The organism is Alkalinema sp. FACHB-956 (assembly GCF_014697025.1).
Classification (GTDB): domain Bacteria; phylum Cyanobacteriota; class Cyanobacteriia; order Leptolyngbyales; family Leptolyngbyaceae; genus Alkalinema.
On sequence record NZ_JACJRC010000005.1, the window covers coordinates 173,015 to 217,861 of the forward strand.

The 44,847-nt window shown below is 49.8% G+C and carries 35 protein-coding genes; 22 read left to right on the forward strand and 13 right to left on the reverse strand.

Annotated features, from left to right (window positions below; translation table 11 throughout):
• The first annotated feature begins 546 nt into the window (after nt 1-546).
• From H6G21_RS08825 to H6G21_RS08850, 6 genes are all read left to right on the forward strand, one after another.
• Nucleotides 547-2,280, forward strand: a complete 1,734-nt coding sequence (locus H6G21_RS08825) for an iron uptake porin (protein WP_242041725.1) — start codon at nt 547-549, stop codon at nt 2,278-2,280.
• A gap of 520 nt (nt 2,281-2,800) precedes the next feature.
• Nucleotides 2,801-3,133, forward strand: coding sequence for a hypothetical protein (locus H6G21_RS08830; RefSeq protein ID WP_190572800.1), 333 nt, complete (start codon nt 2,801-2,803; stop codon nt 3,131-3,133).
• Between the two features lie 194 nt (nt 3,134-3,327).
• Entirely contained in the window at nt 3,328-3,774 is a 447-nt protein-coding gene (locus tag H6G21_RS08835; RefSeq protein ID WP_190572803.1) for an Rrf2 family transcriptional regulator, read from the forward strand.
• Nucleotides 3,775-3,925: 151 nt separating this feature from the next.
• Nucleotides 3,926-4,879 carry a cysteine synthase A gene (cysK, locus tag H6G21_RS08840; protein WP_190572805.1) on the forward strand — a complete coding sequence of 318 codons (954 nt, stop codon included), beginning with the start codon at nt 3,926-3,928 and terminating at the stop codon, nt 4,877-4,879.
• 115 nt (nt 4,880-4,994) lie between these two features.
• The gene (locus H6G21_RS08845) at nt 4,995-5,699 is read left to right on the forward strand and encodes a J domain-containing protein (RefSeq protein ID WP_190572807.1); all 705 of its coding nucleotides are present in this window, start codon (nt 4,995-4,997) and stop codon (nt 5,697-5,699) included.
• 555 nt (nt 5,700-6,254) lie between these two features.
• The gene (locus H6G21_RS08850) at nt 6,255-6,518 is read left to right on the forward strand and encodes a hypothetical protein (protein ID WP_190572810.1); all 264 of its coding nucleotides are present in this window, start codon (nt 6,255-6,257) and stop codon (nt 6,516-6,518) included.
• 199 nt (nt 6,519-6,717) lie between these two features.
• Here H6G21_RS08850 and H6G21_RS08855 read toward each other — a convergent pair whose 3' ends face one another.
• The 6 genes from H6G21_RS08855 to H6G21_RS08880 form a co-directional block, all read right to left on the reverse strand.
• A complete protein-coding gene (locus tag H6G21_RS08855; RefSeq protein WP_190572886.1) occupies nt 6,718-7,845 on the reverse strand; it encodes a glycosyltransferase in 1,128 nt (375 codons plus the stop codon).
• Nucleotides 7,846-7,854: 9 nt separating this feature from the next.
• Nucleotides 7,855-8,166 carry a hypothetical protein gene (locus tag H6G21_RS08860; protein WP_190572812.1) on the reverse strand — a complete coding sequence of 104 codons (312 nt, stop codon included), beginning with the start codon at nt 8,164-8,166 and terminating at the stop codon, nt 7,855-7,857.
• 70 nt (nt 8,167-8,236) lie between these two features.
• Complete coding sequence (locus tag H6G21_RS08865) at nt 8,237-9,385, reverse strand: NAD-dependent epimerase/dehydratase family protein (protein ID WP_190572814.1); 1,149 nt, start codon at nt 9,383-9,385, stop codon at nt 8,237-8,239.
• A gap of 604 nt (nt 9,386-9,989) precedes the next feature.
• On the reverse strand, nt 9,990-11,774 hold the full coding sequence (locus H6G21_RS08870; protein WP_190572816.1) for a ribonuclease J: 1,785 nt from the start codon (nt 11,772-11,774) through the stop codon (nt 9,990-9,992).
• Between the two features lie 530 nt (nt 11,775-12,304).
• Nucleotides 12,305-13,189 (reverse strand): 4-hydroxy-tetrahydrodipicolinate synthase, encoded by an 885-nt coding sequence (dapA, locus tag H6G21_RS08875; RefSeq protein WP_190572818.1) that lies wholly within the window; start codon nt 13,187-13,189, stop codon nt 12,305-12,307.
• A gap of 214 nt (nt 13,190-13,403) precedes the next feature.
• Nucleotides 13,404-14,438 carry an aspartate-semialdehyde dehydrogenase gene (locus tag H6G21_RS08880; RefSeq protein ID WP_190572820.1) on the reverse strand — a complete coding sequence of 345 codons (1,035 nt, stop codon included), beginning with the start codon at nt 14,436-14,438 and terminating at the stop codon, nt 13,404-13,406.
• 690 nt (nt 14,439-15,128) lie between these two features.
• Between H6G21_RS08880 and tig the strand changes: the two genes are divergently transcribed.
• The 4 genes from tig (at nt 15,129) to H6G21_RS08900 (ending at nt 19,908) form a co-directional block, all read left to right on the forward strand.
• Nucleotides 15,129-16,529: a trigger factor gene (tig, locus tag H6G21_RS08885; RefSeq protein ID WP_190572822.1), complete on the forward strand. Its 1,401-nt coding sequence runs from the start codon at nt 15,129-15,131 to the stop codon at nt 16,527-16,529.
• Between the two features lie 201 nt (nt 16,530-16,730).
• The gene (gene clpP / locus H6G21_RS08890; protein WP_190572825.1) at nt 16,731-17,414 is read left to right on the forward strand and encodes an ATP-dependent Clp endopeptidase proteolytic subunit ClpP; all 684 of its coding nucleotides are present in this window, start codon (nt 16,731-16,733) and stop codon (nt 17,412-17,414) included.
• A 77-nt stretch (nt 17,415-17,491) separates the two neighbouring features.
• A complete protein-coding gene (clpX, locus tag H6G21_RS08895) occupies nt 17,492-18,838 on the forward strand; it encodes an ATP-dependent protease ATP-binding subunit ClpX (protein ID WP_190572827.1) in 1,347 nt (448 codons plus the stop codon).
• A gap of 176 nt (nt 18,839-19,014) precedes the next feature.
• Nucleotides 19,015-19,908 carry an alpha/beta hydrolase gene (locus H6G21_RS08900; protein ID WP_190572828.1) on the forward strand — a complete coding sequence of 298 codons (894 nt, stop codon included), beginning with the start codon at nt 19,015-19,017 and terminating at the stop codon, nt 19,906-19,908.
• A 59-nt stretch (nt 19,909-19,967) separates the two neighbouring features.
• Here the strand turns inward: H6G21_RS08900 and H6G21_RS08905 are convergent, their stop codons facing one another.
• Together H6G21_RS08905 and H6G21_RS08910 are read right to left on the reverse strand one after the other, a co-directional pair.
• Entirely contained in the window at nt 19,968-21,812 is a 1,845-nt protein-coding gene (locus H6G21_RS08905; RefSeq protein ID WP_190572829.1) for a M3 family metallopeptidase, read from the reverse strand.
• A 143-nt stretch (nt 21,813-21,955) separates the two neighbouring features.
• The gene (locus H6G21_RS08910) at nt 21,956-22,501 is read right to left on the reverse strand and encodes an NADPH-dependent FMN reductase (protein WP_190572830.1); all 546 of its coding nucleotides are present in this window, start codon (nt 22,499-22,501) and stop codon (nt 21,956-21,958) included.
• A 468-nt stretch (nt 22,502-22,969) separates the two neighbouring features.
• Between H6G21_RS08910 and H6G21_RS08915 the strand changes: the two genes are divergently transcribed.
• The 4 genes from H6G21_RS08915 (at nt 22,970) to H6G21_RS08930 (ending at nt 27,985) form a co-directional block, all read left to right on the forward strand.
• A complete protein-coding gene (locus tag H6G21_RS08915) occupies nt 22,970-23,851 on the forward strand; it encodes a HAMP domain-containing sensor histidine kinase (RefSeq protein WP_190572831.1) in 882 nt (293 codons plus the stop codon).
• A gap of 164 nt (nt 23,852-24,015) precedes the next feature.
• Entirely contained in the window at nt 24,016-25,200 is a 1,185-nt protein-coding gene (locus H6G21_RS08920; protein ID WP_190572832.1) for an NAD(P)H-quinone oxidoreductase subunit H, read from the forward strand.
• A 793-nt stretch (nt 25,201-25,993) separates the two neighbouring features.
• Nucleotides 25,994-26,212, forward strand: a complete 219-nt coding sequence (locus H6G21_RS08925; protein WP_190572833.1) for a hypothetical protein — start codon at nt 25,994-25,996, stop codon at nt 26,210-26,212.
• Between the two features lie 546 nt (nt 26,213-26,758).
• On the forward strand, nt 26,759-27,985 hold the full coding sequence (locus tag H6G21_RS08930) for a class I SAM-dependent methyltransferase (RefSeq protein ID WP_190572834.1): 1,227 nt from the start codon (nt 26,759-26,761) through the stop codon (nt 27,983-27,985).
• Nucleotides 27,986-28,450: 465 nt separating this feature from the next.
• Here the strand turns inward: H6G21_RS08930 and H6G21_RS08935 are convergent, their stop codons facing one another.
• Complete coding sequence (locus tag H6G21_RS08935; RefSeq protein ID WP_190572835.1) at nt 28,451-29,557, reverse strand: septal ring lytic transglycosylase RlpA family protein; 1,107 nt, start codon at nt 29,555-29,557, stop codon at nt 28,451-28,453.
• A 438-nt stretch (nt 29,558-29,995) separates the two neighbouring features.
• Here H6G21_RS08935 and purM point away from each other — a divergent pair, with 438 nt between their 5' ends.
• The 5 genes from purM to H6G21_RS08960 are packed head-to-tail and all read left to right on the forward strand — an operon-like array spanning nt 29,996 to nt 33,491.
• Nucleotides 29,996-31,024 carry a phosphoribosylformylglycinamidine cyclo-ligase gene (purM, locus tag H6G21_RS08940; RefSeq protein ID WP_190572836.1) on the forward strand — a complete coding sequence of 343 codons (1,029 nt, stop codon included), beginning with the start codon at nt 29,996-29,998 and terminating at the stop codon, nt 31,022-31,024.
• Between the two features lie 4 nt (nt 31,025-31,028).
• The gene (rsmA, locus tag H6G21_RS08945) at nt 31,029-31,922 is read left to right on the forward strand and encodes a 16S rRNA (adenine(1518)-N(6)/adenine(1519)-N(6))-dimethyltransferase RsmA (RefSeq protein WP_190572838.1); all 894 of its coding nucleotides are present in this window, start codon (nt 31,029-31,031) and stop codon (nt 31,920-31,922) included.
• The gene (gene ispE / locus H6G21_RS08950) at nt 31,919-32,869 is read left to right on the forward strand and encodes a 4-(cytidine 5'-diphospho)-2-C-methyl-D-erythritol kinase (protein WP_190572840.1); all 951 of its coding nucleotides are present in this window, start codon (nt 31,919-31,921) and stop codon (nt 32,867-32,869) included. The genes rsmA and ispE overlap by 4 nt, the downstream gene beginning before the upstream one ends.
• Nucleotides 32,870-32,905: 36 nt before the next feature.
• Nucleotides 32,906-33,238 carry a DUF3082 domain-containing protein gene (locus tag H6G21_RS08955; RefSeq protein WP_190572842.1) on the forward strand — a complete coding sequence of 111 codons (333 nt, stop codon included), beginning with the start codon at nt 32,906-32,908 and terminating at the stop codon, nt 33,236-33,238.
• Nucleotides 33,239-33,296: 58 nt separating this feature from the next.
• Nucleotides 33,297-33,491, forward strand: a complete 195-nt coding sequence (locus H6G21_RS08960; protein WP_190572844.1) for a hypothetical protein — start codon at nt 33,297-33,299, stop codon at nt 33,489-33,491.
• An 18-nt stretch (nt 33,492-33,509) separates the two neighbouring features.
• On the opposite strand, the gene H6G21_RS08965 is transcribed toward H6G21_RS08960, so the two are convergent.
• Nucleotides 33,510-34,100 (reverse strand): DUF4351 domain-containing protein, encoded by a 591-nt coding sequence (locus H6G21_RS08965; RefSeq protein ID WP_199307111.1) that lies wholly within the window; start codon nt 34,098-34,100, stop codon nt 33,510-33,512.
• A gap of 107 nt (nt 34,101-34,207) precedes the next feature.
• Nucleotides 34,208-34,774: a PadR family transcriptional regulator gene (locus H6G21_RS08970; RefSeq protein ID WP_190572846.1), complete on the reverse strand. Its 567-nt coding sequence runs from the start codon at nt 34,772-34,774 to the stop codon at nt 34,208-34,210.
• Nucleotides 34,775-35,143: 369 nt separating this feature from the next.
• Here H6G21_RS08970 and H6G21_RS08975 point away from each other — a divergent pair, with 369 nt between their 5' ends.
• The 3 genes from H6G21_RS08975 to H6G21_RS08985 all read left to right on the forward strand — a co-directional run bounded on the left by H6G21_RS08975 (nt 35,144) and on the right by H6G21_RS08985 (nt 40,595).
• Complete coding sequence (locus H6G21_RS08975) at nt 35,144-36,514, forward strand: efflux RND transporter periplasmic adaptor subunit (protein ID WP_242041727.1); 1,371 nt, start codon at nt 35,144-35,146, stop codon at nt 36,512-36,514.
• Between the two features lie 118 nt (nt 36,515-36,632).
• Nucleotides 36,633-39,995 (forward strand): efflux RND transporter permease subunit, encoded by a 3,363-nt coding sequence (locus tag H6G21_RS08980; protein ID WP_190572850.1) that lies wholly within the window; start codon nt 36,633-36,635, stop codon nt 39,993-39,995.
• Between the two features lie 171 nt (nt 39,996-40,166).
• On the forward strand, nt 40,167-40,595 hold the full coding sequence (locus H6G21_RS08985) for a hypothetical protein (RefSeq protein WP_190572852.1): 429 nt from the start codon (nt 40,167-40,169) through the stop codon (nt 40,593-40,595).
• Between the two features lie 126 nt (nt 40,596-40,721).
• Here H6G21_RS08985 and H6G21_RS26000 read toward each other — a convergent pair whose 3' ends face one another.
• Nucleotides 40,722-42,434 carry a calcium-binding protein gene (locus H6G21_RS26000; RefSeq protein WP_190572853.1) on the reverse strand — a complete coding sequence of 571 codons (1,713 nt, stop codon included), beginning with the start codon at nt 42,432-42,434 and terminating at the stop codon, nt 40,722-40,724.
• Between the two features lie 425 nt (nt 42,435-42,859).
• Nucleotides 42,860-43,873: an aminotransferase class IV gene (locus tag H6G21_RS08995; RefSeq protein ID WP_190572855.1), complete on the reverse strand. Its 1,014-nt coding sequence runs from the start codon at nt 43,871-43,873 to the stop codon at nt 42,860-42,862.
• Between the last annotated feature and the right edge of the window lie 974 nt (nt 43,874-44,847).

A 44,847-nucleotide genomic window follows, 5' to 3' on the forward strand; every position in this document is an offset into this window, starting at 1 on the left:
GTGCACTAGAGCATGCCTTAGAGAGGCCGTGTTGTTTCCTATCCTAGACGCAATTGTGAATTATTACAATCTGTTACACACAATTTAGATCAAAATACAGCCTCAGCCACTGCCCCATTAAGGAAATTTGCTCTCTCAAAGCACTCTGTCAGCAAACAATAACAGCACACAACAATTGAAAAACCAGTGTTGTTTTGCGGAGACTACGGGAGAAGTTCTATGAAGAAATTTGAAATTTTCTATGTGCATCCGTATTTTTTTGGGCACTCTGACCCTAGCGAATGTTCCAGATTGACACACACTTTGGAGCACGATCGGGAATTTGTGGGTTTGCAGATCTGAATGATTCCGCATTATCCCGACGCAAGAAGCCCGTTGAGCGACACGGAGTGGATCCTGAGTTTACTGAAATCACCGACATCATGACTGAAGATCCCGTTCTGAACATTAAGTTCTGAGCATTGCTGATCATGAAAGTCAGGAATGTATTGAAGTCGTGAATGTTAAGTACTGTGCTTTGAACTGAAGGCTGAGAGATCAAAAATCATGCAGACATCGAAACCATTGGCTCAAGTTGCTGCAATGATCCCCTGGATGGTGATGAGCGGATTGGGGGTCAGTGTTTCCGCAGTTGCGCAAACAACCCAGCCGGAATCTCAGACTGCTCACCCGATTACCCAAAATCCAGTCCCGACGGACTTCAGTTCAAACACCCATTCTATTTTTGAGCAGATTGAAGCCCTCGGAACAGAGACCGCTACCCCGATCGCGGGGATGGAGCAGGTGACTGCAACGGCCCAATTAACGGATGTCCAGCCCCAGGACTGGGCTTTTCAAGCGTTGCAATCGCTAGTGGAACGCTATGGATGTATTGCAGGCTATCCCGATCGCACCTTTCGAGGTAACCAAGCGCTAACACGCTACGAGTTTGCCGCTGGCTTGAATGCTTGCATGGATCGCGTGAGTGAATTGGTGAATGCTGCCACCGACTCCTTGGCACAAAAGGAAGATTTAGTAACCCTGCAAAAGCTACAGGAAACCTTTGCTGCGGAGTTAGCAACCCTGCGGGGGCGCGTTGATGGCTTAGAAAGCCGAACTGCCACCTTGGAGAAGCAGCAGTTTTCCACCACCACGAAATTGATGGGGATCACGATCGTGGGATTTCAGGGAACTAGCGAAAATACGGCGCGGCGCGGTGGACAAGCAACTCGAGACACCAGTACCAACGTCAATCTCATCAACTGGAACTATCTCATCCTCAACACTGCCTTTAGTCCCACCAGTGTCTTAACCACCAGTTTGCTCAACATTAATGGCAACGGGGGACCGAAGGGATCATTTGTCCGATCGATCAATGACGATCGGGTGGGGTATGACTTTTTTGATGTGCCTGGTTTGCAGCTTTTCGATCTGAATTACCGCTTCTTGGTGGGCAATAAATTGGCTGGCTTTGTGGGCACGGAAGGCATCTATACCTATGCAGCCTTCCGAGGCCCCAACCGAGTTGAAAGTGCTGCCACCGGGCCGATTTCCCTCTTTGCCCAGCGAAATCCCATCCTCAATCTGGGTTTAGGTCGCGGGGGGGCAGGGTTTGACTGGCAATTTGCTAAACGGGCCAGCTTGCAAGGGGTCTATCACACCAATATTCCGGGTGTGTTTCCCAGTGCATCCGGCCCCAAAGGTCACAACACCTTCGGATTTCAGTTGGCGCTCACCCCGATCGATCCCCTGGATATCAATATTTACTACGTCAATAACTATGCACCTGATGGCATTCCCCTCGGGTTTGTTGGGGATGATATTCTGACTGCGCCCAATCTCACCACAGGTAACTTTCCCCCCCTGTCCACCCATGCGATCGGCACTAGTGTGAACTGGCAAGTCTCGCCCAAACTGTCCGTCGGTGGCTGGTTTGGCTATACCAACTCCCATATTCCGGGGCAGTCCGGCAATGTGGAAACCACAAATTACATGGCGTATCTGAACTTCCCAGATTTGTTTGGCAAGGGCAATCTGGGGGGAATTTATGTCGGCCAACCCCCCAAAATTGTCAGCAGCAATTTACCGATCGGGAGCAATTATCCCGATTTCCTGACAACAGGTGCAGGACGGGCGGGCGGACAACCGGGAACCAGTACCCATGTGGAAGTGTTCTATCGCTGGCAGGTCAACGATCGCATCAGCATCACGCCAGGATTCTTTGTGGTTTTCCAACCGGGACATTCTCCAGATAGTGACCCGATCGCTGTTGGTGCCCTGCGCACAGCTTTTACTTGGTAGAAGTTTTACTTGGTAGAAGACGCCATCCCCAATCCCACGCTCCGTAGATTTGCTGCGTAAATTTACGGGAAGTTTGCCTCTGTTGAAGTGACTTCAACGATTCTCAAGTCACCTCAACGAATCCCGATAAATGGATGGATCATCTCAATCTAGCCTCCATCCAAGTGTTATCAAACCTACACTGGGGCACTTTCAGCAGAGACTGGGGTACTTGCGACTGCGGGTGGCACCCGATGACTGGATACCTTACAAAACTTCAAGACGCGACCCTGCCGGATTCCGTGAAAGTTCGCTTATGGGATCTTGAGCACACTGGCTAGACTTTCCATAGATTGGGTGTCGCAGGGCTCAATGGCCGCTAATACTTTCTACTGTAGCTATGAATTGAAAGCGTGACTTCACCCCAACGGGTTACCGGGTTACCTACAGCTTTTTGGACAGGCTTTCTATCCATTCATAAACGCGGTCATTTGCCAGCGATCGGTTGCTCTGAATATGCAAATTGGAAAGTTTCAACATCATGATGAAATTAATGCCTTGTGCCGTTGTGGCAGGTGTCGTGGGCTGTGTTGTGCTGGGGAGTGCACCTGCTAAGGCCGAGAATTTAATAACCGAGGAATTGCGATCGACTCCCTCTTCGCAGCTTGTAGCTGAGGAGTCTAATAATCCCCCCCAATCCGCCACAGAAAATCTGAACCGTCAAGAACAACTGCCTTCAGGTCGATCGGAGACGCAGGTGGAAGTCGCTCAAGCTGAGGCTGAGACTCCGGTCAATGCTCCCGCTGCAAAACCCGCTAGTGTGCGGATTCCGATGATGAGTCGGATTTTTCCTTGCCCGTCTATGATGCAGTAGTTATTGAATCTACCCCGTCAACTTGACTTCATCCTCTAGGACTTCAATTCGTCCTAGAGGATTTTTTATACGCCTAATGCTATCTAAAGGATGAGCGATCGGGGGTGCCTTGAAAACCTGCAAAACCCTAGCGGAAAACCGGGGTATACTAGAGTTAATCATTTTGTAGTTGCCGAACGGGCTTAGCTTCAACTGTGGAACTGTCCTGTAAAAGTGAGTATGCGCTCCTAGCCCTACTGGAACTTGCTATTCGCTACCAGAGTAGTGAGCCCCTGCAAATTCGCCAAATTTCAGCCCAGCAAAATATTCCCGATCGCTACCTAGAGCAATTACTAGCGACATTGCGCCGAGGTGGCATTGTGAAGTCTCAACGGGGCGCAAAGGGGGGCTATCTGTTAGCGCGGGAACCCTGGAAAATTTCCCTATTCGATGTGTTGAATTGTCTAGAAGGTGTGGAAGCTCGGGACGATGAGGGCGATCGGGAAGGTAACGCCAATAGGACACTAGAAAATAAGGTTGTGGATGAAATTTGGCAGGAAGCCTGCCAAGCGGCCCATGCCGTTCTCCAAAACTACACCCTCCAAGAACTCATCGATCGCCGGGACGCCTGCCGGCAGCTGGATTTGATGTACTACATCTAGCTAGTTCGATGCATCCTTGGTTAGTCAATTTTCGTCTTAGTCAAAATTTTGTCTCAGTCGATCTGCGGCTAATCAAGCTTCGAGTTGCGATCGGTCAAGGGATCGGTTAATCGGTATTACACCCGAGTCGAATATTTCAGCGAAAACCATTATGCACATTGCCCAAAATATTACCCAACTCATCGGTCGGACTCCCCTAGTGCGGCTCAATCGCATTCCCCAAGCGGAGGGCTGCGTTGCTGAAATCGTCGTTAAGTTAGAAAGTATGAATCCCTCGTCTTCCGTGAAGGATCGCATTGGGATCAGCATGATTGAAGCCGCAGAACGGGAGGGGCTAATTACACCAGGTAAAACGATACTGGTGGAACCCACGTCAGGTAATACGGGCATCGCCTTGGCCATGTCAGCCGCCGCCAAGGGCTACCGTTTGATTCTGACAATGCCAGAGACGATGAGTGCAGAAAGACGGGCCATGTTGCGGGCCTATGGAGCCGAGTTGGAGCTGACTCCCGGCATTGAAGGTATGGCAGGTTGTATTCAACGGGCCCAAAAAATTGTGGATACGACCCCCAATGCCTACATGCTGCAACAATTTCGCAACCCAGCGAATCCAGCCATCCATCGCCGCACGACCGCAGAAGAAATTTGGGCAGACACCGATGGGCAGGTGGATTTCCTGATTGCTGGGGTTGGGACAGGCGGCACCTTAACGGGCGTTGCAGAGGTGATTAAACAGCGAAATCCTAAGTTTCAGGCGATCGCGGTGGAACCCCTGAATAGTCCTGTGCTTTCTGGCGGTAAACCAGGGCCCCATAAGATTCAAGGGATTGGTGCGGGCTTTATTCCCCCCGTTTTGAACACTGCCTTAATTGATGAAGTGATTCAAGTGGCCGATGAAACCGCGATCGCGTTTAGCCGTCGTCTGGCCCGCGAGGAGGGTTTGCTTTCCGGTATTTCTACCGGAGCTGCCCTCAAAGCAGCCCTGGAAATTGGTCAACGCCCAGAAAATGCTGGCAAATTAATCGTGATGATTCAACCCAGTTTTGGAGAGCGCTATCTGAGTACGCCCCTCTTCCAAGACCCCGAATTTTTGCCTAATGGTTAACCCATTCCCGGCTAATCCTATTTCCGGCTAATCCCATCCCCATTTTATGATCCGGGTAGGGAGGAGAGAGGGATTGCAGGGCAGGAGCAGCAATCGTCCAGGGTAAAATGGGGTCATGGCGACCTCTTCTACCCATTACGACACGCTTGAATTGCCGCCGACGGCTACCCAAGACGAAATTAAGCAAGCTTATCGACGGCTTGCGAAAAAATTTCATCCCGATCGCAATTCCACTGCGGCTTGCCAGGAGACTTTTCAGCGACTGAGTGCAGCCTATGAGGTATTGGCCGATCCGCTTTCCCGTCGATCCTATGACCAGCAATTGCGCTATGTCCCAACGGTCGATTTTTCCGATCGGCAGACGCGATCGGCAGACGCTCAAGCATCCTATCGCCAACAACGCCAAGCTGAGAAAGATAGTGATGAGCAACTGCGGCAGTGGCTGAATCGAGTATATACTCCGGTGAATCGGCACCTGAACCACATCATCAAGCCCCTTCGGGGACAGATCAAGGAGCTTTCAGCAGATCCGTTCGATGATGAATTAATGGCAGCGTTTCAAGCCTATATCGAAACGAGTCGATCGACCTTAGATAAGTCCCAAACCGTCTTCAAATCCATCCCCAATCCGCCCATGACAGCGGGTGCTGCCGCCCATTTGTACTACTGCATGAACCAGTTGGGCGACGCCCTAGACGAATTGGAATACTTCAGCCACAACTATGACGAAACATACCTACATACCGGGTATGAAATGTTTCGAATTGCTGAGGGATTGCGTAAAGACGCGCAGGCCGCTGTCAGAAGCCTTCGACCATAATTGTCCATAACTTACATACCTGTGCATGAAGTCATTGCGCATGCATTAACTGTGCATGAATTATGCATGGGGCAGTGCAGCCATTGTTTGCTACAAGCAGAAATGGCTCTTCGAGATCTGGAAAACTCGATCGAAACATTGTGGATCTCAGTGTGGATTTCAGTGCGTCCTTGTCATCTGCCCTCCACCACCTTCAACTTCTGAGTTGGCGCTTACTCAGGGAGATTGAGGCACGATCGATCGACATGATGCAGCCAAATGCTGCACCAGAATTAAGCAGAGATACGCCGATATGTCATGGGAATCTGATGATCTTTACCAGAAAAACATCAAAAATCTGATAAAGTACCCGACTTTTTTCCAGGTTAATGCTAGGTTAAATATAGGTTAAGCAAATAAGAGTTCAATCCTTGCTGAAAGGGGAGACCACTTGATGGAGCAAAAACTGACGTCCTAAATGTTGATGAATGTTGATAAAACAATTCATCCCCTAGGAATAAGGTGAAGCAGACATAGTCAATGTCAATCACTCAATGAGAGAAGGCGGTTAAAAAGATGTCTGATAAGTTTGACTTTATTAATCCTCGTAGCCGGTACCGAGGCCAAGTCAAGCCGGAAAACCTTGTATTTAATGCAAATCTTCAAGAGTTTGCTCAACGAGTGATGACGATTTCAAATCTTGAAACCGGGGGCAAAATCTCTCCAGAGCAGTCCTACGAGCAAATCAAGCTTCTGTGGAAAGAATTAAAGCGCAGCAAAAAAGCCCTTGGCATTGGCAATAATTCTCCTTTCAACGGAGGATCTGCGGAGGCAAGTTAATGGATTCGGCCATTTCACTGGTTGTTGGACTCTTGAATAGATTCAGCCAACTAGATTTGTGAATCCAGAAGAGGCGCTCAAGTAGGCTGATTGTTCAGCGGTCTTGAGCGCCTCTTCCTTTGTCATGAGTGCGGTATTTACCAGTGTCGTGATTACGGTATCTATCAACACGGTATCTATCAACGTAGTTAAAACGTAGTTAAACCGCGATCGGAACTTTGCCAATCACCTGTTCGTAGTACCCCTGAAGTTGACGGGTAGCGGCAGACCAACTCCAGCGCTCTGCCTCAGTTCGAGCGTTCTGGCGTAGAAGATTACGCTCTTGGGGATTGGCGAATAACCGTTGAGTTGCTTTGATGGCCCCTGCTTCATCCTGGGGTTCAAAGAGAAAGCCGTTGACTCCGTCCGTCACGATATCAGGGATGCCACCGGAATTGGCGGCAATGACAGGACACCCTGCGGCCATTGCTTCTAGGAGTACCAGTCCTAAGGTTTCTGTACGGGAAGGGAAAATAAAGGCATCAGCAGACGCATAGGCAGAACCCAGTTCTTTCCCTTGTAGATAACCGACAAAATGGGTGCGGGTGCCTGCAAAGTGAGCTTCCAAATTTTTACGATTGGGGCCATCCCCCACAAGGGCTAACCGGGCGTTTGGAATAGCTTCTAGGACGGGTTTAATGCGATCTATTTCCTTCTCTGCTCCTAGGCGGCCCACGTAGAGTAACAGCGGATCCTCAGGATGGCCTTGGGAGAGATGGTGGCGCATCTGCTGACTCATCAAGCTGGGTTCGAAGGTTTCGGTATCCACTCCCCGCTGCCAGAGATCCACTCGCTCAATGCCGCGTTCGACTAATGCTTCTACCATAGCTGTGGAAGTACACAGATTCAGCCGCGCCTGATTATGGGTCAATTTCAGGAGTTCCCAGAGTACCGGTTCCAATAGCCCCAAGCCATAGTGCTCCAAATATTTCGGGAGATGGGTATGGTAGGACGCCATTAAAGGAACGTTATGGGCCTTGGCATAGAGCACGCCCCCCACGCCTAAAATTGCGGGATTAACCACATGGATGATGTCCGGCTGAAATTGTTTGAGCGCTTCTCCGATCGCCGGTCTGGGAAAAGCCATTTTCAATTCTGGATACCAAGGTAAGGGATAACCCGAGACACCATAAATCCGTGCCCCTTGATATTCCGTTAACCCACCATCTGGACAAAACACCATCACCTCATTGCCCAAACGTTGGAGATGCTCAACGGTATGCTTGAGGCGAGTCACAATACCGTCTACTTTGGGCAGAAAGGTTTCGGTAAATAGGGCAATTTTCATCATCACTGATCAAGGTTCAAAGGATTTGGAAGAATGGGGCAGTCCACAAAGGCCATGGATCCCGATCGTAACCATTGTCCAACCCAGCAAAACTCCCACCCCTTCAGCAAAGCAATTGATGCGATGGCGATCTTCAGCAGCCTTGGCAAGCAATACCTGCTGAACGGTAGGCTTACCATCCGCGATCGTGGAAAGGCGAGTGACTGCCCGATCTAATTCCTGCCAATCCAGCAATAGATTGTGGGCGCTATACCCGGTTAAACCCAATCCTGGGGCGATCGTGGTTGTGCAGATGAGAGCAATGCGTATGATAGGGTTCATCGGATTTGGGATAGCTACAACGACCGAAGGGTCATGCTCAATAGCTACCCCATCAATCCAGTGAACTCCGTTATTTCCACTTCACTTTGGGCAGAATTTCATTCATATCTACCCGATGCTTGTACTTCGTGGCAAAGTTCAGCAGGGAATCTAGGAGCGAATCCGAAAGATAGTGGGGCTGAAGGCCCAGATCGATCAACTTCGTATTCTTCGCGTTGAAGTAATGTTCTTCTTTCTCAACGCGAGGATTTTCCAAGTGATTAATTTCCACCTTCAAGCCCAGGGTTGCGCCAGCCTTTTGCACCATGGTCGCCAAATCACTGATGCTAAAGAGTTCGGTGAATTGGTTGAATACTCGGAATTCACCAGGTTCTGCTGGATTGTTGATGGCGATTTCCACACAGCGCACAGTGTCACGAATATCTAGGAATCCACGGGTTTGGCCGCCTTTTCCATAAACCGTGAGGGGGTGGTCAATGGCCGCTTGGATACAGAAGCGGTTGAGGGCAGTACCATAGATGCCGTCATAGTCCAAACGGTTGATCAACAACTCGTCCATGCCGGTTTCTTCCGTTAACACGCCATAGACGACGCCTTGGTTCAAGTCCGTGGCCCGGAGTCCCCATACACGGCAAGCAAAGTGAATGTTGTGGGAATCGTGAACTTTGCTGAGGTGGTAGAACGATCCGGGTTGCTTGGGATAGGGCAGGGTATCTTTGCGACCGTTGTGTTCGATCGTGATGTAGCCCTCTTCAATGTCGATGTTGGGAGTGCCATACTCACCCATGGTGCCTAACTTAACCAGGTGGCAATCGGGGAAGTGTTCTTTAATGGCGTAAAGAATATTCAGGTTGCCGATGACGTTGTTGCTTTGAGTCAATACGGCATGTTCCCGATCGATCATAGAGAAGGGAGCCGAACGTTGTTCACCAAAGTGGACAATAGCCTCTGGCTGAAAGTCAAGGAGGGATTTAATCAGAAAGTCGTAGTTGCAGATGTCACCAATGTACAAATCAATGGTTTTGCCAGTGATATCTTTCCAGCGTTGGATGCGTTGTTGAATCGGTGCGATCGGGGTGAGCGTATCAATTTGCAGTTCGTTATCCCAATGTCGTCGGATCAAGCTATCGAGGATTCCAACTTCATGACCTTGATTGGAGAGATACAGAGCGGTTGCCCATCCACAATAGCCGTCGCCACCAATAACTAAGACTTTCATCGCGTTTTGTCTTGCTTGCTGATACTTTTGCCAAATCTACCAGGTTTGGGGATCTTTAGCCATGGCAAATGAGGGGGAAAACTCAGGAAAAAAACGGATCTCAAAAAAGGGGTAAAGGTCAATTTAAGAGGGTTAAGAAACCCTCTAACCACGGTTTAAAAATTCCTCGTTTTAAGAGGTTTGAAGGATAGATTATCCAGCCTCATCGATCGAGAGTACGACCAGGAAAACGCGAACGGATAAACGCAGATACCAACACAGATACAGCTACCAAGACTTGTCTAACAAAGAACTTGTCTAACACAAGGTGGGGAACTCCGCCAAGCGCCGATTCACCAGCAGATTACTGTACATCGAATTCACTCGAAAATTCACTCACCAACGAGATTTTGGCACTGAGCCATCCCCTATCATTTTGCACATCACTGTTGCTTACAGAAAAGGGTGATGACAGAAAAGGCATTGAAGTCTAATCAAAAAATTAGATTCCAATGCCCTAAAACATAATCTTGGCTAATCCAAACCTCGCAAACTGGACTCAAGGCAGCCCAGTAATCGTGAACCTTTCACCCAGGTTAGCCTTGCATCGAGGTCAGCCTGTTCCCTAAGAAGCAACTTTGGCGGTGACCCGTTGGCGAGTCGCTCGAGTTTTGGTGGGAGCCCCGATCGGATCATCCTGGGGGGTATCGGGCGTTTGCATCAAGAAGACGAGCAACGGACTGCTTTGGACTTCACGACGTAGGGTTCGCTGGACTTCCCGTTCGACGTGGTATTGCAAGCCCACCCAGTCAATATCCAATTTGCCCCCGTCCTTAATGGGTCGAGCATACTCACTCCAGCGATCGCCCAGAACATGCTCGATGCTGTTTTGGATTTTAGCCTGTAAAATTTCGCGGCTTAAGGTGGTGACCACACCCCGTAGGTGGACTTCCGGCTTGGTCATCAGTTTGCCGTTCCAATTGACGGTAGCCGCCACGGTGACCACACCATCCCCTGCCAAGTGTTGCCGCTCCTTCAAAACTTTGTCATCGACAACACCCGATCGAGAGGTATCCATTAACTCAATCCCCGCTGGTACCCGATCGCCCTTACGAATGGCATCCTTGGTCAGTTCAACAGTATCACCGTTATCAATGATGACCATATTTTCCGCAGGTATCCCCATGGACTGTGCCGTTTGGGAGTGCTTGACCAACATCCGGTGCTCACCATGGACGGGTAGGAAAAAGCGGGGCTTGGTCAGGGCTAACATCAGTTTTTGGTCTTCTTGGCAGGCGTGGCCGGAAACGTGGATTCCCGCCTCTTTTCCGTAAACCACCTTGGCACCCTGCATCATCAGCTTGTCGATCGTATTGACCACGGCGATCGTGTTACCCGGAATCGGATTCGCTGAGAAAACAACGGTATCGCCTTGCCGCACTTTAATTTGGCGGTGTTCCTGATTGGCGATTCGGGTTAGGGCAGACATGGGTTCGCCCTGGGAGCCCGTGGTTAAAATCACCAGTTTGTTATCAGGCATTTTGGAGGCCATATTCAGCGGCACCAAGGTATCATCCTTGCACTTGATATACCCCAAGGTGCGGGCATGGGCAATCACGTTCAACATCGATCGCCCTAAGACTGCCACCGATCGGCCATACTTCTCCGCCAACTCCAAAATCATGTTGACGCGGTGAACGGAAGACGCAAAGGTCGTAATGATCAACCGTCCCTGGGCTTGCATGTAGACTTTTTCCAAGTTCGGGAATACCGCCCGTTCCGAAGGTGTAAACCCTGGGACTTCTGAGTTGGTTGAGTCGCTAATTAAGCAATGCACACCCTTTTCACCATACTCAGCCAACCGTTGCAGATCGAAGCATTCCCCATCCACAGGGGTGTGATCGAACTTGAAGTCACCCGTGTGAATCACCACCCCCACGGGCGTGTGCAGGGCGATGGAGAAACTATCCGCAATGGAATGGGTATTCCGAATGAATTCCACTAAGAAGTACGATCCAATTCGGATGAAATCCCGAGGACCCACAGGACGCAGTTCGGTGCGATCGGCTACGCCCGCTTCCTGTAACTTCCCTTCTAGCAGGGCGAGGGCGAGCCGAGGCCCGTACATGACAGGGATATTAATTTGTTTGAGGTGAAAGGGAATCCCCCCAATGTGGTCTTCGTGGCCGTGGGTAATAATCATTCCCTTGATCTTGTGCTGATTTTCCCGCAGATAAGTCATATCAGGCAGCACAATATTGACCCCGTGCATTCCATCGGTTGGGAAGGCCAACCCGGCATCTAGGAGTAAAATTTCATCTCCGTATTCAAAGACGCAGGTGTTTTTGCCAATTTCGTGCAAACCACCGAGGGGAATCACTTTGAGGACTTCTTCGTTCGTTTTAGACATGGATTTTGGGTTGTTCAGTACAGTAAAAAATTAGAAATATGAAACTTTAGAGTGAGCATCCACTGAGAACGAGCATTCACCATGGTGCTGGGAGAAGGCAGATCTGAGGCTGTTGGCTCAGAGATTGCGCCCACCGTTATCGAGGCTCATCGGCGCAGTCTCAAGCCGTCTGGCTCCCCATCCTGGCAAATGGTTGAACGAGGGAAGCCATCAGCCTGAATGCAGAGGAGGCTGAACCCAACGATCTAACCTGTCGGTCGCAAAGGAATCGCATGATAGGAATTCGGGGTGTTCAAGCAGTGATAGGACATAAGGACGATCGTGAAATTAGGCATAAGCAAGTGAGATTCGGTGACTGTTTTGCAGACATTGACTGTTTTGCAGACATTCATCGGCAAGTTATTCAATTGTCAAAACTTTTTCCACCAGAGCTTGAATGGGTTCAATGCGGGTTCGTTTCTCATCCGCCAGCATTGGTGGATTGATTATTCAAGGTTGAGAGGTCACCGTCATGGAGCGGTAGCCATCCCTTAGAGAAGATGCAGATCATGCAGCACTTGTTTTAACTCTGTAACGAGTGACTCAGGAGCTTCACCCAAGGGGAGACGACAGGATCCTACTTCCCAGCCCATTAATCGCATGGCAGCTTTCACAAGGATTGGATTCGTGGTTAGAAAGAGGGCTTTACATAGCGGTAAAAGCTGAATATGCAAGTCTCTTGCCACCGTAGTGTTGCCTCGCTCAAATGCTTGGATCATTTGTTGCAACTGATTACCCGCGACATGACTGGCCACACTAACTACTCCGCATCCCCCCACTGCCAAAATCGGCAACGTGAGCGAATCATCCCCGGAGTAAATCAAAAACTCTGGGGGAGTTAACCGCCGAACTTGACTAACTTGATCAAGATTCCCACTTGCCTCCTTTATAGCAACAATATTGGAAATTTCGGCTAGACGGGCCACAGTTTCCGGCAACAAATTTTGACTGGTACGTCCTGGAACGTTGTACAGCATGATGGGCAAGTCTGGAGCCGCCTCAGCGATCGCTCGAAAATGCTGATACAACCCATCCTGTGGGGGCTTGTTGTAGTAGGGAACCACTTGCAGCGATCCATCCAACCCCAAGGCTTGGGCTTTTTGGGTAGCCGCGATCGCCTCCTGCGTGGAGTTGGATCCCGTGCCTGCCATGACCTTAGCTTTACCGGCCACTGCAGATTGAATCACTCGAAATAGCTCGAACTCCTCATCCCAACTCAAGGTCGGGGATTCCCCCGTCGTTCCGCAGACAACTAGCGTGTCACTACCGTTGTCCGCTAGATGGATTGCGAGTTTCTCTGCGATCGCATAATCGACCCGCCCCTCTGTATCAAAGGGGGTAATCATTGCTGTCAAGATCCGTCCAAAATTCACCACACCCGAATTTCACTCCTTGTTATTTGCCGTGAGTTATTTGCCGTGAGTTATTTGCCGTGAGTTCCCTACAGTCATCCTAGGGGGATGCATCCATGGAGCCTTGGCCCCTTTCAAAAACAACCCGCAGTCTGACCTAATCCAGCCCTTAGGTCATTCATCAATGAGGTCTCTGCATTAATCCTGACAAAATTTGCCATTGAGTCCACTTGTCCCCTTAAGCAGCAACAGCCGGTTTCAACCAACTTTTCTCCACGAGCAACTCGGCAATTTGCACGGCATTGAGGGCGGCACCTTTGCGAATTTGATCCCCGCAGAGCCATACTTCTAAACCATTTGGATTGGAAATGTCCTGACGAATCCGGCCAACAAGGACATCATCTTTCCCACTAGCATCCATCGGCATCGGGAAATAATTCTTCTCCCAGTCTTCTACCAGTTCAACTCCGGGAGCCTGACGGACTAATTCGCGGGCTTTTTCCACATCGAAGGGGCGATCGAACTCCAGGTTCAGTGCCTCAGAGTGGGCACGGAGCACCGGAACTCGCACACAGGTCGCTGTAATCCGCAGGTCAGACGCACCAAAGATTTTGCGGGTCTCGTTGACCATTTTCATTTCTTCTTCGCAGTAGCCGTTGTCGCCCAACTTTGAGTTATGGGGGAACAAATTGAAGGCTAAGGGGTAAGGCAAAATTTCTGGGGTGGGAGTTTCTCCATTAAGGATAGCCTGGGATTGGACTCTAACCTCTTCCATGGCCCGCGCGCCCGCACCACTCGCGGACTGGTAGGTGGCTGCAACAATCCGCCGGATGGGCTGCACCTGATGGAGGGGGTAAATCGCCACGGACATGAGAATCGTGGTGCAGTTGGGGTTAGCAATCACGCCCCTGTGGTTCCTAGCCGCCTCAGGATTCACCTCCGGCACAACTAAAGGAATCTCGGGTACCATGCGAAAGGCACTGGAATTGTCGATCATGACTGCGCCTGCTTCGACAATGCGATCGACCCAAGCTTTGGAAATGGAAGCCCCGGCAGAGGCAAGAACAATGTCAACTCCCTTAAAGGAGTCCTCATTGACGGCTTCAACTAAAATATTTTGACCTTGAAAAGGTAAAGTCACTCCTGCAGAGCGGGGAGATGCCAGCAATTTTAATTCCGAGATGGGAAACTGCCGCTCCTCCAACAGGGCCAGAAGCTCTGTTCCCACTGCACCTGTCGCGCCTAGGATGGCGACGCGATACGACTGACTCAAACCGAACCTCCTACAATCGAACCGTTTCTAGGGAAAACTTTTAATCTCAAACCCTGACTATTAATCTCAAAAATAGTGAGGAATCTCAAAAATCCAGTGAGTCTAAAATCCAGTGAGCCTAGAATCAACTGATTACAATCTTGACCCAAGCCCTTCTTACCGAATATTACCAATCTAATTACTGACTCTAAAAAATAATTGAACAACTGACCTCAAGGGGAAATCTCTATACTCCTTAAGTTTTGCGATCGTCCTTAACATAAGCCTCCCGAGGAGAGTTTCACAGGACCGCATCGGATCATTATCAAGAATTGCACGACCAAAGGACTCCCTCACGAGATTCATTCTTGCCCCTTACTTGATACCTCTTTCAGGTGCAGCCAGTTCTTCTCCTCAGCTCTTTTCCAATGCTCAGGTATTGCTCTAATGCTTCAGAAACCCATAGCTTCAGGAACCCATAGGTTGAACTTCCAGCAATGTGAAGTTAAAAGCTCCTAGGCCAGTAATTATACTTACTATTCAATTGAGTTTTCTGAATTCTATCGAACTTTCCGGATCACCCAGCACAAATTTTGTGATCGATTTCGAATTAATTTGTCGCAAAAATCCACAGAGTAAGTGAACGATCGCGCACACCAATGAGTTAGTATAGCTTACTGCGAAGCAGTGAATCTAGAGTTTTTACACGCGATGAAAGTAACCCAGGAAAAGCTACCCGCCAGCCAAATTGGCTTGGAGATTGAGATCCCGGCGGAAATGACCAAGAAAGCCTACGAGGCGACCATTCAAAAGTTCATGCGCCAAGCCAATATCCCTGGGTTCCGCAAAGGCAAGGTTCCCCGGCAGGTGGTGCTTCAGCGGTTTGGGGCTATGGGAATTAAAGCCACGGCCTTAGAAGATTTGATTGATACTGCTTTGAAGGATGCCCTCAAGCAGGAAAAAATTGATTCGCTGGGGAATTTCCAACTCAAGTCTGACTTCACAGGGTTGGTGGAAAGCTATGAACCTGGTACTCCGCTGACCTTTAAAGCCTCAGTAGACGTACAGCCCGAAGTAACCCTGAAGCAATATACCGGCTTGACCGTACAGGCGGAAGAAATTAAGGCGGATCCCGATCGGGTTGCAACCACCCTGGAAGGCTATCAAAAGCAACTGGCAACTTTGGTTCCCGTGGAAGATCGGGGGGCGCAACTGGGAGATGTGGCGGTGGTTGACTACCATGGTCGCTATACTCCTGATGCGGAGGGGGCTGAAGAAGTGGATGTCCCCGGTGGCAAAGCTGATAACTTCCAACTGGATATGGAAGAAGATCGCTTTGTGCCCGGCTTTGTTGCAGGGCTGATCGGTATGAAAGTCGGCGAAACCAAAGAAGTAGAAGTTCAGTTTCCCGAAGATTACTTCAGCGAAGAATTGCAGGGGCGGCCCGCGAAGTTTTCCATGACCTTGAAGGAACTCAAGGGACGGGAACTGCCGGAATTAGATGATGACTTCGCCAAAGAATTGAGCGAAGACGAATTTGAAACGATCGCGGCCCTGCGAGAAAATCTGGAAACTCGCTACCAAGAAGAGGCCGACGCCAAGACTAAGCAGAATAAAGAAACTGCACTGATCAATGCCCTGCTGACTCAAGTTGAGGTGGATTTGCCGGAAACTCTGGTGGAGCGGGAACTCAATTACATGATCACGCAAACCGCCATGCAGCTTCAGCAACAGGGAATGGATGTGCGGAAGCTGTTCAACGAAGACACGATCGCCATGCTGAAGGAGCGGTCCCGTGAAGAAGCCATCGATCGCCTGAAGCGCACCCTCGCCCTCGGCGAAGTGGCCAAGCAGCAAGAACTCAAAGTGGATGAGGCTGAACTCAACAGCAAGTTCAAAGAAACCATGGAAGCCTTACAAGGTCAGGATATTGATCCCGATCGCCTCCGCTCAGTCCTATCAGAAGATTTGCTAAAGGAGCAAATCATTGCTTGGCTCGAAGCCAATAACACGGTTGAGTTAGTACCTGAAGGAACCTTAGAAAGTCAGGACGACGAGACCGCTGAAGATGATTCAGAGGCCATTGAGGTCGCTACCGAAGTCGTAGAATAGGTCAACCCTCGGACTGGATAGAGATAAAGCTATCCAGTCTTAATCTTTTGGAGCAAAGATCAACTCCCACGGATTTGATCTTTCCGTAGATTTTCGGAAATCGCCAATGAATCCCTGGAAAACCCCGACAGACCTTGGCGACTTAAGGCATAATGTGAGCAAGAACGCTTAAAATCAAGGACTGCAACGGTTTAAACCGCTATGGTGATCTCTCAATCCTCCGGCTACGGGCTTACGAGTACTTGTCGTCATGACGTGATTTCGGCGTCAACGGTTGTTCCCATGGTGGTTGAGCAGTCTGGACGAGGCGAACGCGCCTTCGATATCTACTCTCGGCTTTTACGGGAACGTATTATCTTTTTGGGAACGGATGTCAACGATACGATCGCGGACTCTATCATTGCCCAGATGCTCTTTTTGGAAGCTGAGGATCCGGATAAAGATATTCAGCTGTATATCAACTCTCCAGGTGGATCGATCACCGCTGGCATGGGGATTTACGATACCATGCAGCAAGTGCGCTGTGATGTAGCGACCATTTGTTTTGGATTAGCCGCCAGCATGGGTGCGTTTCTCCTGTCGGGAGGAACCAAGGGTAAGCGGATGTCGCTTCCGAGTTCCCGAATCATGATTCACCAGCCCCTAGGGGGTGCCCAGGGGCAAGCCGTAGACATTGAAATCATGGCCCGGGAAATCCTTTATCACAAAGATACTTTGAATCGTTTGTTAGCGTCCCACACAGGACAGTCCCTAGAGCGAATTGCTGCTGATACGGAACGAGACTTCTTTATGTCTGCGGAAGAAGCACAGGAGTATGGCCTGATTGATAAGGTGATTTATCGCCAAGATCGTGTCGGGGCTGAATCTCTTGCTGTCGCTTCCTAACTTTTAGCGTCTGTCCTGCCTAACCGTTGGTATTGAGGCCCATTTCGAACCGATCGCTGCACGAGGTTTAAACGTCTATGCCGCCGAAAAATTATGACTCCCATCTCAAATGCTCTTTCTGTGGCAAGTCCCAGGAGCAAGTGCGGAAGCTCATAGCAGGCCCCGGTGTTTACATTTGCGATGAGTGTGTGGATCTCTGCAATGAGATTCTGGATGAGGAGCTGTTTGACAGTGGTTCTACCCCCCAACCCGTGCCGCGTCGGGATCAACCTGCGGAAAAACGACGCACCCGGACGTCTCCCATTAGCCTAGGCCAAATTCCTAAGCCCCGGGAAATCAAGAAATATCTTGATGAGCACGTCGTGGGACAGGACGAGGCTAAGAAGGTGCTCTCGGTGGCTGTCTATAACCACTACAAGCGCCTGAGTTATGCCGAGTCGAAGGCTGAGGGGGGTAAGACTGAAGATTTGGTAGAGCTACAAAAGTCCAATATTTTGTTGATTGGCCCCACTGGGTCAGGCAAAACGCTCTTAGCTCAGACCTTAGCGGCAATTTTGGATGTGCCCTTCGCGGTCGCCGATGCTACCACACTGACGGAAGCAGGCTATGTCGGTGAGGATGTGGAAAACATTCTGTTGCGACTCTTACAAGTGGCAGACCTTGATGTGGAGGAAGCCCAACGCGGCATTATCTATATCGATGAGATCGATAAAATTGCCCGTAAGAGTGAAAATCCTTCCATTACCCGTGACGTTTCTGGGGAAGGGGTACAGCAGGCATTGCTGAAAATGCTGGAGGGCACGATCGCCAACGTTCCGCCCCAAGGGGGACGGAAGCATCCCTATCAAGACTGTATCCAGATTGACACCAGCAATATTCTGTTTATCTGTGGTGGCGCATTTGTTGGACTGGAGAAAATTGTCGAACAGCGGATTGGCAAAAAGTCCATGGGCTTTATCCAAACCACGGGCGAAAGCCTAAGCCGGGACAAGCGAACGGCGGATGTTCTGAAAAATATGGAAGCCGACGACATTGTCAAATTTGGCATGATCCCGGAGTTTATTGGACGGATTCCCGTGTCGGCGACGCTGGATCCGCTAGATGAAGATGCGCTGGCCGCGATTCTGACGGAGCCGAAAAATGCTTTGGTGAAGCAGTATCAAAAGCTGATGAAAATGGACAATGTGCAGTTGGAGTTCCGATCGGATGCGGTTCGGGCGATCGCCCAGGAAGCCAACCGCCGCAAAACCGGCGCGCGCGCACTCCGCAGCATTGTGGAGGAACTGATGCTGGATATCATGTACGAGTTGCCATCCCGAAAGGATGTTTCGCGCTGTGTGATTACCCGCGACATGGTGGAAAAACGATCGACCGCTGAGTTACTCGTTCATCCCTCTTCCTTACCCAAACCCGAATCCGCTTAATTGCTGGCGAAGCTTAATTGCTGGCGAGATTCCCAACTATGCTTCAGCAACAGAAGTGAGCCATGGGACGTAAGCCATCATGGGAAGTGAGCCATAGAAAGTTTACAAATGAGTCCCTCGTTTTGAGTTCCTGGTAACTTGAAGACGGGGGATTTTTCGATCGAGGGTGCAGCTCCATGCCGTTTATTACAATTCGCCACTGTCCGCACTATTACGAATGGATCACGGCAGTGGGACAGCAACGGACTCACCGCCCTGTTTTAGTGTTTATCCATGGTTGGGGCGGCTCGGCTCGTTATTGGGAATCAACGGCACAGGCACTAGCCCAGAATTTTGACTGTTTACTGTACGACTTACGGGGTTTCGCCCGATCGCAGTTATCTCCGCAGAATCCCCACGATCGCTATACGCTAGATGCCTATGGGGAAGATCTGGTGCAGTTACTGCAAGCCCTTCAGGTTGACACGGCCACTGTGATTGCCCATTCCATGGGGACTTCGATCGCGGTGTATTTTCTCCAGCAATCAGCTATCCAACAATCCGCCATCCAGGTCGATCGGGCAATCTTAACCTGTGGTGGAATTTTTGAATATGACGAACGGGCGTTTGCCGCCTTTTATCGGTTTGGACAATGGGTCGTCAAATTTCGGCCCCGCTGGTTGTATCAGTTACCTGAAATGGATCGCTTACTGATGCAGCGCTTTTTGCATCGGCCTATTGGCAAGCGCGATCGCCAAGCTTTTTTAGAGGATTATCTCAACGCTTCGGAAGCCGCCGCCATGGGCACACTCTTGGATGCGGTCAGTCAGCACGCCATTGACACATTGCCCCAGCATTTTACGGATCTGTCTATCCCCACCCTGCTGATTTCAGGGCAACACGATCGGATTATTCCGCCCACCTTAGGTCAAAAGGCCGCGGCTCTTAATCCAAGGATCCTCCATCAGATGATGCCTCAGGTTGGGCACTTCCCCATGCTGGAGGATCCGGAAGGGTATTTAGCGTTGGTACGATCGTTTCTTGGGGTGGAATCCGTCATTCAACCGATTCCCGTGGGCGATCGGGGATAGCCGTTCCAGAATCGTTACATCCAGAATCGTTACACCCAGAATCGTTGCACCCAGAGAATTTATCCCAGCGTGGCTTGGAGTTGATCTAACAAGGTTTCCACATAGGAGAGTGCCCCCCGAATCGTAGCGGTGTCCTCCAGATCGACTCCGACATACTTGCGGAGGGCTTCCACCTGATCCAAACTGCCGCCTACGGACAGTAACTCCAGGTAGCCCGGAAGGAAATCTTTGCCCATTTCGCGGTACTTCTGGTAGCAGGCCAAACTGACAATATTCGACGCGGTGTATTGATAGCAGTAGAACGGTTTGAAGTAGATATGGCCAATTCTGGCCCAATCGTATTGGTGCTCTGGCAGAATTGCGATCGCGTCTCCGCCTAATTCTCCATACAGTTGCATCCAGGTATCGTTGACAAACTGACTGTTAAAACTGCCCTGGGCGGCTCGATCGTGGACGGCCAACTCCAACCGACTAATCGTGCTTTGGCGGAAGAGGAGATTGAGCTGGTCTTCCAATTGGCGAGTAATTAACGCTTTTGTCAACGTTTTATCACCCTCTGCCTGTTTCAGTAGATAATCTAACAACAACAGCTCGTTGAACGTCGAGGCAATCTCTGCAGAGACCATCGGGGGATTGCTATTGAAATAGGATTGCCGATCGCCAATCCAAGCAAAATGCAAACCATGCCCCATTTCGTGGGCTAGGGTAAATAGGGAATTGTAGTCATCCGTGTAGGATTGCAGCAGGTAGCTGTGTTTGCCATGGACGTACCAGCAGAATGCACCACCTCGCTTACCAGGACGCACCTTCGCGTCCACCCAATTACGGATAAAGAATTCCTCCGCGCGACGGGCATAGTTGACATCGAACTGTTCCAAGGCTTTGAGCAGGGTATCTACGCCATCTTTGTAGGAAATGGCAGGTAGGGCGGTGTCATCTGTTGTCCAAGGCGCATAGAGATCGGCAGTGCGGATTTTTTGGCCGAGGGCTTGGTTTTTCAGGCGGTAGTAACGCTGAAAAAGGTCGAACCGATCGCGGGTGCCGTCCATAATGGCGCGAAACACGGGTTCTGAGACTTCATCGGCCAGAAGTTGTTTTTCCAGGGTGGAGGCATAGCCCCGCATCTGATTTTCCAACTTGTGATCCTGGGCCACCGTATTAAGAATGTAGGCATACAGCGAGTTGTGTTGCTGCATCACCTGGCGAATTGATAAATAGGCTTGGGTGCGAATCTCCCGATCGGGGTGGAACGCTAACGCCCCCAGTGCTGCTTCTGTATCAGCCGTGCGGCCATCCGGTGTGGTCACAGGGGTATATGTTTGTTCACCTAAATGCACCGATCGCAGTTGGATAAAGGCTTCCCGTCCAGTCAAGCTATCTTGGTTACGGGTTTGCTCGACTTCCTCCGACAATGTGTAGGGGCGATATTTAACAATCTGCGCTAAATAATGTCGGTAGGGTTGCAATTCCGGGGCTGCTTCTAAGGCTGCAAAGACAGTGGGATCCAGCTTTTTCAACTCCAAATCAAAAAAGAGTAACTGGTTCTGGATTTGCGTATAGGCTTCCATCATCTTGTCAACGTACTGCTTTGCCTCGGTATCCTGGGTATCCGCCGAAAAGATCAAGGACGGAAATGCATAGAGATATCCTGTCCGTTCAGCGATCGCCTCCAAGATGCCCAAACAAGTTGCAATTTCTGCTGCTGTTAGGGTGTGAACCCGTCCGCGATAGGTTTGCCGAAAATCGCTCGCTTGGTGACTGAGCGCTTGTAAGTCCGCTTCCAGTGCCGGATCCTGAAAGTCTTTATACAAGTCCGATAAGTCCCAGGTGGGTGCCTCTGCCAACGCCGACAATTGGGCCTGAAGGGTTTCTGAGGCAAAGCAGGAAGAGGGGCGATCGAGCATAGATTTTACCGTGGCTATGAAATTGCAACTTGTTGAACTGAAACGAAATGAGTTGAGCACAACTCGGGCATCCGCGGCCAAGCATCTAGACCAGCGAAATGGAACAGCCTAACGCAGCCTAACCCTAACGCAGCCTAAAACGGTTATGGTGCGACACCACGAATCTTCTGCGTGTGATCGACCAAGCTTTGGACAAATTGGTCAAACCGCTGATTTAGCGCCGCATCCACCAGTTGGCCCTCCGGCGTAAAGGCTTGCCAAGCTTGACCGATCGCGACTTGTTCCGGAATGACCCATGCGTGCACCCACCGCATAATCAAGCGTAGATCATTCAAGGCATTGCTGTTGGATTGCCCACCCAGGACACTAATCAGTCCCGTCACCTTGCCCGACAGCTCTTCAAAGCTCAGCAGATCGAGGGCATTTTTCATGACACCGCTGACACTACCGTGATACTCCGGGGTGGCTAAAATTAGCCCATCGGCAGCCTTCACCGTGTCCCGTAATGTGGTGACATCGGGATAATCGGGATAGGTTTTGCCCCCGTTACAGAACGGTAAATTCATTTCCCGCAGATCTAAAACCGTGACTTCAATGCCGAAGGCTCGCACCCGATCGACCGCTTGCATCAAGGCTTGATAACTGTGGGAGTCAGGTCGCAAACTGCCACCTATGGCAACCATTTTCATTGCTTTCACCCAATAAACTTTCACACGATCAATTCAGCATTGTCAGCATTATTTGACGTTAGCGCCAACCCGTCAGACGACGCCCTTCTTCCACAGCGGCGTTGCTGCGATCGAGCGCCTCTTTGAAGGCTTGGCAAGTCGATTGAATCCAAGGACGATGCAGGATGTTTTTCATGGAGACCCTCCAACCCGGACTGCCATCAAGGCAATCAATTACTTAAACAGGTATTAACTCGAAGTCATTTCGACTACGCTTAAGATAGCAAGAACACGCCGATCTCGTCAAGCGCATCCCAGGGGAGACGCATCAAGACCCATCAACTGACCCATCAACTTAAGTTCGCCTGAGCCTTTAGGGGTCTGTGTACAAATCAAATTCCAGGGGAAAGGGGGAAGGGGTCGGTGGGTAGAGGGGGAGGGGCAGCGACATTAACGAGCAGATGTGCAAGCTGGAATCTGGCGGTAATATTGAGGGGGTGTAGGTCTAGGCTGAGCGATCGAACCCTGGCGGTATTCGGCAATCCTGCCACCCCTTCACTCGCGTCTCAATCGATTACCCAGCCGGAAGGTATTCAGTTGCTATCCAATCCCAATTCAATTCCCGAACCCACAGCCCTAGAATCTTGGGCCGCGATCGAGCTAGCCCAATTTAAGGCTAGCTTTTTGGCGCGTACCTCCCATGAGTTGCGATCGCCGTTAAATGGCCTCATTAGCAGTCTGCAAATGATCCAAGCGGATCTCTGCGACAGTCCTGAAGAAGAGCGGGAATATGTTGCAATGGCCCACAGCGCTGCCCTCAAATTGGTCGAGCTACTGGATGAGGTCATTGATGTCTCCAAGGTGCAGTGGGGATCTCGATCATTGAAACCGGAAGCGATCGATCTTGATTTACTACTGCAAGAGATTGCCTACTGCACCCACCTACAGGCCCAAAATCGTAACCTCCGTGTTTATTTTCCAGAACTAGAAGACACGATTTTGATCTATGGCGATCGGGCCTGTCTACAACAAGCGTTGACCATCTTGGTAGACATTCCCTTAACCATCATGCAGGAAGGTCAAATCTATGTGGATCTACAAGTCATCGGACAACAGGCTTGCATCCGACTTCAAGACGATCGATCTCCAGCGGATTGGGATGGGGCGATCGCAGTGCTCAACTCTCCCAAGCCTGAATTTCCCGAGCTCCAGTCCCTCCCCTCCGATCCCAGACTTCTCCCCCAATTTTCGCCCGCTTTACGGCTCCTCATCGCCAAGGAACTACTGGCCGCGAATCAAGCCAGCGTAGAGATTGTGCAGGAAACCGATCGGCCGACCCTCCTCTGTCGGCTGCCCTTAGCATCCCCCTAACCCATGCCATAGAATTGGGTCTAACCTATTTCTCCGCTTAGAAATTCAAATTTCGATCTTGTATTCCAGCGCAAATACTTCGGGATTCCAGTCCGTATAATAGAGCAATGGGTACTTTTGCGTATCCTACTCGCATTTCACGAGACACGGGGAGAAGTTCAGTCATGCCAATGATCGAAACCAAAACCGAACCCATGGTGGTGAACATGGGGCCACACCACCCAGCCACCCACGGGTGTTTTCGGTTGGTGGTCACCCTCGATGGCGAAAATGTTATTGACTGCGAACCCGTCCTAGGCTACCTCCATCGCGGCATGGAGAAGATTGCTGAAAACCGCACGACCATCATGTACGTGCCCTATGTCAGCCGTTGGGATTACTACGGCGGCATGTTCAACGAAGCGGTGACGGTGAACGCGGTGGAAAAGTTAGCAGGGATTACCGTTCCCAAGCGGGCTAGCTACATTCGCGTCATCATGCTGGAGCTATGCCGACTGGTGAATCACCTGCTCTGGTTAGGGCCATTCGTGGCAGATATTGGGGCACAGACACCCTTCTTTTATACTTTGCGCGATCGGGAAATGATTCTTGACCTGTTTGAAGCCGCTACAGGCTACCGCATGGTCAACAATAACTACTTCCGGGTCGGTGGTTTGGCGGCAGATCTCCCCTACGGCTGGGTCGAAAAGTGTATCGACTTCTGCGACTACTTCACGCCCGTCATCGATGAATACGAACGCCTCATCACCAATAACCCCATCTTCCGGCGGCGGTTGGAAGGGGTAGGCGTACTCTCCCGCGAAGATGCCATTAACTATAGCTGCTCTGGCCCCATGCTCCGGGCCTCTGGTGTGAAATGGGATCTGCGCAAAGTCGATCACTACGAGTGCTACGACGACTTTGATTGGGAGATTGCCTGGGCAACGGAAGGGGATTGCTATGCCCGCTACGTGGTGCGGATGCAGGAAATGCGCGAATCCCTCAAAATCATTCGGCAGGCGATCGCAGGACTGCCCGGTGGCTCCTACGAGAACCTGGAAGCCAAGCGTATGGTAGAAGGCCCTAAATCCGAGTGGGGAGGCTTTGACTATCAATACGTTGCCAAGAAAGTAGCCCCCACCTTCAAAATCCCCAAGGGTGAGCATTACGTGCGCCTAGAAGCGGGTCGGGGGGAGATGGGCATCTTCATCATGGGTGACGACAATATGTTCCCCTGGCGCTGGAAAATCCGGGCTGCTGACTTCAATAACTTGCAGGTCTATCCCAAGTTGGTGCAAGGCACTAAAGTGGCGGACTTGTTTGTGATTCTGGGTAGTGTGGATGTGGTCATGGGATCGGTCGATCGATAAGTCGATCGATAATTGAGTAGATGGATTGTTGATCCCCGACCCATCTGAGTTGGTGGAGTGTGCTCGAACGTTGAATGTTGAGATCTTAGAGATCCCATTTTCAAGTCGAGCTCACTTTATTCGATCGGATAATCTAGCTCGGCTAATTACGTTGTGAATAGGTTGTGGCAAAGAGAGTTCACAAGACTCTCTTTTTTGTCTTTATAGAAGGGATGACGCTACTTTTCTGATCCCCTGTCCGAGATGGTCAAGTCCTTGGCCCACGGGGTATCTATTGATACCTCGATCACTACCATCATGCTTGGGTAGGCCCCCACAAAACTTCAATATAACCGGAGAAATATCGGCGATCCCGTTACTTAACTTGGTAAAACTTTAGACATTTGACCGGGGTATTACCTTGGAATTGTTGCCAACTTGGTTGTGGTACGAAAATACTCCTTGCGCAAACCCCAATATTGCGTTTTAATCAAATCCTGCATGGTAAAAATAATCTTCTGTCAACGCGAGTTAAAACATTGAAATTTCTCTCGCAGGATTGATTTTTCTATGGGTTGACAGGGAATGGATTCGCAGAGGGCATCTTTCTTTTCTGCCCGGTTTTGTCTGTTGATTTCGCTCATTTGCGCATTTCAATCTGCATTCCACTGACTTACGCTGATTTCCATATTCGATCAAACAGCATACTGTCGCTTTGACAGTGATTTCTTGTGCTGCCATGGATTGGCGATTTCGTCAGCTTTTTTCCCGTGCAAAATTGCGTTCACTTTCCCACCCTACACAGAGAGAACTTATGAAGTACCAAGCGCAATTGACTCCTTGGGTTATCTATCAAATCTCGGCTGAACAACGCATCCCTGTGAGTCGCTTTCGCCGTCGGAACGATGCAGATGCTTACTTAAAAGTTCTGCGGAGCACAAAACCCGGTTCCGAGTTCTTAGTGGCATTCGACACTGAGAGCTTTGCACAACCTGACAAGGCAGCTGAAGGCAAGGAACTAGCAACGGTGTAGAAGTCGAGCATTCGTGGGCTAGTGATCTCAATTGGATGCAAGGATCGTTTGTGAGTTAACTGGATGAAACGTAGCAACACTGAGATCTGGGTTCGTTTCAAATTGAACGCTACGTTTGATTTAAAGATTGACTGTGAAGCTGCTGCTAGAAGGAAGTTGCGGCTAGAAAGAAGCTATTGCCAGAAGTTAACGCATTCGAAAATTGCATTATGGTCTCATTGAGCAAATGAAAGTTGTAATCTGGAAAACAATTTTCAGCAACGATCGTTGAGTTCACCTTGTGTGATCGCAAATCACCCATGACGAATAGCTCCGTTCACTCTTGTGGAAGCAAGTCTTCATGATTTTGCATCTGCAAGAGTTTGCTTATAGGCCAGCGTCATAGGTCAACGTTGGATTATAGAAATCGGATTATAGAGAAAAGTCTGATTGTAGAAAGATAGGGTTGTCGAATCTTCCACCGAATCTTCAACCCAGGTCGAGTCAGGCTCCTTTTTGAAATTTCCAATTGCAAGATTCCCAGACAAAAATCAGGCTAAACCTGCCATGGCCCTTGATGTGAGTTTATCTAATCCACCTATCTCCGATCCTGGCAACCCAGAGCTAATCCGGTTGATCGTTGACCAAATCCAGCAACGATCGCGGTTGACGTTTGCTGAGTTTATGGAATTAGCGCTCTACCAACCAGACCAGGGCTACTACGTAAGGCGTGCTTCCAAGATTGGTGCAACGGGTGATTTTTTCACCTCCCCCCATCTAGGTGCAGATTTTGGGGAGATGCTGGCAGAGCAGTTTGTTCAAATGTGGGAGATTTTAGGTCAACCGCAACCCTTTACTCTGGTGGAAATGGGAGCAGGTCAAGGTTTATTAGCCTCTGATGTTCTGCGGTACCTGACTCAGCACTATCCCGACTGTGCCCGATCTCTGCAATATTGCTTGGTGGAAAAAGTGGCCACCTTAATTGCGGCTCAGAAGCGGCAATTGATGCCTTGGATTGACCAGGGGTTAGCCATTCGGTGGACTAACTTGGAGGCATTGGCCGAGGCTCCGATCGTGGGTTGTTTTTTTTCCAATGAACTGATTGATGCCTTTCCCGTCCACCAAATTCAGATCCAGGCGGGACAACTTCAGGAAATCTATGTGGGCTGGAATGGAACCCAGTTCATTGAAATCGTCGATCGGCCCTCTATCCCGGCATTAGTGAATTATTTCGATCGCCTTGGCATTAATCTCACTGCGCCAGATTATGCCGACGGGTATCGCAGTGAGGTGAATTTGCTGGCCTTGGATTGGATGCAAGCCGTAGCGGCTGGGTTACAGCGAGGGTACGTCCTGACGATCGACTATGGTTATCCCGCTAGCCGTTACTATAGCCGTGTGCGATCGCAGGGCACGTTGCAATGCTACTACCAACATAGCCATCACAACGACCCCTATCAGCATGTCGGAATGCAAGATATTACCGCCCATGTCAACTTCACCGCATTGGAACTGCAAGGGCAGCAGTCAGGCTTACAAACCGTGGGCGTGACCCAGCAGGCGATGTTTTTGATGGCCTTGGGTTTGGGCGATCGCATTGCCAGTCTGAGTCACTCTACAGCGGAAGCCCCCCCGGAGATTAATGCCCTTCTACAACGGCGAGATGCGCTCCATTCTCTAATTAATCCAATGGGTTTGGGGAACTTTGGCGTCTTAGTGCAGTCTAAGGGGCTAGCCGAGGCTGAAAAGCAACAGGCATTAACGGGATTCACTATTCCCGATCGCATGTTTTAGCTGAAGACGGATAGATCGTTCGATCGTCGCCTTCCTCCGTGCAGCCATCTTGGTTCCCCGCGATGCAATGCCTATTAGACCTAGCAACACATAGACCTAGCATCCCAAAAATCCCAAAATCAGACAGCCCCTATAATCAACCCACAATTAACCCACAATTAAAAAGGGATACCGAATTCGGTATCCCTGAAAAATCCCACGAAAAGGTTCACTGTCACTAGCGAACTTTGAATATTCAATTGTTAGTGATTTAATGGCTGATTATTCAGTTGTCAATCAAGCCGAAAATATTTCGTTGACCTCTATTTAGTTAAGACCTATTTAATTAAGACCTCTTTAGTTCAGCAGTATTCAATTGATGGTTGAGAGGAATGGAACTTAATCGCTCGAACTCCTCATCGGTCAGTGAGATTGGATTACAAGTCACTGATTACAAGTCACTGATTGCAAGGCGTTGGGCGTAGACTAGCGGCCTAGAATATCCAAACGCACTGGCGCAACTCCAGAATCCATCACGCCAATCAGACGAGCCGCACCTGCTGATAAATCAAGGATACGTCCACCGTGGAACGGGCCACGATCGTTGATTCGTACAACCACCGATCGACCGGTATCTTGGTTTGTCACCCGCACCCGAGTCCCCATGGGCAAAGAGGGATGGGCAGCCGTCATGGCTTCTTGATTGAAAATTTCACCACTCGCGGTGTAATTACCGTCGAACCCAGGGCCATACCAGGAAGCCCAGCCTTGAATGGTTCCAACTACATTACCCAGGGCCACTTCTGCCACAGACAGACGGGCAGGCTTCCCTTCGGCTTGACTAATGGGTGTCGCTTCTCCAAATAGTCGGCGTAGACGATTGGCGACTTGTAAAGCATCTAGCTCCTTGTCGCGCTGACTATCGGGGGAGATAGTTTGAGTATCCAGGGCGACGAGTTCCAGATTGTCAGCGGTGACAATGAACTTGCCCGGTTCCGTTGGGGTCGCCGCACTTGCACCCTTCTGAGCGGCTTTCCACTTCACGGAAATTTTGTTAGCCTCGATGCCCTGTTGGTAGAGTGCATTAATCTGAGCCGCGATCGCACTCGCTCGACCTAAGGGATCCGTGGGATTCGATTGTTCAGAAACTTCTGTCGATTCGCTGTCTGCAAGCCCTCTTGCATTGGTCGAAACAGCTTTTGTTTTTCCGGTAGAGCCAAATTCCTCAACCTGCACTGCACCCATTTTGATGCCATCAGATTCTGTGGGTTGGGAACCGACGAAAGTCAGAACTGGAATGTTGCGAACGTACAGCGTCGCAGCTTGTTTTCCAGAGAGTTCGTGGGAGTAGATTTTCGCAACGGCTTCGTTGCGAAGTGCCTTACGGCTTGGATTTTGTTGTTCACCAACCTTGACTACTTCTTGAGTAGAGCTGGGAACTGATGCTGGTGAAGGATCCGCTACTTTAGCTAGCTTCTCTTCGAGGCTCACACTTTTGGGTTGAGCCAGACCAGCTTGAGGTTTTGCAGCAACACCGACGACTGTCGAAAAAATTAACAGGCCGGCTAAACTGCCAGAAATTGAGTTGTTCATACTGTCCTTAGTGTGAAGAAGCACTCTGGACGGAGCACGACAACCACGATCGCGGCCTACTTCGCTGGAAGTAGCTCGCGTGGAATTGTGGTTGATGCATAAAATGACGCATAACTCGTACTCAATCCGCGTTCATCTCTGAGTTCGGAACTGCAACAGACTAACATGAAGTTTTGGGTCTTTGTATCTAGCAACTATACGGAAGCCAGAAAACTTTACCTAAGCTTCATAAAACATAATTCCCTAAAATGCGTTTCCTGTAAACAAGATGACTCTTTTTTAAGAAAAAAGTCGAACGGGAACTTCATGAAAACTTTATATGAAATTCAGAAATCCTAGACGGGGGGTGTGAATCCAGCAAATTGAACTCGGATTGAACTGCGGAAGGATGGCATAGGGGTAAAATGACCTTTGCGGTGTTTCCGATGAGTAATTCCTATGGACTATCGATCGGCTGGTGTAGATGTTGAAGCAGGGCGCGATTTTGTCAAGCGCATCACCCAAACGGTGGAGCGAACCTACCGCCCGGAAGTGCTGGGGCGGTTGGGCGGATTTAGCGGCCTCTTCGATCTGCCGAAGGGATATTCCGAGCCGGTTTTGGTGTCGGGAACGGATGGAGTGGGCACCAAGCTGAAGTTGGCCCACCAACTCGATCGCCACGACACGGTGGGTATTGATTTGGTGGCGATGTGCGTTAATGACGTGCTGTGCTGTGGGGCGGAACCGCTATTCTTTCTGGACTATTTAGCCACTGGACATTTGGAACCCGCCCAGTTGGCGCAGGTTGTAGAGGGCATTGCTAAGGGCTGCGAATTGTCCGGCTGTGCGCTGCTGGGGGGGGAAACGGCGGAGATGCCGGGATTCTACCAAGCCGGTGAGTATGACCTAGCTGGATTCTGCGTAGGAATTGTGGAAAAAAGTCGGATCCTGGATGGTTCCCAAGTGCAACTGGGGGATGTGGCGATCGGGCTGGCCAGCAGTGGTGTGCACAGTAATGGATTTAGCCTCGTGCGGAAAATTATTGCTGACCAGGGCTTGGGTTGGGACGAGGCTCCAGCGGCACTGGGCGGCAAAACCCTAGGGGAAACGCTGTTGACTCCGACACAGCTCTATGTCAAACCTGTGCGCGAAGCCATGAAAGCGGGCCTCGAGATTCATGGGCTAGCGCATATTACTGGGGGCGGACTTCCCGAGAATTTGCCCCGCTGTTTGGGCGCTGGTCAAACGGTGAAGCTGGATCCGACATCCTGGGAAGTGTTGCCGATCTTCCAGTGGTTGGCCGAGGTGGGTCAGGTCTCACCTATTAATATGTTTAATACCTTTAATATGGGAATCGGATTAGTGGTACTGGTTCCTGCCGATCGGGCTCAAGCCAGTCTGGACTTTTTCCAAGCCCAAGACATCGCTGCCTATCGTATTGGGGAAGTGGTTGCGGGGAATGGCGAGTTGCTGGGGTTGCCGGAGTAGCCCGATGGTCAAAACGCGCAAACAGTTTGGACAACACTGGCTGAAAAGTGAAAAAGCACTGAGCAAAATTGTTGCCGCAGCGGAGTTAAAGGAAACCGATCGGGTTCTGGAAATTGGGCCAGGAACGGGAATCCTAACGCGACCGTTATTGCAAGCGGCACAGTCTGTAGTTTCGGTGGAAATCGATCGTGATCTGTGTGACTTGCTGGGGAAGAAGTTGGGAAAAATTGACAATTTTTTGTTGCTGCAAGGTGATTTCCTATCCCTAGAGTTATCGCAGTTATTACAACCCTTTGAACCGTTTCAAAACCCTAACAAAGTTGTTGCGAACATTCCGTACAACATCACTGGGCCGATTCTTGAGAAATTGCTAGGACGCATTGCAGAACCGAATCCCCAGCCCTTTGAGTCGATCGTGCTCCTAGTTCAGAAGGAAGTGGCTTTGCGGATCTGTGCCAAGGCAGGCAATCACAACTATGGTGCGCTATCAGTTCGGGTGCAATATTTAGCGGATTGTGAGTTTCTCTTTGATGTCCCTGCACAAGCATTTCAGCCGCCACCTAAGGTCGATTCTGCGGTAATTCGGATTAAGCCCCGTCCGATCGCGCAACCAGCCCAAAGTCCTAAGCATTTAGAGACGATTTTGAAGCTAGGGTTTGCCAGTCGGCGCAAGATGTTGCGGAATAACCTGAAGAGTTTAATTGAACCCGATGATCTGAATGGGGTATTAGCGTCCCTATCCCTCAATCCCCAGGTGCGGGCGGAGGATCTCAGTGTGGCGGATTGGGTCAATTTGAGCGATCGATTATTGGCGCGATCGGGAAATGAGATCTTGAACAGTGAGCGATCGGACAGCGCAAGTATGGCAAACAGGATAGAGGGAGGCTCGGAAGCATGACACGGTCTTACACACTCATTGCACCCGCAAAAATTAATCTCTATTTAGGTATTGTGGGTAGCCGAGCCGACGGGTTCCATGAGCTAGTCATGGTGCTGCAAAGTATTGGTCTGGCCGATACGGTAACGGTGCAGGAAATTCGTGGCCAGGAGATTCAGATCACCTGTGATCAGCCCGATGTGCCCGTGGATGAAACAAATTTGGCCTGGAAAGCAGCGGATTTGATGCGGCGCAATTTTCCCGAAGCGGCGGCTAAACATGGGGGGGTGGCGATCGCGATCCAAAAGCGCATTCCCATGGGGGCTGGATTAGCGGGGGGATCGGCGGACTGTGCGGCGGTGCTGGTGGGGATTGACCTGCTGTGGAATTTAGGGCTGACGCAATCGGAGTTGCAGGATTTGGCGTCTATGCTGGGGTCAGATATTCCCTTCTGTGTTTCCGGTGGCACCGCGATCGCGACGGGGCGGGGAGAAGTGCTCGATCCATTACCTGACCTCGGCAATATTTATGTGGTGTTGGCGAAGTATCGTGATTTGCCAGTATCAACCCCCTGGGCGTACAAAACCTTCCGCGCCAATTTTGGCCACACCTATCCCGAGAGTCCCGAAGCGCTGGATGGTCGCAAGCGGGCCATGCAGTCCGGGGAAATGATGCAGGCGATCGCCCACAAAGATGGGAAGGCGATCGGGCGGTTGCTCTACAACGATTTGGAAAAGGTAGTACTGCCAGAATATCCCCAGGTGCAAGCTTTGCGCGATCGTTTTGCGGAAATTGGCTGTCTGGGCACAATGATGTCGGGTTCCGGTTCGACGGTCTTTGCCTTAGCGGAATCCGAGGCAGCAGCGGAGACGATTTGTTCTAAGATGCGATCGGCGGTTCCCGATGAAGAATTGGAACTGTGGGTGACGCAATTTAACCAATCGGGTGTTCGTTTGGCTGCAACGTAATGTTGTACGGGGAATAATACATAGGAGTACAGAAATATGGCTAGCGAAGATAACAAAGATTCAATCACAAAAACCAATGCTGTACCGAATACTACACCAACACCATTACGATGTTTTTTAGGCGCGATCGTTGCCGCAGGAATCTCTTATCTGGCTTGGAATTTAACTCAGTCGATCGCCCTGGCCTTTGCCGCTAAGCAAGTCACCTCCGATAACATGATTGTGATTCGGATCTCGATCGCAGTACGAACTCTCGTGGTGGGATTATCGACCTTTGGGGCAGGAATTTTTGGGTTTGCAGCTTTGGGGTTAACTGGCCTTGGGATTAAGTTACTGATTGCTCCAGATAAACCTTCAGAAAATTCCTAAGCGAACTTGGTAAGTTGATATTACTTGGTAAGTTGATATTAATCTTGCAGTAGGGGATTTGATTAGTATCACCGATTGGGCGCAAAACAAAACCCGCATGGTCTATGACACCAGCTATGATGATCGGGGCTATGTCACCCGTGAAATCGATGCGGAAGGGACGATCGCGGATCGGATCTACGAAAAGAACAATTGGGTTAAATCGGAAACGGTGATTTCAGATCGATCGGCTTTTCTCAGAAGGCGATCGTGATTCCAAGTCATCGATCTGTTAGCCTTGATGTTCCAGCCAATTGGTGAGGTCATCGATCGACTCAAAATCGAGCAAATTTTCACCGAGGGATTCGAGCTGATCGATTGAGAGGGTGTTGATTTGATCGAGGGTGCGATCGTCAATGGAGCCAAACTTACGATTCAGTAGACGAATGAGGATCGCTCGTTCCCCTGAAATTAATCCCCGTTCTTCAGCCATGCGTTCCCATGTGGTGACATACTTCATTTGCCTTGCCTCCTCAAATGCCTTCAACTCAACCTGGAATTGCTTCTCCCACGCCTCCGGCAACCACATCAGCCAACCCAGGAAGTGGTTCATCTCCAGTATATCCTGGTCACTATAGCCACGGTCATACAGCATTGTCGTCAGACGATGCACTTCTACTAGCTTGTCCGCATAGCGTTTGGGCATTTCAGCATCCCGCACCACCTTTTGCAGCTCCTTGTCCAGAAACCGAGTTGGCGTTGACCAATCAATATCCGCTTCAATAGGAGGGAAGAAAAATGCCAGAAAATCTCTGAAATATAGTTCTATAAACGTTTTCCAGGGATTGTCATAGTCGGTCTTAGCGGTTCGCGGCTGGCTCATGGTGCGAACAGAAAAGTAGTTTAAATGTTCTGCATTTTAGCAGTTTTGACCCAGCGTTCAATTTGACCAATCAATTTGACCAATCCTACTGTTCTATTCCTACTGTTCTATATCTGTGATTCCATAGATTCCGCTTGCTGCATTTGTTGTTCCTGCGCTAAGTTTTTTTCCAGCCATTGGATCTCAAGGTGAAGATTATCCAGATCCCATTGGCGAACTTGTTGAGCATAGGGATTATCCGCATAGTCTCGGATAATCCATGATTTACCCTGCCCTGTCCAGACTTCTAGCTGCCGCCGACAAGCTGCTAAACGATGTTCCAGCAACTGCACCCGTTCGATCGGGGCAATTTGCTCAAAGAAAAAGAATTTAACCATAAATCGTGTTCGACCATTGACCCAGCTTTCGTAGGGATGGTCGAGTATTTGCTCTCGCCAGTACTGCTGACCTTTTGGGGTAATGGCGTACACTTTGCGTCGAGGTTCGGGAGCAGGCGGTTTAGGGGCAGGAAGGGTTTGAACCAAGCCATCTCTTTCTAATCGCCTTAACAGAGGATAAATTGAGCCATAGTTGACACTGATCCAACCACTCATAAATTGCTCTAGCTGCTGTTTAAGGCGATAGCCATGTAAGGGCTTGTGAGTCAGCAAACCGAGGGTTGCAAGTTCTAACATAGGGCAGAGGATCGTGATCGATGCGAAGGAGGGAGACAAAGAGCATGTGAACAAAGAAGACAGTGACGACTGCTCACTGTATTGGGGTATATCAAGCTGATATATCGGATTATGGTACCTTTACAAGGGGCCGTTCTCAAGAGACTTAAGCGAGTTCAGTCTAAGCCTGGGTTAACGGGTGTTAACGCTTGCGCCAAGAGACTGTCATGAGACAACGGACAGAACTATTTTCCTATTCAGAATTTATTTTCAGTTTTGATTGTTTAGCGTTAGTTTGCTCATTCCTTACCCTTTCCTCCTATGCTGCAACTTATTCCACGGGACTCTTCAGGTTCGTTGAAAGGACGTTTCAGATGGCTTCAGGGTCTCTTGATCGCAAGTCTCCTGTTGGGGGCCGGAATCACCGGCTGTCGTTTAATGCCCCCCAGCGAAGCGCAAGGGGAGCCTAGGGCCAAGAAGAATGATTCGGTGGCGGTTGATACGCAGGTGATCCAAACGAGTGATCTCTCTAACCAGATTGAATATGTCGGAACCACGCGCCCCTATCGCCAGGTCTCTCTACGATCGCAGGGGGCAGGACAACTGTTAGATCTGCGGGTGGATGTGGGGGATCGCGTCAGTCGTGGGCAGTTTTTAGGGCAGTTAGACGATCGGGTTGTGGCGGCGACTGTGAACGAAGCCGAAGCCGAAGTGGCGGTACGCCAGTCGGAAGCGGTTAGTTTGCAGGCGGATGTGGATAATGCCCGCGCCCAAACGGAACAAGAGCGTATCAAACTCCAGCAAGCGCGATCGGATGCCCAACGGCTCCAGCAATTATTTAAAGAAGGCGCAATTTCTGAACAACAGGTTGAACTCGCCAACACCAATGTCAAAACGGCAGAACAGGCGCTACGGGCGACGGAACAACAGGTTCGCAATCGACAGCAGGCAGTGATTGCAGCCCAGCGGCGTATTGAAGTCCAAAATGCCCTCGTGACCCAGGAACAGGAGCGACAATCCTTTAGTGTGCTGCGATCGCCCATTAATGGCGTTGTTTTGGCAAAAGCCCTAGAAATGGGCGATTTAGCGCAGGTGGGGACGGAGGTGCTCCAGCTGGGTGACTTTAGCCAAGTCAAGGTGGAAGTGCAGGTGTCTGAGTTGGAACTGGCAAAGATTCGGGTTGGCCAAACGGCGCAAGTGCGTTTAGATGCGCGCCCTAAGGAGACACTAACGGGGCGGGTGACGCTAATTTCCCCAGCGGCAAACCCCAGCGATCGCTTGGTGCCTGTAGAAATTACGATGCCGAACCCCGATGGGCAAATTGGCAGTGGTTTACTGGCGCGAGTCAAATTTGCTCAACGCAATCAAAGCAAAATCGTGGTGCCCGAAGTTGCGCTCAATCTGGATCAGCCCGGTGGCAAAGCGCGTAACGCCGATCGAGCAGGAAAACCAGGACAGGCCCCGCAACAACGATCGACGGGTTCTATGAAATCTGGGGGACCCGGTGCATCGAATTCATCCAACTCGAAACCGCTGTCAAAAACAGCAACCATTTTTGTGGCAGAGCGGGATGGGGAACAGACCAAAGTGGCTAAACGAACTGTCCAATTGGGCGATCGGGCCGATGGTCAAGTGGAAGTGCTCAGTGGCTTAGCGATCGGCGAGTCCATTGTTGTTCGCAGTAGTGGCGAGTTAGCCGAGGGGCAGTCTGTGCGCCTCAGTCTTCTGTCAGAGAAACCAATCGATCATCGTCAGCGTTAACGCTGTTGCCCCGTGATTCCTGCCTGCTTGAAACCATGATGAAAACATGGGTTCCAGCGAATTGGAATGAATTTGTAATGCAAGCAGATCCTGAAAACATTACGCTTCTCGGATAGCCATGAATTCTATTGATCACGATCGTTCCAGCAATGGCTTGAGTGCAACTTTAAAGTCTGGGTTCAGTATCAGTGGCACCGCCATTCGCCAACATATTGGGACTCTGATGTTAACCCTCGCGGTCATCATCCTAGGGGTGTTCTTCATTTTCAACTTGCAAGTTGATTTGCTGCCCTCCATCACCTATCCCCGCATCGGGGTACGCATCAACACGCCGGGAATTTCTCCCACTGTCGCGATCGATGAAGTAACGAAGCCCCTAGAAGAAGCCCTGTCAGCCACCGAAGGCGTTGTCCAGGTGTATTCCCAAACCCGCGAAGGCCAAGTCGGTTTGGATTTATTTTTTAAACCGGGTGGCAATATTGACCAAGCCTTAAATGACGCGACGGCTTCCCTCAACCGGGCCCGAGGAAACTTACCTGCCACGATCGAGCAACCCCGCTTGTTTAAAGCCGATCCGTCGCAGTTACCCGTTTATGAATTGGCGCTGACCTCTCCCTCGTTGGATTCATCGGCGTTGCGGGTCTTCGCCGATGAAGAACTGGCGCGGGAATTGGGTGTCGTGGCTGGGGTTGCAGCGGTGGATGTGTCCGGAGGGCTGGACGAGGAAGTCCGCGTGCTCGTCGATTTAAACCGTTTGCAAGCCCTGGGAGTCGGGCTGAATGAAGTGCTGACGGAATTGCGAGAAAGCAATCAGGATGTCTCAGGAGGCCGCATTCTGGGCAATACGTCAGAACCGTTGACGCGCCTTGCGGGACGATTTCGCGATGCCCGAGAAATTCAGGATTTATCCTTTGAGGCTGGAACGGGTGCTGCCACGGGAGCTAGCACGGGCGATCGTGGCTCTTCTAGCAATTCCAGTAACAATGCCCCGACTGCCACCGCTCGGCGACGGGTTTATTTGCGGGACTTTGCTGAGGTCAAGGACGGTACAGAAGAACAGCGCATTTTCGTTAATCTGAATGGGCAACCGGCGGTTAAAGTCAGCATTCAAAAACAGCCCGATGCCAACACGATCGCCGTGGTGGACGCGGTGAAACAGCGCATTGACGAGCTGAAGCGATCGGGGCTGATTCCCCAGGACATGCAACTTCTGCCAACGTTAGATGAATCGATTTTTATTCAGAATGCAGTCTCTAACGTCACGTCTTCAGGGATTTTTGGCGCAGGATTAGCAGCCCTTGCGGTTTTATTATTCCTTGGTTCTTTGCGCCAGACGTTGATTATTGTTCTAGCGATTCCTTTGGCGACTTTGGCAGCCATTATTTTAATGCAGTTATTCGGGCTCTCCATTAACGTGTTTAGTCTAGGGGGCCTCGCCCTTGGGGTGGGGATTGTGGTGGATAACTCGATCGTCATGCTGGAAACGATCGCCGAAGATACAGGAATGACGCCGGGAAGTGATACACGATCGACCCTCTCGCCCCAGCAAATTATTGCAACTGCCATCCAAAGTGGTCAAAGTGTAGAATCTGCACTGTTGGCTTCAACAGCAACTAACCTGGTTGCAGTTCTACCCTTTTTGATGATTGGAGGATTTATTGCTCTACTGTTTAATGAATTAATTCTAACTATTAGTTTTTCTGTTGCTGCATCGATCGTCGTGGCTGTAACAGTAGTCCCTATGCTAACTTCCCGACTCCTGGCCATTCCCCGATCGAGCGGCGTTAGCCAGCTATGGCTTTTTAGAGCCTTTAATCAACAGTTTCTGCTGGCTACTCGCCAGTATGGTGCCGTCCTGCGCCAAGTTTTGCAGCATCGGTTTCTCGTGGTGGCTGCAACATTTGTGGTCTTGGGTGGCGGCAGTTGGTTCGTCATTGATAAAATTCCCCAGGAAATCCTACCGCGCATTAATACAGGACAGGCTAACCTGATTGCGCAATTCCCATCGGGTACGCCCCTCGCGACGAGCCAAAAGGTGATGGCAGCGGTGGATGAGATTTTGCTGAATCAGCCGGAAACGGATTATGTCTTCACAACGGTGGGTGGGGTGCTGTTTGGCAGTAGCACGAGCGAAAATGCCCTGCGCAGTTCTAGCAATATCACGCTCAAACCGGGGGCGAATGTGTCGGCCTACATCGATCGCGTGACACAAGAACTGAATCAACTCAACCTCGTTGATATTCTGCTGCGGCTCAATCCGGGGCAGGTGCGGGGTTTGATTTTAAATAATTCCCCAGTGCGAGGGGCCGACATCGATGTTATGTTGCAAGGCACCAATCCAGAGGCCCTGGCCCAAGCGGGCCGCCAAGTTCTCGGTGCTTTGGGTGAACAGGCTACGCTGTCTCGCTTTCGGCCCGATGCCGATCGCCGTCAACCGGAACTGCAAATTCGGCTCGATCGGGAACGGGCTGCCAATTTGGGGCTGAATGTTGAAGATGTGGGAGCGACGCTAGAAACAGCGATTCAAGGCTCGATTCCGACCCAGCTTCAGCGGGGAAATCGCCTAGTCGATGTGCGGGTTGAGTTGGATAACGCAGCGATTCGTCAGCCGTCCCAGCTCCAGCAACTCCCGTTGTTTACGGCTGATAATCGTTTGGTGCGGCTGAGTGATGTGGCCAGCATTGAACTGGGAGAAGCCCCGGGAGAAATTCAGCGGATTAACCAACGACAGGTGTTTTTGATTGCGGGGAACTTGAAGGAAGGCGCTAGTTTAAGTAATGCCTTGGCGGAAGTCGATCGCATTTTCAACTCCCTAACTCTGCCGGAAGGGGTCAGTCGGTTACCCAGTGCAGCTGCACAAAGTAATCAGGACATTCAGGGGGCATTGCCTGTACTCGGCGGGTTAGCAGCTTTTCTAGTGTTCGTCGTGATGGCAGTTCAGTACAACTCTCTAGTTGATCCGCTCGTGATCATGTTCACGTTACCCTTAGCGTTGTCTGGCGGAATTTTAGGGCTATTTGTGACCCAAACCGCGATCGGGGCGACGGTGATTGTCGGTGCGGTTCTGTTGATTGGGATTGTGGTCAATAATGCGATTTTAATGGTGGAATTAGCCAATCAAATCCGCGATCGGGATCAGGTGAGTCGTCGAACTGCTATTTTGCAAGCGGCTCCCCAAAGGTTACGACCGATTTTAATGACCACGATTACAACGGTTGTGGGGATGTTTCCCTTAGCATTGGGAATTGGTCAGGGCGGAGAATTTCTTAAGCCGTTGGGAATTGTTGTATTTTCTGGATTGGCACTCGCGACCTTACTTACGTTATTTATTATTCCCTGTCTCTATTTGTTGCTGCATGATTTCTTTGGCGGTCGATCGAACGATCGATTGGCTCCCCCAGAGATGACAACACCAGTAGAGTCGTTATCCTGTGCCTGTCCAGAGGAAGTTGGCGCAGCGGCGAACGATCGAACGTCCTAAGCGATCGATCTAAGGGATTGACCCAGAAATAACATCCCCGATTTATTCACCCACCCATCTACCCACCCACCCATCTACCTGGAATGTGATTGGTCCATTGTTCCCCAACGATTCTTTTGGGTATTTTGAAGTTGAGTCCTTGGAAAAACTGTAATTGAGGAGAACGGGGCGATGCGATCTTTTCGTCTATGGAGTTTGGCAATTCTGATGATGGCTGCGATCGCGCCTGGGGCGGTTGCCAATAATGCTTTCTACACGAAACCGGAAATCAATTCCAGCGGCGATTATTTAACCAATGCTGGCCCAGTGCAAGGATCGGTATCAAGCGGTTCATTACAAGCTGGAGCGCTGTGGCGAGTCGTCAGTTCGCGGTTGAATTGTCGGCAGGATTCTGAACTGACGGCGGCGATTTCGAGGACGTTTAGCCAGGGCACGATTTTGCAAGCGGATTTAGGCCGAGGGGGGGCTGATGAAGTGCTTTACAACGCAAAAGATCGCCAAGGGAGAACGTGGATGCGGGTGCGGAGTCGGAATGGACAAAGTTATCAATGCTACGTCCGAGCCAACAAGCAATATATTCAGCCCGTGATGACTCGGTAGGGGAATTGAGATTTCTAGTCACCTCCTTAAAGGCGCTATCAACTCAACACGATTGCAGGAAACCAACTACAAAAAAGTGGGATCAATCCCACTTTTTTACGTAGTCAGCTTAATTGACGGAATGCTTTATTGACTGTTGACTTCTCCATTCAAAAGGACATCATTCCCCTCTCCCCCAATCAAAATATCGACTCCATTGCCACCATCTAAACGATCGTCGCCTGCACCACCTAGCATCACATCATCGCCATCGTCACCCAATAAAGTGTCATTCCCAAGTCCACCAAGCAAAATATCGTTGCCAGCCCCTCCAGACTGAATCAACGTGCCATTGTTACCAGAGAATAAACTTCCGTCAACGATATCATCCCCACCTAGGGCATGAACTAGGAATTGATCGATTTTATCCATTCCAACAACTGTAATGTTGGGAATGATGCCATTGATTACGACACTGTTGGCGTTATCACCCACGGCTATTCCATCATCACCATTGGTGCCAAAAATATTAATTTGATCACCGATGCCATCCCCTGTGGATACACCTGCTGCGGCCAAATTCACAAACACTTCTTGTAAGTCGGTGCCTGCCAAGGATTTGATATTAATCGTATCTGCACCCCCTAAGGTATTGAGTTCAATCTTCTCCGTATCATTGAGATCCATGATGATACTAGCGACATTGCGGGTAAAGAGTACCCGATCGCCGTTGGCAACAATGTCAAAAATTTCGGCAACGTTGGCTCCATTAAATCGTAGGGTATCGAAGCCAGCCTGACCTTCTACAACATCACTACCGTCACCGGGATCCCATTGGAAGATATCATCGCCTGCACCGAGAAACGCAATGTCATTGCCACGGTTGCCATCAATAAAGTCGTTTCCTAAACCGCCGAATAAGATATCTACCCCCACCCCACCCAGGATCGTGTCGTCCCCATCGCCACCATCGGCGGTAAATTGAATCAAGTCACTGCGGAGGGTGGTAGCGCGAAGGGTGTCGTTCCCCCCGAGTCCGTTGACGGTGAGTTTGTCAGTGGTTTCTGCACCGTTGATTTGAACGGCAGCGGCAAGTCCAGTAATCAGATGACCACTATTATTGCTGGTGAGATCGATCGTGTCTGTGGCGTTGGTTCCATTGATGATGATTGAATCTAGCTTACTATCTCCAAGGGCGTTCCCGATCGAAGCCCCGAGATTAAGTCGAATGTCTTTCACATCTGTTGTCGCTAGATTGTTAATAGTAATTGTGTCTGCACCTCCCAATGCGTTAACATCGACCCGTTCAATATCGTTGGTATCCATGACGATATTGCCCAAGTTGCGGAAGAAGCGCAGCCGATCGCCGTTGGCAGAGAAGTCAAAAATTTCATCGCCGTTGGACCCGTTGAAAATCATGGTGTCCAGCCCCAGTCCCCCCTCTACGAAGTCACTGCCATCGCCAGGATCCCATTGGAAGACATCATCACCTGCGCCGAGAAAGGCAAAGTCGTTACCACCGTTACCGTCGATAAAATCATTCCCCGCTTCGCCATAGAGATAGTCGATCGCGGAGCCACCTTTGATAATGTCGTCACCTAGGCCACCAAAGATGCGGGCGGTGGGTAATGCACCTTTGCTTTCGTCAATGGTGATGGTGTCATTTCCGCCTAAGCCAAAGACTTGAATTTGACTATTGCTAGAGAAACTACGACGGTTCCCAAAAATCTGAACACTACCGTTATTAATTTCTAGATCACCAGCGGTATTTCGACCGATTGTAATTGCATTATTTTGGTTGTCACCTATAACAAATAGGGAACCGTCATTGAAGGGAGAGAAGAATGCAAAAATTCCCATGGGAGTCTCCGTAAGTTGAGGGCGAACTAAAGGGGAAGCGTTGGCTACGGGGCCGGTCAAATGGATGATTCCTCGTAGCTAGATCGTTCCACGACGGAGTTAGGAGATTTATGCAGCGATCGACGATCGACGTTAGCCAATAATAAAAAAATTAGAAAAAATCAGTGTCTTTAGCCAAGACATTGCAGTAGGCAAAGAGATCGTACTTGCCGATTTTCTCGTTATCCATCCAGTACTGAACGCAGCTACTACGAATCAACAAAGCAGTACAAATCGCCTCGTCCATAGCACATACTGTTCTGTAGAGGATGCAGCCCCGAAAAGCATATAAAACAGCCAGAAATAGCAAAAACAAGCAAAAACGAGAGCAGTTCTACCCGAGGGGAACTGCTCTCCATTATTTGCTTCCTATCCGACTGCTTGGGTTAGGCTGATTTCCGTTGTCCACTCCGGGGTTGTCCATGATTCTGTCCGATCGCATGCAAAGACTTGCCTGCCTCCGAAAGATTATGGGATTGATTCCGGTCGATCGGCATTGTCATAAGAGCCAAATCCACTGCTGGATGGGGATTGATCCCACAAGCAGCTTGTATATAGCGTTCCGCAATACTATTAATAATAGTAGCTTCCCCTAGTGTTTGACCATCGAGGGAACACACTGGCGTGATCTCGTGCAGTGTACCTACAAACCCAATTTCGTCCGCAATCATTAATTCCGTACGATCAACAGGACGGCGTTCAAATGGGATTCCCATGGATTGGCATAGGGATTGGACAATATCTACCGTAATACTTTCCAGAGCACCTTCCCAAGCGGGTGGTGTAATCACTGCGCCATCTCGGACCATGATGATGCATCCTCCCAACCCCTCAGCCACACGACCTGCTCCATTGAGCAAAATCATTTCGCTATAGCCCCGATCTCGGCCTTCAATTTTCACTAAGCGCGCCACTTGATAATTCGTACTGGTCTTTACTCGACAGGGTAAAGCTAAATCTCCTGCACGCTGCCACGCTGTGACCCCAGTCGCGATCGGAGCTTGCCGTGTCAAAGGGGTTTGATAAGCGGTTAACACTAAATTTGAAGTACAATTTTCTCCCCAATGGCCCTCCTCTCCGTAAAGCGTAGCGCGAATCCACATATTTTTATCAGGTTGATGGAGCAACTGAAGCAATTCATGGGTTGCGGCTTCAAACTCTTCAAAGCTCATCGTAAAGGGCATATGCAGAATTTTAGCAGATCGAACCAGCCGATCGTAGTGACGCCGCATTGCCACAATTCCAAAGCGTCCATCGGGTTGCCAGTATCCTTTTAACCCTTCAAAAACATTCAGTCCTCGTAAAACCGCTTCGCTGGAAATATGAAAAACCGCATCCTCCCACAAACAGATTTTGCCATCAAAATAAACATACTGTGGCTTTTGCAGGGTTATTGCCATTGTAATTCTTCCTTCAGTTGTAACTACAGATGATAACGAAGATGTCAGGGGCTATGTTGTAATGTTTTAAACAATATTGTTGTTACTTACAACACACCAAAATTAACTCAAGCAATTCATATAGGCAATTACCTATTCACTGTATTCTTTGATTAATATGTAGATTTTCTAGCTAAACAATAGCGCTTGTCTTTTCATAGAATCTTGTCTATACTTACTATTGAAGAATGCGCTGTTTGACAGATTCTAGAAATACCTACACAGTAGAATACACCTAACTTTAAGTGGAAAATACGGACTAATTGAACGGACTAATTGATAAGATATTTTTTAAAGGGATTCGGAAACAAGTGACTCAAGCCTTCTTTTTGAAATCTTGGCAAAAGAATGGTATTCAGTAAAAGCTTGATAAAGAATCGTCAGAGAACCACTAAATTGCCCCAACAGTAGTATTCAAAAGTTTAGTGGCTAAAAAGTTCTTGAAATTCTAACCCACCTAAAACTAGTACAGAAATAGGAGAGATGACCAGATTGCACGCTACGATACTAATCATGATGAGCGTCAGTTTGATGGATTCGTGATGTAGCTCGATTGATGGGAATTGGAGAGCTAAAGTAGAGAGGATTGGTAAAGAATCAAATATTTTCTTGGTTTTACTGATAAGAGTAGCCCTACCTTCCAAGATTCAGGGTCGGTTGTCTTGAAAGACTTCTATTTGTTGACGAAATTTATATCTGTAATATTAGCTACTGCAAAAATCGCTTTAAAATGTTGTGTATTCTGAGAGATGGCATCACATAAGTACATTACCCGAGTACATTACCCGCCTTGCCATCGAGGTGGTCGTACGGTGGACCCCAAAAACTGGACAGGTAGTTAAGCTCTGAAAACTCAAACTGTGATAGGAGTATTTCATGGGCAATAAACGCAAACAATACAGCGCCGACTTCAAAGCCAAAGTAGCCTTAGCGGC

Coding starts and splice junctions, on each gene's coding strand:
- H6G21_RS08825 (WP_242041725.1), top strand. CDS start 547: ATGCAGACATCGAAACCATTGGCTCAAGTTGCTGCAATGATCCCCTGG.
- H6G21_RS08830 (WP_190572800.1), top strand. CDS start 2,801: ATGATGAAATTAATGCCTTGTGCCGTTGTGGCAGGTGTCGTGGGCTGT.
- cysK (WP_190572805.1), top strand. CDS start 3,926: ATGCACATTGCCCAAAATATTACCCAACTCATCGGTCGGACTCCCCTA.
- H6G21_RS08845 (WP_190572807.1), top strand. CDS start 4,995: ATGGCGACCTCTTCTACCCATTACGACACGCTTGAATTGCCGCCGACG.
- H6G21_RS08850 (WP_190572810.1), top strand. CDS start 6,255: ATGTCTGATAAGTTTGACTTTATTAATCCTCGTAGCCGGTACCGAGGC.
- H6G21_RS08855 (WP_190572886.1), bottom strand. CDS start 7,845: ATGAAAATTGCCCTATTTACCGAAACCTTTCTGCCCAAAGTAGACGGT.
- H6G21_RS08860 (WP_190572812.1), bottom strand. CDS start 8,166: ATGAACCCTATCATACGCATTGCTCTCATCTGCACAACCACGATCGCC.
- H6G21_RS08865 (WP_190572814.1), bottom strand. CDS start 9,385: ATGAAAGTCTTAGTTATTGGTGGCGACGGCTATTGTGGATGGGCAACC.
- H6G21_RS08870 (WP_190572816.1), bottom strand. CDS start 11,774: ATGTCTAAAACGAACGAAGAAGTCCTCAAAGTGATTCCCCTCGGTGGT.
- tig (WP_190572822.1), top strand. CDS start 15,129: ATGAAAGTAACCCAGGAAAAGCTACCCGCCAGCCAAATTGGCTTGGAG.
- clpP (WP_190572825.1), top strand. CDS start 16,731: ATGGTGATCTCTCAATCCTCCGGCTACGGGCTTACGAGTACTTGTCGT.
- clpX (WP_190572827.1), top strand. CDS start 17,492: ATGCCGCCGAAAAATTATGACTCCCATCTCAAATGCTCTTTCTGTGGC.
- H6G21_RS08900 (WP_190572828.1), top strand. CDS start 19,015: ATGCCGTTTATTACAATTCGCCACTGTCCGCACTATTACGAATGGATC.
- H6G21_RS08905 (WP_190572829.1), bottom strand. CDS start 21,812: ATGCTCGATCGCCCCTCTTCCTGCTTTGCCTCAGAAACCCTTCAGGCC.
- H6G21_RS08910 (WP_190572830.1), bottom strand. CDS start 22,501: ATGAAAATGGTTGCCATAGGTGGCAGTTTGCGACCTGACTCCCACAGT.
- H6G21_RS08920 (WP_190572832.1), top strand. CDS start 24,016: ATGCCAATGATCGAAACCAAAACCGAACCCATGGTGGTGAACATGGGG.
- H6G21_RS08925 (WP_190572833.1), top strand. CDS start 25,994: ATGAAGTACCAAGCGCAATTGACTCCTTGGGTTATCTATCAAATCTCG.
- H6G21_RS08930 (WP_190572834.1), top strand. CDS start 26,759: ATGGCCCTTGATGTGAGTTTATCTAATCCACCTATCTCCGATCCTGGC.
- H6G21_RS08935 (WP_190572835.1), bottom strand. CDS start 29,557: ATGAACAACTCAATTTCTGGCAGTTTAGCCGGCCTGTTAATTTTTTCG.
- purM (WP_190572836.1), top strand. CDS start 29,996: ATGGACTATCGATCGGCTGGTGTAGATGTTGAAGCAGGGCGCGATTTT.
- rsmA (WP_190572838.1), top strand. CDS start 31,029: ATGGTCAAAACGCGCAAACAGTTTGGACAACACTGGCTGAAAAGTGAA.
- ispE (WP_190572840.1), top strand. CDS start 31,919: ATGACACGGTCTTACACACTCATTGCACCCGCAAAAATTAATCTCTAT.
- H6G21_RS08955 (WP_190572842.1), top strand. CDS start 32,906: ATGGCTAGCGAAGATAACAAAGATTCAATCACAAAAACCAATGCTGTA.
- H6G21_RS08965 (WP_199307111.1), bottom strand. CDS start 34,100: ATGAGCCAGCCGCGAACCGCTAAGACCGACTATGACAATCCCTGGAAA.
- H6G21_RS08970 (WP_190572846.1), bottom strand. CDS start 34,774: ATGTTAGAACTTGCAACCCTCGGTTTGCTGACTCACAAGCCCTTACAT.
- H6G21_RS08980 (WP_190572850.1), top strand. CDS start 36,633: ATGAATTCTATTGATCACGATCGTTCCAGCAATGGCTTGAGTGCAACT.
- H6G21_RS08985 (WP_190572852.1), top strand. CDS start 40,167: ATGCGATCTTTTCGTCTATGGAGTTTGGCAATTCTGATGATGGCTGCG.
- H6G21_RS26000 (WP_190572853.1), bottom strand. CDS start 42,434: ATGGGAATTTTTGCATTCTTCTCTCCCTTCAATGACGGTTCCCTATTT.
- H6G21_RS08995 (WP_190572855.1), bottom strand. CDS start 43,873: ATGGCAATAACCCTGCAAAAGCCACAGTATGTTTATTTTGATGGCAAA.